This window comes from Nocardioides sp. GCM10030259 (genome assembly GCF_042666375.1).
In the GTDB taxonomy this organism is placed as follows: Bacteria; Actinomycetota; Actinomycetes; order Propionibacteriales; family Nocardioidaceae; genus Nocardioides.
Map to the genome: position 1 here is coordinate 549,916 of NZ_JBHTDF010000025.1, position 54,836 is coordinate 604,751.

Annotated in this window: 58 protein-coding genes and 1 tRNA gene (1 of these 59 running past the window's edge); 44 read left to right on the forward strand and 15 right to left on the reverse strand. The window is 70.1% G+C overall.

The genetic code is table 11. From position 1 onward, the window contains the following. Positions 1-35: 35 nt before the first annotated feature. The 5 genes from ACFQQI_RS22080 to ACFQQI_RS22100 all read left to right on the forward strand — a co-directional run bounded on the left by ACFQQI_RS22080 (position 36) and on the right by ACFQQI_RS22100 (position 1,451). The gene (locus ACFQQI_RS22080; RefSeq protein WP_378568624.1) at positions 36-266 is read left to right on the forward strand and encodes a hypothetical protein; all 231 of its coding nucleotides are present in this window, start codon (positions 36-38) and stop codon (positions 264-266) included. A 119-nt stretch (positions 267-385) separates the two neighbouring features. Continuing rightward, the gene (locus ACFQQI_RS22085) at positions 386-709 is read left to right on the forward strand and encodes a WhiB family transcriptional regulator (RefSeq protein WP_378568626.1); all 324 of its coding nucleotides are present in this window, start codon (positions 386-388) and stop codon (positions 707-709) included. Positions 710-775: 66 nt separating this feature from the next. Next, on the forward strand, positions 776-940 hold the full coding sequence (locus ACFQQI_RS22090; protein WP_378568628.1) for a hypothetical protein: 165 nt from the start codon (positions 776-778) through the stop codon (positions 938-940). A 35-nt stretch (positions 941-975) separates the two neighbouring features. Then, the gene (locus tag ACFQQI_RS22095; RefSeq protein ID WP_378568630.1) at positions 976-1,182 is read left to right on the forward strand and encodes a hypothetical protein; all 207 of its coding nucleotides are present in this window, start codon (positions 976-978) and stop codon (positions 1,180-1,182) included. 104 nt (positions 1,183-1,286) lie between these two features. After that, the gene (locus tag ACFQQI_RS22100) at positions 1,287-1,451 is read left to right on the forward strand and encodes a hypothetical protein (RefSeq protein WP_378568632.1); all 165 of its coding nucleotides are present in this window, start codon (positions 1,287-1,289) and stop codon (positions 1,449-1,451) included. A gap of 49 nt (positions 1,452-1,500) precedes the next feature. Here the strand turns inward: ACFQQI_RS22100 and ACFQQI_RS22105 are convergent, their stop codons facing one another. Both ACFQQI_RS22105 and ACFQQI_RS22110 read right to left on the reverse strand, forming a co-directional pair. Then, positions 1,501-2,247: a hypothetical protein gene (locus ACFQQI_RS22105; RefSeq protein ID WP_378568634.1), complete on the reverse strand. Its 747-nt coding sequence runs from the start codon at positions 2,245-2,247 to the stop codon at positions 1,501-1,503. Between the two features lie 129 nt (positions 2,248-2,376). After that, positions 2,377-2,535: a DUF5679 domain-containing protein gene (locus ACFQQI_RS22110; protein WP_378568636.1), complete on the reverse strand. Its 159-nt coding sequence runs from the start codon at positions 2,533-2,535 to the stop codon at positions 2,377-2,379. Positions 2,536-2,725: 190 nt separating this feature from the next. Here ACFQQI_RS22110 and ACFQQI_RS22115 point away from each other — a divergent pair, with 190 nt between their 5' ends. The 3 genes from ACFQQI_RS22115 (at position 2,726) to ACFQQI_RS22125 (ending at position 5,438) form a co-directional block, all read left to right on the forward strand. Beyond that, positions 2,726-3,520, forward strand: a complete 795-nt coding sequence (locus ACFQQI_RS22115; protein ID WP_378568638.1) for an enoyl-CoA hydratase/isomerase family protein — start codon at positions 2,726-2,728, stop codon at positions 3,518-3,520. Between the two features lie 328 nt (positions 3,521-3,848). Then, the gene (locus ACFQQI_RS22120) at positions 3,849-4,889 is read left to right on the forward strand and encodes a PHP domain-containing protein (protein ID WP_378568640.1); all 1,041 of its coding nucleotides are present in this window, start codon (positions 3,849-3,851) and stop codon (positions 4,887-4,889) included. Positions 4,890-4,898: 9 nt separating this feature from the next. Next, entirely contained in the window at positions 4,899-5,438 is a 540-nt protein-coding gene (locus ACFQQI_RS22125) for a M48 family metallopeptidase (RefSeq protein ID WP_378568642.1), read from the forward strand. 41 nt (positions 5,439-5,479) lie between these two features. On the opposite strand, the gene ACFQQI_RS22130 is transcribed toward ACFQQI_RS22125, so the two are convergent. Both ACFQQI_RS22130 and ACFQQI_RS22135 read right to left on the reverse strand, forming a co-directional pair. Then, complete coding sequence (locus ACFQQI_RS22130; RefSeq protein WP_378568644.1) at positions 5,480-6,016, reverse strand: NUDIX hydrolase; 537 nt, start codon at positions 6,014-6,016, stop codon at positions 5,480-5,482. Further along, the gene (locus ACFQQI_RS22135) at positions 6,013-7,362 is read right to left on the reverse strand and encodes a zinc-dependent metalloprotease (RefSeq protein ID WP_378568646.1); all 1,350 of its coding nucleotides are present in this window, start codon (positions 7,360-7,362) and stop codon (positions 6,013-6,015) included. Before ACFQQI_RS22135 ends, ACFQQI_RS22130 begins: the two co-directional genes overlap by 4 nt. A gap of 32 nt (positions 7,363-7,394) precedes the next feature. Between ACFQQI_RS22135 and ACFQQI_RS22140 the strand changes: the two genes are divergently transcribed. The 13 genes from ACFQQI_RS22140 to ACFQQI_RS22200 all read left to right on the forward strand — a co-directional run bounded on the left by ACFQQI_RS22140 (position 7,395) and on the right by ACFQQI_RS22200 (position 19,296). Beyond that, positions 7,395-7,817, forward strand: a complete 423-nt coding sequence (locus ACFQQI_RS22140; protein WP_378568648.1) for a molybdenum cofactor biosynthesis protein MoaE — start codon at positions 7,395-7,397, stop codon at positions 7,815-7,817. Positions 7,818-7,863: 46 nt separating this feature from the next. Continuing rightward, entirely contained in the window at positions 7,864-8,106 is a 243-nt protein-coding gene (locus tag ACFQQI_RS22145) for a hypothetical protein (RefSeq protein WP_378568650.1), read from the forward strand. 43 nt (positions 8,107-8,149) lie between these two features. Further along, positions 8,150-9,202 (forward strand): PDZ domain-containing protein, encoded by a 1,053-nt coding sequence (locus ACFQQI_RS22150; RefSeq protein ID WP_378568652.1) that lies wholly within the window; start codon positions 8,150-8,152, stop codon positions 9,200-9,202. Next, positions 9,199-9,777 (forward strand): PPA1309 family protein, encoded by a 579-nt coding sequence (locus ACFQQI_RS22155; protein WP_378568654.1) that lies wholly within the window; start codon positions 9,199-9,201, stop codon positions 9,775-9,777. Before ACFQQI_RS22150 ends, ACFQQI_RS22155 begins: the two co-directional genes overlap by 4 nt. 21 nt (positions 9,778-9,798) lie before the next feature. Beyond that, positions 9,799-12,831, forward strand: coding sequence for a UPF0182 family protein (locus tag ACFQQI_RS22160; protein WP_378568656.1), 3,033 nt, complete (start codon positions 9,799-9,801; stop codon positions 12,829-12,831). 49 nt (positions 12,832-12,880) lie between these two features. Further along, positions 12,881-12,954 (forward strand) — tRNA-Met (locus tag ACFQQI_RS22165). A gap of 785 nt (positions 12,955-13,739) precedes the next feature. Further along, a complete protein-coding gene (locus tag ACFQQI_RS22170) occupies positions 13,740-14,270 on the forward strand; it encodes a flavin reductase family protein (RefSeq protein WP_378569052.1) in 531 nt (176 codons plus the stop codon). A 95-nt stretch (positions 14,271-14,365) separates the two neighbouring features. Beyond that, positions 14,366-15,454, forward strand: a complete 1,089-nt coding sequence (locus tag ACFQQI_RS22175) for an LLM class flavin-dependent oxidoreductase (protein ID WP_378568658.1) — start codon at positions 14,366-14,368, stop codon at positions 15,452-15,454. 28 nt (positions 15,455-15,482) lie between these two features. Then, a complete protein-coding gene (locus ACFQQI_RS22180) occupies positions 15,483-16,343 on the forward strand; it encodes an SMP-30/gluconolactonase/LRE family protein (protein ID WP_378569053.1) in 861 nt (286 codons plus the stop codon). A gap of 93 nt (positions 16,344-16,436) precedes the next feature. Beyond that, the gene (locus tag ACFQQI_RS22185) at positions 16,437-17,096 is read left to right on the forward strand and encodes a TetR/AcrR family transcriptional regulator (RefSeq protein ID WP_378568660.1); all 660 of its coding nucleotides are present in this window, start codon (positions 16,437-16,439) and stop codon (positions 17,094-17,096) included. A gap of 97 nt (positions 17,097-17,193) precedes the next feature. After that, entirely contained in the window at positions 17,194-17,982 is a 789-nt protein-coding gene (locus ACFQQI_RS22190; protein ID WP_378568662.1) for an SDR family oxidoreductase, read from the forward strand. Next, positions 17,975-18,889 carry a hydroxymethylglutaryl-CoA lyase gene (locus ACFQQI_RS22195; RefSeq protein ID WP_378568664.1) on the forward strand — a complete coding sequence of 305 codons (915 nt, stop codon included), beginning with the start codon at positions 17,975-17,977 and terminating at the stop codon, positions 18,887-18,889. The genes ACFQQI_RS22190 and ACFQQI_RS22195 overlap by 8 nt, the downstream gene beginning before the upstream one ends. An 8-nt stretch (positions 18,890-18,897) precedes the next feature. Beyond that, entirely contained in the window at positions 18,898-19,296 is a 399-nt protein-coding gene (locus tag ACFQQI_RS22200) for a hypothetical protein (protein ID WP_378568666.1), read from the forward strand. Positions 19,297-19,319: 23 nt separating this feature from the next. Here the strand turns inward: ACFQQI_RS22200 and ACFQQI_RS22205 are convergent, their stop codons facing one another. Both ACFQQI_RS22205 and ACFQQI_RS22210 read right to left on the reverse strand, forming a co-directional pair. Beyond that, positions 19,320-20,243, reverse strand: a complete 924-nt coding sequence (locus ACFQQI_RS22205) for an SDR family NAD(P)-dependent oxidoreductase (protein ID WP_378568668.1) — start codon at positions 20,241-20,243, stop codon at positions 19,320-19,322. A 6-nt stretch (positions 20,244-20,249) separates the two neighbouring features. Continuing rightward, positions 20,250-21,068: an enoyl-CoA hydratase/isomerase family protein gene (locus ACFQQI_RS22210; protein ID WP_378568670.1), complete on the reverse strand. Its 819-nt coding sequence runs from the start codon at positions 21,066-21,068 to the stop codon at positions 20,250-20,252. Positions 21,069-21,210: 142 nt separating this feature from the next. On the opposite strand from ACFQQI_RS22210, the gene ACFQQI_RS22215 reads away from it, so the two are divergent. The 10 genes from ACFQQI_RS22215 to ACFQQI_RS22260 all read left to right on the forward strand — a co-directional run bounded on the left by ACFQQI_RS22215 (position 21,211) and on the right by ACFQQI_RS22260 (position 31,706). Continuing rightward, positions 21,211-22,749: a class I adenylate-forming enzyme family protein gene (locus tag ACFQQI_RS22215; protein ID WP_378568672.1), complete on the forward strand. Its 1,539-nt coding sequence runs from the start codon at positions 21,211-21,213 to the stop codon at positions 22,747-22,749. Next, positions 22,746-23,477 (forward strand): SDR family NAD(P)-dependent oxidoreductase, encoded by a 732-nt coding sequence (locus ACFQQI_RS22220; protein ID WP_378568674.1) that lies wholly within the window; start codon positions 22,746-22,748, stop codon positions 23,475-23,477. The genes ACFQQI_RS22215 and ACFQQI_RS22220 overlap by 4 nt, the downstream gene beginning before the upstream one ends. Continuing rightward, on the forward strand, positions 23,474-24,289 hold the full coding sequence (locus ACFQQI_RS22225) for a coniferyl-alcohol dehydrogenase (RefSeq protein ID WP_378568676.1): 816 nt from the start codon (positions 23,474-23,476) through the stop codon (positions 24,287-24,289). The genes ACFQQI_RS22220 and ACFQQI_RS22225 overlap by 4 nt, the downstream gene beginning before the upstream one ends. Before the next feature lie 126 nt (positions 24,290-24,415). Next, positions 24,416-25,603 carry a CaiB/BaiF CoA transferase family protein gene (locus tag ACFQQI_RS22230; protein WP_378568678.1) on the forward strand — a complete coding sequence of 396 codons (1,188 nt, stop codon included), beginning with the start codon at positions 24,416-24,418 and terminating at the stop codon, positions 25,601-25,603. Then, positions 25,600-26,379 (forward strand): ABC transporter ATP-binding protein, encoded by a 780-nt coding sequence (locus ACFQQI_RS22235; RefSeq protein WP_378568680.1) that lies wholly within the window; start codon positions 25,600-25,602, stop codon positions 26,377-26,379. Before ACFQQI_RS22230 ends, ACFQQI_RS22235 begins: the two co-directional genes overlap by 4 nt. Then, positions 26,376-27,095 (forward strand): ABC transporter ATP-binding protein, encoded by a 720-nt coding sequence (locus tag ACFQQI_RS22240; protein ID WP_378568682.1) that lies wholly within the window; start codon positions 26,376-26,378, stop codon positions 27,093-27,095. Before ACFQQI_RS22235 ends, ACFQQI_RS22240 begins: the two co-directional genes overlap by 4 nt. A gap of 71 nt (positions 27,096-27,166) precedes the next feature. Then, a complete protein-coding gene (locus ACFQQI_RS22245; protein ID WP_378568684.1) occupies positions 27,167-28,198 on the forward strand; it encodes a branched-chain amino acid ABC transporter permease in 1,032 nt (343 codons plus the stop codon). Further along, entirely contained in the window at positions 28,198-29,337 is a 1,140-nt protein-coding gene (locus tag ACFQQI_RS22250) for a branched-chain amino acid ABC transporter permease (protein ID WP_378568686.1), read from the forward strand. Before ACFQQI_RS22245 ends, ACFQQI_RS22250 begins: the two co-directional genes overlap by 1 nt. Positions 29,338-29,422: 85 nt before the next feature. Continuing rightward, the gene (locus tag ACFQQI_RS22255; RefSeq protein ID WP_378568688.1) at positions 29,423-30,859 is read left to right on the forward strand and encodes an ABC transporter substrate-binding protein; all 1,437 of its coding nucleotides are present in this window, start codon (positions 29,423-29,425) and stop codon (positions 30,857-30,859) included. Positions 30,860-30,962: 103 nt separating this feature from the next. Then, complete coding sequence (locus ACFQQI_RS22260) at positions 30,963-31,706, forward strand: GntR family transcriptional regulator (RefSeq protein ID WP_378568690.1); 744 nt, start codon at positions 30,963-30,965, stop codon at positions 31,704-31,706. A 3-nt stretch (positions 31,707-31,709) separates the two neighbouring features. On the opposite strand, the gene ACFQQI_RS22265 is transcribed toward ACFQQI_RS22260, so the two are convergent. The 8 genes from ACFQQI_RS22265 to ACFQQI_RS22300 are packed head-to-tail and all read right to left on the reverse strand — an operon-like array spanning position 31,710 to position 40,314. After that, on the reverse strand, positions 31,710-33,263 hold the full coding sequence (locus ACFQQI_RS22265) for a class I adenylate-forming enzyme family protein (RefSeq protein WP_378568692.1): 1,554 nt from the start codon (positions 33,261-33,263) through the stop codon (positions 31,710-31,712). A gap of 6 nt (positions 33,264-33,269) precedes the next feature. Further along, positions 33,270-34,100, reverse strand: a complete 831-nt coding sequence (locus ACFQQI_RS22270; RefSeq protein ID WP_378568694.1) for a mycofactocin-coupled SDR family oxidoreductase — start codon at positions 34,098-34,100, stop codon at positions 33,270-33,272. After that, positions 34,097-35,665, reverse strand: coding sequence for a class I adenylate-forming enzyme family protein (locus ACFQQI_RS22275; protein ID WP_378568696.1), 1,569 nt, complete (start codon positions 35,663-35,665; stop codon positions 34,097-34,099). The genes ACFQQI_RS22270 and ACFQQI_RS22275 overlap by 4 nt, the downstream gene beginning before the upstream one ends. 36 nt (positions 35,666-35,701) lie before the next feature. Further along, positions 35,702-36,130 (reverse strand): heme-binding protein, encoded by a 429-nt coding sequence (locus ACFQQI_RS22280; RefSeq protein ID WP_378568698.1) that lies wholly within the window; start codon positions 36,128-36,130, stop codon positions 35,702-35,704. After that, positions 36,127-37,953 carry a flavin-containing monooxygenase gene (locus tag ACFQQI_RS22285; protein ID WP_378568700.1) on the reverse strand — a complete coding sequence of 609 codons (1,827 nt, stop codon included), beginning with the start codon at positions 37,951-37,953 and terminating at the stop codon, positions 36,127-36,129. Before ACFQQI_RS22285 ends, ACFQQI_RS22280 begins: the two co-directional genes overlap by 4 nt. 25 nt (positions 37,954-37,978) lie before the next feature. Continuing rightward, positions 37,979-38,221 (reverse strand): biotin/lipoyl-containing protein, encoded by a 243-nt coding sequence (locus ACFQQI_RS22290; RefSeq protein WP_378568702.1) that lies wholly within the window; start codon positions 38,219-38,221, stop codon positions 37,979-37,981. A gap of 31 nt (positions 38,222-38,252) precedes the next feature. Then, the gene (locus tag ACFQQI_RS22295) at positions 38,253-39,272 is read right to left on the reverse strand and encodes an alpha-ketoacid dehydrogenase subunit beta (protein WP_378568704.1); all 1,020 of its coding nucleotides are present in this window, start codon (positions 39,270-39,272) and stop codon (positions 38,253-38,255) included. Then, entirely contained in the window at positions 39,259-40,314 is a 1,056-nt protein-coding gene (locus tag ACFQQI_RS22300) for a thiamine pyrophosphate-dependent dehydrogenase E1 component subunit alpha (RefSeq protein WP_378568706.1), read from the reverse strand. The genes ACFQQI_RS22295 and ACFQQI_RS22300 overlap by 14 nt, the downstream gene beginning before the upstream one ends. A 163-nt stretch (positions 40,315-40,477) precedes the next feature. On the opposite strand from ACFQQI_RS22300, the gene ACFQQI_RS22305 reads away from it, so the two are divergent. From ACFQQI_RS22305 to ACFQQI_RS22315, 3 genes are read left to right on the forward strand one after another with little or no spacing between them, the layout of a single operon-like run. After that, entirely contained in the window at positions 40,478-42,019 is a 1,542-nt protein-coding gene (locus tag ACFQQI_RS22305) for a class I adenylate-forming enzyme family protein (protein ID WP_378568708.1), read from the forward strand. Further along, the gene (locus ACFQQI_RS22310) at positions 42,016-42,753 is read left to right on the forward strand and encodes an SDR family NAD(P)-dependent oxidoreductase (protein WP_378568710.1); all 738 of its coding nucleotides are present in this window, start codon (positions 42,016-42,018) and stop codon (positions 42,751-42,753) included. The genes ACFQQI_RS22305 and ACFQQI_RS22310 overlap by 4 nt, the downstream gene beginning before the upstream one ends. Then, positions 42,663-43,625: an LLM class flavin-dependent oxidoreductase gene (locus ACFQQI_RS22315; RefSeq protein ID WP_378568712.1), complete on the forward strand. Its 963-nt coding sequence runs from the start codon at positions 42,663-42,665 to the stop codon at positions 43,623-43,625. Before ACFQQI_RS22310 ends, ACFQQI_RS22315 begins: the two co-directional genes overlap by 91 nt. On the opposite strand, the gene ACFQQI_RS22320 is transcribed toward ACFQQI_RS22315, so the two are convergent. After that, positions 43,616-44,554, reverse strand: coding sequence for an aldo/keto reductase (locus ACFQQI_RS22320; RefSeq protein WP_378568714.1), 939 nt, complete (start codon positions 44,552-44,554; stop codon positions 43,616-43,618). The genes ACFQQI_RS22315 and ACFQQI_RS22320 overlap by 10 nt on opposite strands. A gap of 52 nt (positions 44,555-44,606) precedes the next feature. Between ACFQQI_RS22320 and ACFQQI_RS22325 the strand changes: the two genes are divergently transcribed. The 10 genes from ACFQQI_RS22325 to ACFQQI_RS22370 all read left to right on the forward strand — a co-directional run. Next, positions 44,607-45,512, forward strand: a complete 906-nt coding sequence (locus ACFQQI_RS22325; protein ID WP_378568716.1) for an SDR family NAD(P)-dependent oxidoreductase — start codon at positions 44,607-44,609, stop codon at positions 45,510-45,512. A gap of 124 nt (positions 45,513-45,636) precedes the next feature. Continuing rightward, positions 45,637-46,806: an acyl-CoA dehydrogenase family protein gene (locus ACFQQI_RS22330; RefSeq protein ID WP_378568718.1), complete on the forward strand. Its 1,170-nt coding sequence runs from the start codon at positions 45,637-45,639 to the stop codon at positions 46,804-46,806. Position 46,807: 1 nt separating this feature from the next. Further along, entirely contained in the window at positions 46,808-47,461 is a 654-nt protein-coding gene (locus ACFQQI_RS22335) for a TetR/AcrR family transcriptional regulator (protein WP_378568720.1), read from the forward strand. A 3-nt stretch (positions 47,462-47,464) separates the two neighbouring features. Then, positions 47,465-48,790, forward strand: a complete 1,326-nt coding sequence (locus tag ACFQQI_RS22340; protein ID WP_378568722.1) for a phenylacetate--CoA ligase family protein — start codon at positions 47,465-47,467, stop codon at positions 48,788-48,790. Positions 48,791-48,831: 41 nt separating this feature from the next. Beyond that, positions 48,832-50,043 (forward strand): thiolase family protein, encoded by a 1,212-nt coding sequence (locus ACFQQI_RS22345; protein WP_378568724.1) that lies wholly within the window; start codon positions 48,832-48,834, stop codon positions 50,041-50,043. After that, positions 50,043-51,554, forward strand: coding sequence for a 3-hydroxyacyl-CoA dehydrogenase NAD-binding domain-containing protein (locus ACFQQI_RS22350; RefSeq protein WP_378568726.1), 1,512 nt, complete (start codon positions 50,043-50,045; stop codon positions 51,552-51,554). The genes ACFQQI_RS22345 and ACFQQI_RS22350 overlap by 1 nt, the downstream gene beginning before the upstream one ends. Further along, the gene (locus ACFQQI_RS22355) at positions 51,551-52,375 is read left to right on the forward strand and encodes an SDR family NAD(P)-dependent oxidoreductase (protein WP_378568728.1); all 825 of its coding nucleotides are present in this window, start codon (positions 51,551-51,553) and stop codon (positions 52,373-52,375) included. Before ACFQQI_RS22350 ends, ACFQQI_RS22355 begins: the two co-directional genes overlap by 4 nt. Then, the gene (locus tag ACFQQI_RS22360) at positions 52,372-53,256 is read left to right on the forward strand and encodes a CoA-transferase (RefSeq protein WP_378568730.1); all 885 of its coding nucleotides are present in this window, start codon (positions 52,372-52,374) and stop codon (positions 53,254-53,256) included. The genes ACFQQI_RS22355 and ACFQQI_RS22360 overlap by 4 nt, the downstream gene beginning before the upstream one ends. Then, positions 53,253-54,017, forward strand: coding sequence for a hypothetical protein (locus ACFQQI_RS22365; protein ID WP_378568732.1), 765 nt, complete (start codon positions 53,253-53,255; stop codon positions 54,015-54,017). Before ACFQQI_RS22360 ends, ACFQQI_RS22365 begins: the two co-directional genes overlap by 4 nt. Before the next feature lies 1 nt (position 54,018). Next, on the forward strand, positions 54,019-54,836 hold the 5' portion of the coding sequence (locus tag ACFQQI_RS22370) for an acyl-CoA dehydrogenase family protein (protein WP_378568734.1). It continues 1,372 nt past the right edge of the window; the window shows 818 of its 2,190 coding nt (coding positions 1-818); the start codon lies at positions 54,019-54,021; the stop codon falls past the right edge of the window.

Genomic DNA, 54,836 nt, shown 5'->3' on the forward strand with positions numbered 1-54,836 from the left:
GACCGGCGCACGATTCACCGAAGGAGGTGGCCCTTGTGAACAGCAATCAGATCTGGATGACGGCTCAGACCCCGTCTCGCTTCTGCGCGCCCATTTCCGGCCACGCCTTCGGCGGCTTCACGCCGGCGATCGATGCCCGCACCACGGCTGCTGTCGTGCGCGAGCGCGCGGTGATCGCGGCCACCAAGGGCGGCGTCAAGGGAGACATGGGCCTTGCCCAGTCCTACTTCCCGGGGACCAGTGCCTGGAGACCACCGACCTGTTGACACCCAACAGACATCGGCAGCCTCCAGGCCGCGGAACCCGAACCCGGGATCCGCGGCCTTTCTGTTTTTTCGAACCGAACGCAACACCCACAGCGATCAGGTACCGAAGGAGGTGAAACATGACCATCAGTGAACTCGTCCGCACCGATGGGACTGCCGAGGTCAGCCTGGGGCTGCTCCACGACGAGGCCGAGCGCGTCGACGACGAGCTGCTTCCCTGCCGGGTGAACAACCCCGAGCTCTGGTTCGCGGAGTCGCCCAGCGACGTCGAGGCCGCCAAGGCCCTGTGCCTGGACTGCCCGGTCCGGACGCTGTGCCTCGACGGGGCGCTCGAGCGGCGTGAGCCCTGGGGCGTCTGGGGCGGCCAGCTCTTCCTCCAGGGCGTCGTGATCCCGCGCAAGCGGCCTCGCGGCCGGCCCCGCAAGAACGAGGTCGCCGCGTAAGCAGCTCCATCCATCCATCCATCCGTCATCGCTCCACTTCCGACAACGACGTCAGAGGACACCGAGATGAACTTCAGCAACCAGGACCTGGCCCGGGCGCACGTAGCCGCTCGGCTGGGTGAGGCACAGCAGTGCCGACAGGGCCGGCGTCTGGCCCGCGTGCTCAGCTCCGGTCGCAAGGCTGACCGGCTCGCTCAGCAGGCCCGCCTCGCCATCGCCCGGTCGCTCTGAGCGCCACCGCAGCACAGAAAGTCGAAACGACTCCGATGAACACTCACCAGCAGACCAACCCGAACGGACTCACGATCATGAATCTTCTCCACGAAAACCTGGCCCGCGCTCAAATGTCCGAGCGCCTGGGAGAGGCGCAGCAGCTCCAGCTGGGATACCGGCTGGCCCGTGCCCGTCGACTCAGCCGCAAGGCCGAGCGGGCGGCACAGCAGGCGCGTCTGGCCCTCGCCCGCACGCTGTAGGACATGTCCGCACCACACCTGATCGCGGGTGACTGAGACCGGGAGCCGGTCCTGACGTAGGTCGTCGGGGCCGGCTCTCGGCGTGCCCGGCGTAGGTTGGACCCATGTCCACGACGTGCGACTTCTGCGGTCGCGTCGAGACCGACGACGCGAAGACGCTGACCTGGACCACGGCCGTCGAGAACGGTCGCCGGCGCACCTACTGCGACGAGTGCTCCCGCACGCACCTGCGGGCGATGGAGAGCAAGCTCGACAGCGAGTGGTGGTGAGCAGGACGCGCCAGCGGAACGAAGCCGCGACCGGCGTGTCGAGACCCAGTCAGCCTGCGAGAGCGTCCCACGCGCACCCGCAGTAGGGGTGCCGCTGCCACGTGCGCGGACGCGGGGAGAGCTCGAGGCCGAGGTCGACGGTGGCCGACCAGGTCGTGGGGCGGCTGCCGGCGACGTACGCCTGCACGTCGCGGACCGCCCAGGCGACGGCCAGGGCCGCCAGCGCGGCGTCGCCGGGCGTGGCGGGCACGCCGCCGAGCTGCTCCACGACGACGGCCCGGCGCGGGTCGCCCTCGCCGAGGTGGGCGTCGACGCAGCGCTGGCAGGCGGTCGCCCCGGGCACCACGAACGGCCCGACCCGGTGGCCGGTCGCCCCGGCGCCGACCACGAGGTGGGCGCGGCCCTCGCGCAGGTGGTCGTCGAGGAGGTCGCGCGGCGGCTCGCCCGCGGCCAGCACGAGGACGACGTCGGACTCGTCGGGGTCGTCGACGAGCCTGGTCCCCGGGGCGGTGAGCAGCCGGGCCGCCTCGGCGCAGGGCGCGGCGGCTCCGGCGAGCGCCACCCGGCCGCCCGCGGGCGGGTCGGGCCGGAGCATGCCGGCGGTGGTCAGGTCGCGCAGCAGGCGATGGCCGCTGGTCGACGCCGGCCGCGGCCACCGGTCGGCGGCGAGGTCGGCGAGCACGCGGTGCACGTCGGGGTCGTCGGGTGCGATCACCCGCCACGGCGGGTCGACGCCGATCTGGAGGTGCCGGTCGTCGCGGCGTACGACGTGGAGACCGTCGCGCAGGAGGCTCATGCCGGGACGTCTACCCGCGATTCAGGGCTCCGGGCGGTCGTCCACAGGCGAAAATGCGACGGCGGCGCCGCCCCGGGGTGGACCCGGGGTGACGCCGCCGTGGAACTCGTGGGGCTGTGCGCGTGCGCGTCAGGCCTTGCCGAGGATCCGGTTGAGGTTCGTGCCGCAGACGGGGCAGACGGCCTTGGCCATCTTGGTGCCCTTGTCGTTGACCTTGACCTCGCCGCTCGCCTCGCGCTTCTCCTTGCACTTCACGCAGTAGAACTCGCCGCTCCAGGTCTCCGCCATGACGGCCTCCTTGCCTAGTTCATCTCTTCGGTCGTCGCGACGGGGCGAGGGGGAAGACCCGTCGGAGCCCTGCGGGGTGCCGCTGGGCCGTGTCCGACCCTACGACACGCGGGGCTGAGCGTGCTGCAGGCACACCGTGGAGGCGATTTCGGTCACGGCGCGCCGCCAGCGGCGTGAGTACGTTGTCCGCATGCCCGGACTGAGCCACCTGCGCCTCGAGCGCCCCCGCGACGGCGTCGCGCTGCTGACCCTCGACAACCCCGACCAGCGCAACGCGATGTCGGACGAGATGACCTCGTCCTGGGTCGCCGCCGTCGACGAGATCGCGGCCGACCGGTCGGTGCGCGCGGTCGTGGTGACCGGGGAGGGCACGGCCTTCTGCTCGGGGGGCAACACGTCGTGGATCGCCAGCGAGCCGGACGCCTCGGTCGACCACCTGCGCACCCGGATGATCGCCTTCTACCGGGCCTGGCTGTCGATCCGGCGCCTGGAGGTCCCCACGATCGCCGCCGTCAATGGCGCCGCCATCGGGGCAGGCCTGTGCCTGGCGCTGGCCTGCGACATCCGGTACGCCGCGGAGGGCGCCCGCCTCGGCGCGCCGTTCGTGAAGCTGGGCATGCACCCCGGCATGGCGGCGACGTACCTCCTCCCGAACGTGGTGGGCGAGGCGCACGCGCGGGACCTGCTGCTGACCGGGCGGGTCGTGGACGCCGCCGAGGCGCAGCGGCTCGCGCTGGTCTCGCGGGTGATCGAGCCGGCGGCGTTCCTCGACGAGGTGCTCGACACCGCCGAGGGGATCGCCGCGACCGCGCCGATCGCGAGCAGGCTGACGAAGCTCGCGCTGCGCGACGGGGGCCACGCCGACGTCGAGGCATGCCTGCAGTGGGAGGCGATGGCCCAGCCGATCACGCTCGCGACGGCGGACCTCCAGGAGGGCATCCGCGCGGCCCAGGAGAAGCGCGCGCCGGTCTTCACCGGCCGGTAGGGCGAGATGTAGAAGAGGCCCCCGCCCCGCCAGCCCGACACTCGCCTTCCCCTTGCGAGTGTCGTTCGGCGGCCCGGGGGCCTCGTCTGGGAAGACGCTAGGAGGCGAGCCGCGCGAGGGTCAACGCGCGCGACCCCTACCCTGTGGAAAACCCTGTGGACAATGCTGTGGACGAGGCGGATCCGCGGTGGAGGACGGGGGTCGGACGCGGGATTCGACTGTGGACGGCGCGCGGCGTACCGCTCGCTCCGCCGCGCTGACCAGCCACAATGGCTGTCCACCGGTTGTGGACGAAAGAAACCCTGGACCGAGATCGGGAGGTGTCGGCGTGTCGTACGACGGTGGTCCGGTCGCCGCGCTGCGACGGATCGCGTTCCTGCTCGAGCGTGGGCGCGAGGACACCTACAAGGTCAAGGCGTTCCGCGGCGCCGCGGCGGCGATCCTGCCGCTGCCGCCCGAGGAGGTGGTGGCCGCCGTCGAGCAGGGCACGCTCACCAAGCTCCCCGGCGTCGGGGCGAGCTCGGCGAAGGTGATCGAGCAGGTCGTGCGCGGCGAGATGCCCGAGCGGCTCGCCGCCCTCGAGGAGCAGCACGGCGGCGCGCTGACCGGCGGCGGCCTCGACCTGCGCGCCGCGCTGCGCGGCGACCTGCACTCCCACTCCGACTGGTCCGACGGCGGTTCGCCGATCGAGGAGATGGCGTTCACCGCCATCGAGCTCGGGCACGACTACCTGGTGCTGACCGACCACTCGCCGCGGCTGACCGTGGCGCGGGGGTTGAGCCCGGAGCGGCTGTCCCGCCAGCTCGACGTCGTCGATGCGGTCAACACGCACCTGTCGTCGATGGGAGACGGTGGCTTCACACTGCTCAAGGGCATCGAGGTCGACATCCTCGACGACGGCGCGCTCGACCAGGAGGAGCGCCTGCTCGCCCGGCTCGACCTCCGGGTCGCGAGCGTCCACTCGAAGCTGCGGATGGACGCGGCGGACATGACGAAGCGGATGGTCGCCGCCGTGCAGAACCCGTTCACGAACGTGCTCGGCCACTGCACCGGCCGCATGGTCATGGGCAACCGCGGCACGCGGCCGCCGTCCCAGTTCGACGCGAAGGCGGTGTTCGAGGCCTGCGCGGCGAGCAACACGGCGGTCGAGATCAACAGCCGGCCCGAGCGACGCGACCCGCCGACGAAGCTGCTCGAGCTCGCCCGCGACATCGGCTGCCTCTTCTCGATCGACAGCGATGCGCACGCGCCGGGGCAGCTCGACTTCCAGGTCTACGGGTGCGAGCGGGCCGAGGAGGCCGGCATCGACGCCGACCGGATCGTCAACACCTGGCCGAAGGAACGCCTCCTGGCCTGGGCGAACGGCTAGGTTCACGTCATGGACCGGCCCGAGGTGGAGGTACGCCGCTCGAAGCGGCGGCGCCGCACCGTGTCGGCGTACCGCGACGGCGACCGCGTCGTGGTGCTCATCCCCGCCTCGCTGTCGCGCAAGGAGGAGGCGGAGTGGGTCGAGACCATGCTCGCGCGGCTCGAGAAGTCCGAGCGCCGGCGCAAGCCCAGCGACGAGGACCTGATGAGGCGGGCGAAGTCGCTCAGCGACCGCTACCTCGGCGGCCTGGCGCTGCCGGAGTCGGTGCGGTGGGTCGACAACCAGGCGTCCCGCTGGGGCTCGTGCACCCCGGGCGACCGCACGATCCGGCTGTCGGCCCGGCTGCAGGGGATGCCGTCGTGGGTCATCGACTACGTGCTCATCCACGAGCTCGCGCACCTCTTCGAGTCCAGCCACAACGACCGCTTCTGGTCGTGGGTGGACCGCTACCCGCAGTCGGAGCGGGCGAAGGGATACCTGATCGGCTGGTCGACGGCCGCCCGCCTGGACCTGCCGCCCGGCGAGGAGCCGGACGCGGAGGTCGATTAGCGGAGACGCGGCAGCGGATCCGCGCGCGCCCGGCGGTCGCCCTACGGCCGGGCGAGGGCCAGGGCCGCGAACGTGCCCAGCTCCGGGTCGGGCAGGTCGTCCAGCGGCCACCAGCGCACGTCCAGCGACTCCGTGCTGACGGCCGGGAGCACGCCGTCGCGCGCCGTCGCCCGGAACATCACGTCGAGGTGCCACGTGGGCACGTCGCCGCAGAACGGCACGTGGTGGGCGTCGAGCAGCACGGGCTCGGGGTCGAGGTCCAGGTCCGCGGCGGGCAGCCCGGACTCCTCGACCGCCTCACGGAGCGCGGCCCCGGCCAGCGTGGCGTCCCCGGCCTCGGTGTGGCCGCCGAGCTGGAACCAGCGGCCCGACTTGGCGTGGTGGGTCAGCAGCAGGCGGGTCCGCGCCTCGTCGAGCACCAGCACGCTGGCGGTGACGTGCTCGGGCGAGCAGGACCGCTGCATGCCGTCCCGCCGGGCCTCGAGGTGAGCGACGTACCGCTGCCGCAGTGCCTCCTGCGCGTCGCTGGGCGCGGCCCAGCCGCGCAGCACCCGCAGCGCGTCGGCGTGGAGGCTCACTCCTCGGAGGCGGGACCGGACTGGTCGTCGCCGAGCAGCTTCTTGAGCTCGGCGTCGAAGTCCTCGTCGCTCAGCTGCGGCGGCGCCGTGGCGTCCTCGCGGAAGCCCAGCGGGTCGTCGAGGTCGGCCGCGGTGGGGAGCAGGTCGGGGTGCATCCAGACGCCGTCTCGGGCCTCGGTGCCCTGGCGGGTGCGCAGCGAGCCCCACAGCGTCGAGGCGTCGCGCAGCCGGCGCGGCCGCAGCTCGAGGCCGACGAGCGTCGCGAACGTCTGCTCCGCGGGTCCGCCCGCGGCGCGGCGCCGACGGAAGATCTCCTGGAGCCTGCCCGCGGTCGGCATCCGCTCGGCGGTCGCCTGGCCGACGACCTCGTCCACCCAGCCCTCGACGAGCGCGAGGGTGACCTCGAGCCGCTGCAGGGCGGCGTCCTGGGCGGGGGAGCGGGGCAGGTCGAACATCCCGCCCTCGAGCAGTTGCTGCATCGACTCGAGGTTGGTCGGGTCGATCCCGCGCATCTGCTCCTCGATGCGGGACTGGATGGCCTCGGCGTTGATCTCGATGCCTCGGGCGTAGTCGGCCACCGCGCCGATGAGGTGGTCGCGCAGCCACGGCACGTGTGCGAACAGGCGCTGGTGGGCGGCCTCGCGCAGCGCGACGTACAGGAGGACGTCCTCGGCGGCGACGTCGAGATCGGCGGCGAAGGTGTCGAGGTTGGCGCTGACGACCGCGGCCTTGCCCGGCGCGGCGAGCGGCAGTCCGATGTCGGAGACGCTGAGCACCTCCGAGGCGAGCGCGCCGAGCCCGGAGCCGATCTGGCCGGCGAGCATGCCGCCGACGGCCTTGCCGAGGATGCCGAGGAGCGGACCGGACATGTCGCGGGTCTCGGCGGGCATCACGTTGCCGAGCGCCTGCACCGACGACTCGGCGATCGGCTCGACGAGCACCTTCCACACGTCGGTCGTGCCGACGACCCACTCGGCGCGGCTCCACGCGGCCGGCGTCGTCACGCCGGAGGGGAACGCCGTGGCCTCGTCGAGCCAGTGGTCGGCGAGCTGGAAGGCGTCGGCGACGGCGTCGCGCTGACGCTGGGTCGGGCTCGGGTCGGGTGACTGGGCCACGGTCTTGCGTGCCAGGTCGATCGCGAAGTCCCAGTTCACCGGGCCCTCGTGGGGCTGCATCAGGAACTGGATCTGGCTGAAGAGCTGGTTGAGGTCGGGCATCCCGCCGGGCATGCCGGCACCGCCCGGCATCCCGCCGGCGAAGAACTGCTCGAAGGGCGTGCCCTTGAAGGGGTTCTGGCCACCGTCGTCCGGCCGGTCCTCGGGGGTGTCGCCCGGCTTGTCGTTCATGCCCCCAACCGTACGCGGCTACTGTCTGCTCCGTGACCGCCGTACGCCTCGCCGAGCTGCGCGAGACCCCCCTCGACGTCGCCGAGGTCGTCGCCGCGCTCGACGACGACGCCTCCGGCGGGCTGACCCTCTTCGTCGGCCGGGTCCGGGACCACGACCACGGCAAGGGAGTCCTCGGCCTCGACTACAGCGCCCACCCCACCGCCGTCGACCGGCTCCGCGACGTCTGCGAGCGCGTCGCGACTGAGTACGACGTGCACGGCGTCGCCGCGGTGCACCGGGTCGGCAGCCTCGACATCGGCGACATCGCGGTCGTCGTCGCGACGACCGCCAGCCACCGTGGCGACGCCTTCGCGGCCTCCCGCGCGCTGATCGACACCCTCAAGGCCGAGGTGCCGATCTGGAAGCACCAGCGCTTCGGCGACGGCACCGAGGAGTGGGTCGGCACGCCCTAGGCGAGCCTCCCCGGCGGCCGCTGCGCGCCGGCCTACCCTCGGACGCGTGGAGATCCTGCTCTGGCTCGTGCCGTCGGCGGTGGCGACCGTCGTCGCCATGCTGTGGGTCGGCTGGGTCGGCCGCGAGGGCCGCGGCGAGGTCGACCGCGACGTCGCTGTGCGCCGGATCGCGGCAGCGCTCGAGCCCGACCGGAAGCGTCGCCGTCCGGCGCCGGGGTACGCCGCGCCGCAGCCGGAGCGCGACCGGAGCACCGGCGTCGCCGTACGGCCCTCGCGTCGAGCGTCCTGACCGCGCCGCGCGCGCGTTGGCGCTGTCTGACACTCTTGGCGCCATGACACAGCGCACCCTCGCCGGCCTGATGGCCGTGCCGTTGGTGATCGCGCTGTGGGTCGCGGCCGCCTTCGAGTCGCTGCCCTACGTCACCTACGAGCCCGGCCTCACCGTCGACGTCCTCGGCGACAACGGGGACGGCGACCCGATCATCCAGGTCAGCGGCCACGAGACCTGGGCCGACGACGGCGAGCTGCGGATGACCACCGTCTTCGTGTCCCAGCGCGACGCCCACAACAGCATCTTCGAGCTGATGCAGGACTGGATCAGCGCCTCCAGCGCGGTCTACCCGTTCGACGCGATCTACCCGGAGGGTGGCACCGTCGAGCAGGACCGGGAGGAGGGGCAGCAGGAGATGACCTCCTCCAAGGACGCCGCGACCGCCGCCGCGCTGACCGAGCTCGGGTACGACGTCACCGAGGCCGTGGTCGCCGGCGTCGACGAGGGCAGCCCGGCCGAGGGCCGGCTGCAGCAGGGCGACGTGATCCTCCGGGTCGACGGCGAGCAGGTCGCCGACTCCGACGACGTCGTCGACGCGGTCGGCCGCGTCGAGGCGGGGCAGCCCGTGGCGTTCGTCGTACGCCGTGACGGGGAGCGCCGCACGGTCCGGGTGACGCCGCGGGAGACCGACGGTCGGCCGCAGGTCGGCATCCAGGTCGGCACCCAGACCACGGACTTCCCGGTCGACGTGAAGATCGCGATCGACCCGGCCATCGGCGGCCCGAGCGCCGGGCTGATGTTCAGCCTCGGCATCTACGACCTCCTCACCGAGGGCTCGATGACCGACGGCCGGACCATCGCGGGCACGGGCACGGTCGACGCGGCGGGCAGCGTCGGCCCGATCGGCGGCATCCAGCAGAAGATCGCCGGCGCCGAGCAGGCCGGCGCGGAGCTGTTCCTGGTGCCGCCCGACAACTGCGACGAGGCCGTCCACTCCGCCCACGGCGACATGCGCCTGGTGGAGGCCGAGTCGACGCACAGCGCGCTGCAGTCGATCGAGAAGTGGGTCGAGGACTCCGACGCCGACCTTCCCTCCTGTGGAGACGCCGCATGACCGACGACTACGACTCCGCGCTGCCCGGCTTCGAGAACGTCGACCCGGCGCTCGCCGCCGCCGTGCTGGAGATCGAGAGCCACATCGCGGCCGAGGGCTGGGACCAGCCCGCGCGCCTCTACGCCCTGGTCGACACCGGCTCGCTGGTCGCCCACGAGCCGGCGCTCGCCTCGGCGATGGGCCTGGACGCCGCGTCGGCCGAGGGGTCGCTCACCCCGATCGAGCAGGAGCAGCTGGCCGCGGACCAGCCGTTCGAGGAGACCCTGCGGTCGATCTCGTGGCCGCCCAGCGTGACGGGCTGCGCCGCCGTCGTGGAGCGGCTGGTGCTGCCCCCGGACGCCGACGAGCAGATCCCCGACGACCGGACGCTCGCGGAGCAGTTCGCGCGGGAGCACCCCGACCGCCAGGAGGTCCGGATCGTGGCCGGCGTGACGCGGGCCGGTGCGACGTACTGCGCCATGCGCCTGCGCGCCCACGACGACGACCAGTCCGTGGTGGGCGGCGCCGACCTGGTGCCGGGGCTTCTCGAACTGCTGGGTGTCACGCTTGAGGACGAGCCGGAGAATGAGGCGTGAGGAAAGAAGGAAAGGCACGGCATGAGTGAGCTGTTCGACGAGGAGTCACGGGGGAGCACCCGGGCACCGCGCGGTTCGGGGCGCTCGCGGGCGCTGATCATCACCGCGGTCGTGCTGGTGCTGGCATTCCTCGGGCTGTCGACCTTCGCCTCGATCTACACCGACCGGCTCTGGTACGACGCCGGCGGCTACGCCGAGGTCTTCTCGACGATGTTCTGGACCCGCGCGGGGCTCTTCCTCGTCTTCGGCGCGGTCATGGGCCTCGTCGTCGGGGTCAACATCTACCTCGCCTACCGCTTCCGCCCGTTCTTCCGGCCCAGCTCGCCCGAGCAGACGGGGCTGGACCGCTACCGCGACGCGGTGACGCCGATCCGCACCTGGCTGCTCGTCGGCATCTCGATCGTGCTGGGCGCCTTCGCCGGCAGCTCGGCGATCGGGGAGTGGCGCAACTACCTGCTCTGGCGCAACGGCGGCTCCTTCGGCGAGCGCGACAAGTGGTTCGACAAGGACATCGGGTTCTACGTCTTCGACCTGCCGTGGCTGCACTACCTCGTCGACTACGCGATGGCGGTGCTCGTGGTCGCCCTTATCGCCGCCGTCGTCGTCCACTACCTGTACGGCGGCATCCGGCTGCAGACTTCGCGCGACCGGCTCTCCGGCGCGGCGCAGGTGCAGATCTCGGTGCTGCTCGGGCTCTTCGTGCTCGTCAAGGCCGCGGACTACTGGCTCGACCGCTACGACCTCGTCACCCGCTCCGGCACGCTCTTCACCGGCATGAACTACACCGGCGACAACGCGATCCTGCCCTCGAAGAACATCCTGCTCGGCATCGCTGTCATCTGCGCCGTGCTCTTCTTCGTCAACGTGTGGCGGCGCACCTGGCTGCTGCCCTCGGTCGGCCTGGCGCTGCTCGCGGTGTCGGCGATCCTGCTCGGCCTGATCTGGCCCGGCATCGTCCAGCAGTTCCAGGTGAAGCCGTCGGAGGCCGACAAGGAGTCGCCGTACATCCAGGCCAACATCGAGGCCACGCGCGCGGCGTACGACATCGGCGACGTCGAGGTCGACGAGGACTTCGCGCCGGCGGCGACGCCGGACGCCTCCGTCGACGACCTCGACGCGCGGACCTCCTCCACGCCGCTGGTCGACCCCCAGCTGGTGCGGCAGGCGTTCGAGCAGAACCAGCAGGTCCGCGCCTACTACTCCGTCGCCGACGTGCTCGACGTCGACCGCTACGAGATCGCCGGCAACGACCGCGCCCTGGTGCTCGGCGTCCGTGAGCTCGACCAGTCCGGCATCCCCGCGAGCGACCGCAACTGGTCCAACCTGCACACGGTCTACACCCACGGCAACGGGGTCATCGCGGCGTACGCCAACCAGCGCCCCGAGGACAACTCCGCACAGATCGACGCCAGCAACCAGCTGGGCGGCGACCAGAGTGGCCTGGTCTGGGCGCAGGGCAGCGGCTCCGGCGAGGACGGTCTGACCAACGCGGTGGGCGAGTTCGAGGACCGCATCTACTACGGCGAGCAGAGCCCGGAGTACTCCATCGTGGGCAAGTCGAGCGAGGGCGCGACCGACGTCGAGCTCAACCTGCCGGCGCCCGGCTCGGAGGCCGGCACGACCACGACGTTCGACGGCCCGGGCGACGCCAGCGTGGGCGGCTTCTTCAACCAGCTCATGTTCGGCGTCAAGTTCGGCGAGCCCAACTTCCTGCTCTCCGGGCGCGTCAACGACAACAGCCAGCTGCTCTACAACCGGACGCCGCGCGAGCGCGTGAAGAAGGTCGCCCCGTGGCTGACCGTCGACAGCGACCCCTACCCGGCGATCGTGGACGGCAAGATCGTGTGGATCCTCGACGGCTACACGACCACGGACCGCTACCCGGGCTCGGAGCGGGAGTCGTTCGAGGAGATGACCGACGACTCGCTGCAGGCCGACACCGGGCTGCAGACGCTGCCGACCGATGAGATCAACTACATGCGCAACGCGGTCAAGGCGACCGTCGACGCCTACACCGGCGACGTCACGCTCTACGCCTGGGACGAGGAGGACCCGCTGCTCCAGGCCTGGCAGAAGGCCTTCCCGGGCACGGTCCAGCCGAAGTCGGAGATCTCCGAGGAGCTCATGGAGCACCTGCGCTACCCCGAGGACCTCTTCCAGGTGCAGCGCTACCAGCTCGCCCGCTACCACGTCACCGACCCGAGCGACTTCTACCAGGGCAACAACCGGTGGGAGGTGCCGGAGGACCCGTACGCCGCCGGCCAGTTCCAGCCGCCGTACCGCCTCTTCGTCGGCGACGCCGCGGCCAACGGCCGGTTCTCGGTCACCTCGGTCTTCGTGCCGTACCAGAAGAGCAACCTCGCGTCGTTCGTCTCCGTCGACTCCGACGCGACGAGCGAGGACTACGGCACCATGCGGGTGCTCCAGCTGCGCTCCGAGCAGACCCCCGGCCCCGGCCAGGTCGCGAACCAGTTCGCCGCCGACCCGGACATCGCCGACCTCATCGCCCAGTTCAACCGCAGTGGCGGCACCGTCAGCTACGGCAACCTGCTCACGCTGCCGATCGACAAGGGCCTGATGTACGTGCAACCCGTGTACGCCAGCCGGGCCGGGTCGGAGTCCAGCTTCCCGATCCTGCGCTACGTGCTGGTCAAGTACGGCAACGAGATCGGCCACGGCGCCACGCTGCTCAAGGCCCTCGAGGACGTGCTGGGGGAGACCGCCAGCACGGACACCGGAGGCGATACCGGTGGCGACACGGGCGGCGACACCGGAGGTGGCGGGAGCACCGGCGGCGGCCAGGGCACGGTCAGCCAGCAGATCGACGAGCTGCTGCGCAACGCCGACGCGGCGTACGACGCCGCCCAGACGGCCCTCACCGCGGGCGACCTCGCGACGTACCAGCGCCAGGTCGACCGGGCCCAAGCGTTCATCGAGCAGGCGCTCGAGCTCGCCGACAACCGCGGCGCAGCGACCCCTTCGGAGACCCCCGAGGAGACACCGTCGGAGTCCCCGTCGGAGACGGAGGGCGAGACGGCCAGCCCGGCCGGCTGACCCCTGATTTGGCGCGCTCGACCCCGGTCTGTAAGGTTGGGTTCACCGACGCGGGGTGGAGCAGCTCGGTAGCTCGCTGGGCTCATAACCCAGAGGTCGCAGGTTCAAATCCTGCCCCCGCTACAAATGAACAGGCCCTGACCTGCGGAAACGCAGATCAGGGCCTGATTCAATTTGCGCGAAGATTTGAACCGATTGCCACAAACTGGTCGGGAACCGGGAGAAACCGGGTCCGTTGGTCATCGAGCGCGCTGTGTTTGCGCAGGTCAGCGGGGTGCGCGGCGCACTGGCTGAGTCGGTTTGAGGCGCGTGGATATGGGTTCAAATCCGGGTTCCGGGGGGATGACGGGCAACTGCCGGCCTTACCTGACGGCGCGGGTCGACTCCAGACGATGATCGGCCATGCCTTCGTGGCGACAACCGGACATTGAAGTCGAGTCTGCTCCGCGCGGCGGGCGACACAAGACCGGCATGCACTCCATACCTAACAGGCGAACCGGCCCGTGGCCACCGCCGATCGGTCCGGCGGTCGACCTTCCCGCCCGGCCCGACCGCGGATGACAGGCTGCACCTCACATCGCATTGGCGGCCGCCCTCCGCGCACGCGGCCCTAGCCGCCCCGGTCGCATTGTGCGCCCATCTCACCGAACCGGTCATCCTGCGGCTCCCGGGGTGGAGCGCCAGGCCCTGCCGGACTCGGCCGGCCACAAGGCTACCCGCCAGGTCCGCGCCAGGCTGTGGGGCGCCTGCGCCGCCCCAGCCGGGCCGCCAAGCGCGAGCCCTGCCCGTAACCCAGCTGCGCGGATCCTCGCCCAAGCTCGACCCCCGACCCACGAGGTCCCAGACGCTGTCTACATGAGTGTTGACGCAGTACGACAATCGTCCTAAACTCTCCGTCAACACCAGTGATGACGGAGGTGGCTGTGACAGTGACAACGGTCAAGGCTCGGAATGACGACGCTTCCATCGCGCCAGAACTGTTCCGGCAGGTCCTCGGCCACGTGCCGACTGGTGTCGCGGTAGTCGCTGCCCAGACCGACGCGGGCCCCGCGGGTCTGGTGGTCGGTACCTTCATGTCGGTATCACTGGATCCGCCCCTGGTCGGCTTCCTGGTCGCGGAGACGTCGACCACGTGGCCCCGGCTGGAGCCGGCCGGGCGGTTCGCGGTCAGCGTGCTCGGGGAGGACCAGATCGAGATCTCGCGGGCCTTCTCGGTCTCCGGCGGCGACAAGTTCGCCGGAGTCGACTGGCATCGCTCCGAGCTCGGTCAGCCGATCCTCGACGACTCGCTGGCCTGGTTCGACTGCACCCTCGAGGGCGTCGAGGGTGCGGGCGACCACAAGTTCGTCCTGGGCAGGGTCAGCGACATGTGGGTGCGCTCGCAGGGGCGCCCGCTGATCTTCTGCCACGGGACCTATCAGCGTCTCGGCAGCAGCTGAGCGCCCATTAGTTCCACTCCACAGGGCCACTTGTCCGGGGCTGCTCCGATGCCATCCGGGCAACGGCTGAATCGCGACAGAAGGGGTCCATCCACATGCGCGTTGGATACACCACGCTCTTCCAGGGCAATGGCAATCCCGAGGAGGATCGGCAGGTCTACGCCGACAACCTGAAGCTGTGTGACCTGGTCGAGCCGCTCGGCTTCGATTCGCTCTGGTGCACGGAGCACCACTTCACCGAGTACACGATGTGTCCGGATCCCCTGCAGTTCTTGAGCTACATGGCTGCTCGCACCCAGCACATCGACCTGGGCTCGGGCGTGGTGATCATGCCGTGGCACGATCCCGTGCGCGTGGCGGGGCAGGTCGCCATGCTCGACCTGATCAGCGGCGGCCGGTTCATCTTCGGCATCGGTCGAGGTCTGGGCCGGATCGAGTTCGAAGGGTTCGGCGTGCCGATGGACGAGGCGCGGGGCCGTTTCCTGGAGTCCGCCAAGATCGTGCTGAAGGCACTGGAGACCGGCGTCCTGGAGCATGACGGCGAATACTTCACCGTCCCGAAGCGGGACCTGCGACCGCGCAACACGACCTCCTTCCAAGGCAAGGTCTACACCGCAGCGGTATCACCCGACTCGATCAAGCTCCAGGCCGAGATCGGTGCGGGCATCCTGATCAATCCGCAGAAGGACTGGAGCGACACCGCCGACGACATGCGGACATACCGCAAGCAGTACCGGGAGATGCGGGGCGAGGAGGCCCCCGCGCCGATCGTCACCGGATGGATGATCTGTGACAAGGACGGCAAGAAGGCCAAAGACATGGCCCAGCAGTACATCAGCCAGTACTACGAGATGACCCTGCAGCACTACGAGCTCGGTGGCCGGCACTTCGGCGACACCTCAGGGTACGAGTACTACCGCGACCTGTCGTCGTACATCGACAACAAGGGCACCTCCAAGATCATCGAGAACTTCATCGAGCTGCAGATCTACGGCACCCCCGACGAGTGCTTCGACCGGATCATGGCGATCCGCGACCACGTCGGCAACGACGGCTTCAATGTCGTGCCATTCTTCGGGAGCCTGCCCTACGAGTTCGCCGAGCAGCAGATGCGGCTGTTCGCCTCGGAGGTCATGCCCCGGCTGAAGGACGTCCCGGACTTCGACTTCTCGAAGATCGACTAGGGGGCCCAGCGTGACGAGCACGTCCCGGGTGATCACCGACGGACTGCGGTTCCCGGAGGGACCCTCCTACCTCGCCGACGGCGCAGTGATGGTGGCCGAGATGAAGGGTGAGGCGATCACCCGGGTCGACGCCGACGGCACGCTGACGGTGCTGGGCGACTGCGGCGGCGGACCGAACGGCAGTGCCGCCGGAACGAACGGTGACTACTACGTCGCCAACAACGGCGGCCTCTCCGCCGAGGGGATGGGTTACTGGCATGCGCCACGGCAGTTCGACGGGGTCGTGCAGCGGGTCTCGGCGGACGGCACGGTGGCCACGGTGGGCGGTGCCCTGCCCGGGCCTGCTCCGCATCGTCCCAACGATCTGTGCTTCGGTCCGGACGGCACGCTTTACGTCACTGACTCGGCCAACTGGGAGGACCTGCGCAACCTCAACCCCGGCCACATCGTCGCGCTGGCGCCGGACGGAAGCCAGCGTCAGTCAGTCGAGGTTCCCGCCATGCCCAACGGCATCGCGGTCTCTCCGGACGGCCGGCTGTTCATCACCCAGTCGATGACCAGGAAGGTCCTCGCCTTCGACTTGGCCGACGGGGAGATCGTCGGCGAGCCGGAGGTGTTCGCAAAGCTGCCGAACGGCGTCCCGGACGGGTTCTGCTTCGCCGAGGACGGTACGGCGTACGTCTGCGGCAGCGTCGCCCATGCTGTGTTCGTCTACGGACCGGACGGCGAGCTCAGGGAGACCATCTCGACAGGGGACGGCACCCAGCCGACGAACTGTTGCATCGGCGACGACGGCAGCCTGTACCTCACGCTCGCGCTGACCGGCCAGCTCGTCGCCCACGACCTCGGTGTGAAGCCGGCGGCGGTCTACCGCGGCGTGATCGGTTGAATCGCCCGGGCCGTCCCCTAGGATCGGGGCCTCGGGTTCATCGCATGAACGGCACCGAGGTAGACAGCGGCCCCGGCTGGGAAGGTATGGCAGATGGTCTCGCCCAAGGCCCGGGCTGCTCCCCGCAGCGACATCGCGCGCCGACGGATGGAGCGCCGCGAAGCCGGCAGGCGGCGGTCGGACGAGCGGTGGAGCGAGATCATCGCGGGGGCCGCGCAGGTCTTCCGTCGACTCGGCTACGCCCAGGCGACGCTGGAGGACGTCGCCCAGGAGGTCGGCATCAACCGCGCCACGCTCTACTACTACGTCGGCACGAAGGAAGAGCTGCTGGTCTCGATGCTCGATCGGCCCATCGAGCAGCTCCGGACACGACTGGAGGAGATCGCGGAGGGCGCCGAACCTCCCTCCCAACAGCTGGCCCGAGCATTGCGGGAGTACACCACCGGACTGGCCGAGGAGCCGGAGCTGACCGTGTTCGTGGCCGAGAACGTCCACCGGGCGATGAAGGGCCCGGAGGCCGACCGGATTCGCGACAACGCCGACCGCTACGGACGGGTGCTGGCGGGGATCATCGCGAAGGGAGCGAGAACCGGGGAGTTCCGCTCCGACATCGAGCCGTCCGTCGCGGTCTTGGGGATCCTGGGCATGTTCAACTGGATGCACCGGTGGTTCGACCCGTCGGGGCCGCGATCGCTGACCGAGATCGGCGAGGACTTCGTCGCCCTGGCGCTGGGTGGCCTGCAACCCAGTTGACGGTCCGGTGCCGAGGACGCGTCCGATGAGTCGTCGGACGAGCGCGCCTGCGGGTCGTCGCGTTCCCTCTCCTCGGCCCTCGGCGGAGGAGGTCAAGGTGCTCCCGGACGGCACGTTCGCCGGCCGGACCGCGCTCGTGACTGGCGCCGGCACCGGGATCGGCCGCGCGTCGGCGCTTCGCCTGGTCGAGCTGGGCGCCTCGGTCATCGGCGTCGGTCGGCGGGTCGAGCTGCTGCGTGAGACCCGGGCGATGGCCGCCAATCCCGAGCGGCTTCGGATCGTTCCGCAGGACATCCGCGATCGCGCGGCAACCTCGGAGCTGGTCCGGGGACTGGGCACGCTCGACCTAGTGGTAAACAACGCCGGCGGTCAGTTCATCGCGCCGGCAGCGGACTTGTCGCCCCGCGGCTTCGGCGCGGTACTGGACCTGAACCTCACCGCGACAGCCGCCGTCACCGAAGCCGCGCACGCCGGCCTGGCCGCAGTCGGCGGCCGGGTCGTCACGCTGTCGATCTCCGCGGCCGAGCGTGGCATCGCAGGCATGGTGCACTCGGCGGCCGCACGTGCGGCGATGGCGGCGCTGGTCGCCGACCTCGGCGAACGCTGGGCCGCCGACGGTGTCAGGCTCTTCTGCCTCGCACCGGGCACGGTGCTCACCGCCGGAGTCGGCGACGAGCTGGCAGGCTCGACCCTCCAGGCCGCTGTCGATGCCAGCATCCTCGGGCGTGACACGTCTGCGGCGGAGGTCGCCGAGTGGGTGGCTGCCCTGGGCAGCGGGCTCTTCGACGCGGTCTCGGGAACGGTGATCGAGATCGACGCGGGCGCTGCACTGGTGGATGCGTCATCGGTGCTCGTCGGAACGGAAGGAGTTGATCGGCATGGCTGAGCTGCCGGCGGTGGAGATCGTCGAGGTGTCGCCGCGGGACGGGCTGCAGAACGAGAAGAAGCTGCTGCCCACCGAGGACAAGGTGGAGCTGATCCGGCGTGCGGCGGAGCTCGGCGTACGGCGCGTGGAGATCACCTCGTTCGTCCGCCCGGACCGGGTCCCCCAGCTGGCCGACGCTGCCGAGGTGGCCGCGGCCGTCCGCGAGGCGGACATCGTGACCAGTGCGCTGGCGCTGAACCTGCGTGGCTACGAACGATCGGTTGAAGCCGGCATCGGCGACGTGAACACCGTGGTGCTCGCGACCGAGTCCTTCAGCCAGCGCAATCAGGGCATGAGCGTCGCGCAGGCGATCGCCGGCGTGGCGAAGATGCGTGAGCAGGCCAAGCGTGACGGTGTGGCGCTCACGGTGACCCTGTCGGCGGCGTTCGGCTGCCCGTTCGAGGGCGAGGTGTCGGAGCAGGCGCTGCGCGAGATCCTGGCCAAGCTGGTGGACCTGGAGCCCGACGAGATCGCCCTTGCCGACACCATCGGGGTGGCGGTGCCCGCGGAGATGGAGCGGCGCTTCGGCATCCTGCGTGAGCTCGCGCCGAGCCTGCCGATGCGCGTCCACCTGCACGACACCCGCAACACGGCGGTGGCCAACGCCGTCGCGGCGGTGCGGTCCGGCGTCACGGTGCTCGATGCCAGCCTCGGGGGCATCGGCGGCTGCCCGTTCGCGCCGGCGGCGACCGGCAATGTGGCAACCGAGGACCTCATCTACCTGTTCGACCGGATGGGATACCGCACCGGCCTGGAGCTCGACCAGGCAATCGACCATGCCCGGTGGCTGACGGATGCGCTGGGAGTCGCGATCACCGGTCGGGTCGCCAGCGCCGGCGGGTTCGCCGCCGGGGGCCCGGACGAGTGAGCGGCGACATGGGCGTCGCGCTGCCGGGGTCAGATCCCCTGACCGCGACCCTGGTCGTCGGGTCGGCTCGAGGCGGTCTGGCCGCCGTGACGTCAGGACATCTGGCGGACGACCTCGGCACGCTGTTCCTCGACGTGCGCGAGGTGGTCACGGCCCTCGCGGCCGCTGGCCGGGGCGGAGGGGTGCTGGTCCTCGTGAGGACCGACGAAGCGCCTCCCGCGAACGTCGTGGCCAACGCCGTTCGCGCCCTGGTGCGTGGCCTGGCCCGCGAATCGGGCACCGATGGAGTGCGTGTCAATGCGGTGGTGTCCGCCACCGGGCAGGCCGATCCGCGGCCGATGCTCGAGTTCCTGGCCGGGCCGGCGGCCACCGTCCTGACCGGAGCCGTCCTCGACGTCCGGGCGTGACGCCGCCGTCGTTCCTCCGGACGTCAGCGCGGCTGCATCGGGAATGCCTCGAGGTCGGGGAAGCACTGGCGGATCAGGTCGATCTCCGACATCGCGCTGTCGGGAAGGTCGACGGCGACGTCCTGGGTGCACACGCCGGCAAGCTGATGGGCAGCTTCTTCGTCGTCCAGATGAGGGGAGAAGTAGCCCTCGGTGGCACCGATGACCAACCGGGACATGCGGCCGCCGCCCGCCGAGATGACTTCTCCCGTCACCTCGCAGCTCGGGTGCGTCAGGGCGAGCACCACCGCTGAGACCAGCTCCGGCGGAACCTTCCGGTCCAACTCGCCGTACACGCTCCCAGCCATCCGCGACGAAGCCACCGGGGCGATCGCATTGACGCGGATGCCATGTGCCGCGCCCTCCTGCGCCAGGACTCGCGTGAGACCGACGATGCCCATCTTCCCGGAGGCGTACACCGCCGAGCGGCGCTGGCCGAAGATGCCCACGGCCGAGGTGGTGTTGACGACACGTCCGCCGCCCCGCTCAACGAGGTGCTTCCACGCCGGCAGCAGCACGTGGTACGCGCCGAGCAGGTGCACCGAGAGCGACGCGATCACGTCGGGGTAGGAGACGTCGGTGAAGAAGTTGGTCCGGGCGATGCCGGCGTTGTTGACGACGATGTCGAGATCGCCGAACTCCTCGATCGCGCGGGCCACCATGGCCGCCCCGCCCCCGGGGGTGGCGACCGACTCTGCACAGGCGACCGCGACTCCGCCGGCCGCCCGAATCTCGGCGACGACCCGTTCCGCGGGGGCGTCGCTGCGCTCCCGACCGTGCTCATCGACCGCGATGTCGTTCACCACGACGCGGGCGCCGCGCTCGGCCAGGTGCTGGGCGTAGACCTTGCCCAAACCGTTGCCCGCGCCCGTGACGAGTGCCACCGTTCCGGTGAAGTCGAGGCTCATGGCCAGCTAGTTCCTTTCGTCGGCGTCGTTCTGGCGGGTCGGCGTCAGTTGCTCGGCTCGCCGTGCGGCGAGTGCCGACTGGAACTCGGGACCGGCCATCGCCTGCTCCTCCAGGGCCAGGCCGTAGCGCAGTGCCACGGCGGCCGCGGTCCGCAGGTGAGCGTTGAGCACGGACTTCGTCGAGCGGAGGGCGAACTGGGGGAGCTCCGCCCAGCGGGTGGCCAGCGCGAGAGCCGCTTGCAGCGAGGTTCCGTCGTCCACCACCTCGTGGACCAGACCGAGCCGACAAGCTTCCTCCGCGGTCAACAGCTCGGCGTTCATCAACAGGAACTTGGCTCGATTCAGCCCGATGATCGCCGGCCACAGTGCGGCACTCCCGTTGCCCGCGGTCACTCCTCCTGCCACGTGCCGATCTCCGATGTGGGCGGACCGCTCGATGAACGCGACATCGGCGAGCGAGGCCAGGATGGCTCCGAGGCCGAGTGCGTCGCCGTTGACGGCGCACACCAGCGGCTTGTCCAGGTCCAGCAGGCTCTCCACGATCATCCGGGCCTCTTCGATGGGCGTTACTCCGGTCAGCGTGGTGAAGGTACGCGTCGGGCTGGAGTCGCCGCCCATGCAGAAGCTGCTGCCCGCGCCAGTGAGAACGGCTGCGCGGGTGCCCTCGTGGGCCTGGATGTCACGGAAGATCCGGGTCAGCTCGCTGTGCATGGTGTCGTCGATGCTGTTGCCGTGCTCAGGGCGGTTCAGCCGGATGGTCGCGATTCGTCGATCGACCGTCACCTCGGTGGCCTGATAGCCCGGATACGCCGTCGCGTGGTTCATGGAGGCCCTCCCGGCCGACAAGGTCCAATGCTAGGTTGTATACAAACCAGTATGGACGGTGATGGCACATTTGTCTGCCAGGCGTCCATTCAGGGGGCTCCGGTGGTACGGACTTCGAGGGGAGAGTGAGTGATCGATGGGCATGACCCCTGTCCGTGTGGGTGACTGGCTCACGGCCGCCGCCGGGTTCCAGGGCGACCGCGAGGCCCTCATCGAGGGGGAACGGCGGCCGACCTACTCAGAGCTCAACGCGCGCGTCAACCAGCTCGCGGACGCGCTGGCTACAGCGGGGGTCGTCAAGGGCGACCGCGTCGCGCTGTTCGCCACCGACTCGATCGAGTACGTCGAGGTGATCTTCGCCTGCATCAAGCTCGGCGCGACGTACGTGCCGCTGAACTACCGGCTCTCGGAACCCGAGCTGTTGCTGCTGCTGCGCACCAGCGGCGCTCGCCATCTCTTCGTTGGCGGCCGCTACGGACCGATGATCGAGGCGGTCCGCTCCGGGGTCCCCGATCTCAGGACGGTGGTCTCCTTCGACGGACCGGGCCCTGCGATCGACGTTGTCTACGAGGACCTGATCGCCCGGGGCCGCGACCTCGAGCCGGATGTGGACGTGGACGACGACGACCTGCTGGGGATCGCCTTCACCAGCGGCACGACCGGGACGCCGAAGGGGGTGCTGCACCACCAGCGCGTGGTCAAGCACTTCACCTGGCAGACCTTCGTGGAGGCACGCATCCCGCCCGGCGTCGTCAACTACTCGCCCTCGCCGCTCTACCACAACGCCGGGCTGCTGTACGTGTTCGCCGGCATCGCCCGGGGCTTCACCTCGCTCATCTCACCCGAGTTCGAGGCAGGCCGGGTCCTCGGGCTGCTGCAGGGTGGCGAGCTGAGCAGGTGCTTCCTGGTCCCCACCATGATCAGCAGCCTGCTCGAGCTGCCCGGAGCAGCCGACTTCGACTACGACAACCTGCAGTGCATCTCGTACGGCGGCGCGCCCATGTCGCCCGCCCTGCTGCGCCGGGCCATGGATGTCTTCGACTGTGACTTCATCAACATGTTCGGCGCCGGCACCGAGGCGGGTCTCCAGACGTTGCTGGGGCCCGAGGAGCACCGCCGCGCGCTGAACGGGGAGGAGCACCTGCTGAACTCGATCGGGAGGCCCGCTGCCGGCGTGACATTGCGGTTGGTGGACGAGGAGTTCAACGACGTCCCGGACGGCGAGGTGGGGGAGATCGTCACCCGCTCGGACGTGATCATGGCCGGCTATCTCGATCAAGCGGCCGAGAGCGCTGGCAAGGTCGTCAATGGCTGGTACCGCGGCGGCGACATGGCCTGGCGCGACAGCGAGGGCTACCTCTACCTCGGCGGTCGCCGCAGCGACATGATCATTCGCGGCGGCGAGAACGTCTATCCCAACGAGATCGAGTCCGTGCTGGCCGACCTTCCCGGCGTCGTGGAGGTCGCCGTGATCGGGGTGCCCGACGCGCACTGGGGCGAGATCGTGCGTGCCGTCGTGGTCATGGCGGAAGGCTCGCCGTTCGACGACGCTGCCGCGGTGGAGCTGTGCCGTTCGCGGCTGGCGGCGTACAAGGTGCCCGCGGAGTTCCGCGAGATGACCTCGTTGCCGAAGAACCCGTCCGGCAAGATTCTCAAGCGCGAGCTTAGGCGCCTCCCGTGACCGACCGCGTGGTGCTGGTGACCGGCGCAGCTGGCGGGATCGGCGCGGCCGCCGCGCGAGACCTGGCCGCGGAGGGGTTGTCGGTCTTTGCCGCCGACATCGACGCCCCGGCGCTGGACGTGGTTGCCGATGACGTCTCCCGGCGGGGCGGACGGATGGAGGCCGTCGGCCTCGACGTCCGCGACACCGAGAGCGTGGCCCGCTGCTTCGACCAGGTCGCCCGGCGCGCCGGCCGCCTCGACGCGTTGGTCTGCGGGGCTGGGATCTTCCCGCGCGTGCCGTTCGACGCGACCACCGCCGACGTCCTCGATCGCGTCATGGACGTCAACTTCCGCGGATCCGTGCTGTGCGTCCTGGCAGCCGTGCCCCTGATGCGCGACGGCGGGAGCATCGTGTTGTTGACGTCGGGCGCGGGCGACCTGGAGGCGGCCGCCCACCCGTTCCAGCGGGGCTTCTCGCTGTATGGCGCCTCGAAGGCCGCCCTCGACCGGTGGGCTCTCGGCGTCGCCGAGGAGCTGCGCGACCGCCACATCACCGTCGTCACCCTGTGCCCGGGGGCCATGGTGCGGACCGGCGGCATCGAGCGCCTCGGTCTCGCCGAGCCCGTGCTCCGAGGCGCCGTGTCCCCTGAGGCCATCACCCCGGCGATTCTCGAGCTCGTGATGGAGTTCGGCCGGGGAGGGACCGCGCGCAGGCTCCGCGCGAGCGAGCACGGAGTGGCCTGGTGACCGCGCTCCGCGCCCGGTACGCCTCGTATGTCGGTCAGCGCGTGCTGGTCACCGGTGGCGCGTCCGGGATCGGGCGGGCCACGGCACGCGCGTTGGTCGAGCAGGGAGCGCGCGTCACCGGCGCAGATGTGGTGCCGGCGGACGACGACGGAGTCGAGGGCGTGCTCGTGGACCTGTCTGATCGCTCGGCGCTGGCCGCGTTCGTCGAGGCGGACGACGGACCGTACGACGCCGTGTTCAACTGCGCCGGCCTGTCGACGGGCGCAGCGGAGCCGGTCCAGGTGATGAAGGTGAACTTCCTCGGCCTGCGGTACCTGAGCGAGCGACTCGTGCGCGAACGGATGCGACCCGGCGGCGCCGTCGTGTCGGTCGCGTCCATCGCGGCTATGGGCTGGGAGCGTCACGTCGAGACCCTGACCGCGCTCCTCGCCTGCGGCGAGTTCGAATCGGCCGAACATTGGTGCCGAGCACACCCCGATCTGCTGACCCAGGGGGGCTACCGGCTCGCCAAGCGTGCGGTCGTCTACTGGACGATGCGGTTCGCCGCCGAGGCGGCGGGCCACGGCGTACGCGTCAACAGCGCTTCGCCGGGGGTCACCGACACTCCGATGCTGGCCGTCGCCTCCGCTTCGCTGGGCGCCGGTCGGGTCTTCGACCATGAGACTCCGATGGATCGTATGGCGGCCCCCGAGGAGCAGGCCGACGTCCTGCTCTTCCTGAACAGCTCCGCCGCGAGCTACGTCACCGGCACCAACGTGTGGGTGGACGGCGGCTACGCGGGGGCATTCGCGTCGGGCGTGGGCTCCGCGTAGGCGTCGACCCCCGCTCGACCGGAATTCGTCAACGAATTTGTTGATCCCCCTTGTCAGCGGGGCCGGATTGTGTGCAATCTTCATCCAGCAGCGAAATTGTGTGCAATCTGCCAGAAGGGTGACAACATGGGCGGGCCGCTGGAGGGCATCCGGGTACTCGAGCTGGGCAGCTTCATCGCGGGTCCCTTTGCCGGCCAACTCCTCTCCGACTACGGCGCCGAGGTCGTCAAGATCGAGCAGCCAGGGGTCGGCGACCCGATGCGGGTCTGGGGAGTCACCGAGGACGGGGAGTCGCTGTGGTGGCCCGCCATCGCCCGGAACAAGAAGTCCGTCACGGTGGACCTGCGCTTCGAGCGCGGACAGCAGATCGTCCGGCGCATCGCCGAGCAGTGCGACGTCGTCCTGGAGAACTTCCGGCCCGGCACGCTGCGCCGCTGGGGCCTGGACTACGAGTCGGTCAGTGCCGTCGCGCCCGGCGTGATCTACGTGCACGTCTCGGGTTTCGGGCAGACCGGGCCGCGTGCCGGAGAGGCGGGATTCGGGAGCGTCGCCGAAGCCGTCGGGGGCATTCGGTTCACCACCGGCTCACCGGACCGGCCGCCGGCGCGCGCCGGGATCAGCCTGGGCGACGCGCTGGCCAGCCTGTTCGGGGTGATCGGCGCGGTCTCCGCGCTCCACGAGCGGACCCGCAGCGGTCGTGGACAGGAGGTCGACGTCGCGATCTACGAGGCCGTGTTCGCGCTCATGGAGTCGCTCCTCGCTGACTACGCGGTCGGGGGCGTGCAGCGAGAGCGCAGCGGGTCGTCGTTGCCCGGTGTCGCTCCGTCGAACGTGTATCCGACCGCTGACGGCGAAGACCTGGTGGTCGCCGGCAACGCCGACAGCGTCTTCCAGCGGCTGGCCGTCATGATGGGACAGCCCGAGCTCGCGAGTGACTCTCGCTACGCCACCCATCTTGCTCGCGGGGAGAACGCCGCGGAGCTCGACGAGCTGATCGCCGCGTGGACCGGCGGCCGCAAGAGCTCGGAGCTGCTGGCGCAGCTCTCCGAGGCCGGAGTGCCTGCGGGGCTGATCAACACGGCAGCGACGATCCTGCGAGACGAGCACTTCGCCGCTCGCGACATGATCGTCTGGCGCCAGGTGCGTGATCGCAACCTCCCGATGAACGGGGTGGTGCCCAAGTTCTCCCGGACGCCCGGAGAGATCGGCGAGACGGGTCCGCGGCTCGGTGCCCACACCGCCGAGGTGCTGACCGAACTGGCGGACGTCGCCGACGAGGAACTCGCCCGGCTGCACGAAGCAGGTGTGGTGTGAACGGCCCGGTCTCGACTCCGCTGCTCGAGGTCGAGGACCTGACGGTGCAGTTCGGCGGCGTCGCCGCTCTGAGCGGCGTCAGCTTCTCGGTCCACAGCCAGCAGATCTGCGCCCTGATCGGGCCGAACGGTGCCGGCAAGACCACGGCGTTCAACGCCATCAGCAGACTCATCCGACCGCGGGGCGGCGCGATCCGGTTCGAGGGGAAGAGCCTGCTCGATCGCCGGGCTGCCGATCTGGCCGGTCTCGGAATCGCCCGCACCTTCCAGAACCTGGCGCTGTGGCCGGGGATGACGGTGCTCGAGAACGTCATGGTCGGGCTCCACGCCCGCGGCCGGGTCGGGTTCGGCCGTTCCCTGCTCGGCGTGCCCTCGGTGCTCGAGGACCGCAAGCTGCGTGCTCGGGCGTTCGCGGCCCTGGACTACATGCAGATCGCCGACGTGGCCAACCACGCGTGCGAAGGTCTGCCGTTCGGAACCCTGAAGAGGGTCGAGCTCGCGCGGGCGCTGGTGTCGAGGCCGAAGCTGCTGCTGCTCGACGAACCGGCGAGCGGCCTCACCCACGGAGATGTCCGGGAGCTGGGATCCACGCTGCGGCAGCTTCGCGCCGAGCTGGGTCTGACCCTGCTCCTGGTCGAGCACCACATGGCTCTCGTCATGGACCTGTCGGACTACGTCGTCGCACTGGACTTCGGCCGCAACCTCGTCTCCGGACGGCCCGAGGAAGTCCGCGAAGACCCGAAGCTCGCCGAGGCGTACCTGGGACGGCCCGCATGAGCACCGGAACGCCTCTGCTGCAGCTCGCCGGCCTCCACGCCTTCTACGACAGCGTCGAGTGCCTGCACGGCGTCGACCTGACGGTCGGGGCGGGCGAGGTGGTGGTCGTCCTCGGCCCCAACGGCGCCGGCAAGACGACGCTCCTGCGGTCCATCTGCAGGATGGTGCGCACCACGGGCGAGATCGTCCTCGACGGGCGGGACGTGCGCCGGGTGCGGACCGACCAGCTGGTCGGCCACGGCGTGGCGATGGTGCCGCAGGGGCGCGGCACCTTCGTCGAGCTCGACGTCGAGGACAACCTGCGCGCCGGGGCCCTGACGAGGCCGCGCGGCACCGTAGAGAAGGACATCGCGCACTGGTTCGAGGTCTTTCCCCGGCTCGCCCGATGGCGGCACACCCTGGCCGGAAGCCTGTCGGGTGGCGAGCAGCAGATGCTCGCCATCGCCCGCGCGATGATGAGCCATCCCCGGCTCCTGCTGCTCGACGAACCGTCCCTCGGGCTGGCCCCGGTCGTCACGGCACGGCTGTTCGAGGTCCTCGCCGAGACGAACGTCCAGCACGGTACGGCGCTGGTCATCGTCGAGCAGAACGCCGAGCTGGCGCTGGACATCGCGCACCGGGGGCACGTCCTGGAGGCCGGGTCGTTCGTCGCAGGCGGCTCGGCCGAGGAGCTGCGCGACAACGACGCGATCCGGATGGCCTATCTCGGCTATTAGCGAAGTAGTGAGTGTTCGCCGGACCGGCCGGACCGGTCCACCGACCCAGTGAGGGAAGTGCAATGGCGGTGATGACGATGCCGAACCGGGGCGTCGACGAGGGAGTCGACGTCCTGAGAATGGCGCGCCGCAGGTCCGCGGTGAGGTCGACGGGGGTGGTCGTGGTCCTGCTGGCCGCCTTCTCGGTCTGGGCGGTGACGACGCACGGCGCGTCCCTGTACCTGCAACGACTCATCGACGGCGTCACCAACGGAACCCAGTACGGCCTCGCGGCCCTGGCCCTGGTGCTCGTCTTCAAGGCGACGAAGGTCATCAACTTCTCCCAGGGCGCGATGGCCCTGATGGGCACGTACCTCGCCTACACCTTCGTGGAGAGCTGGGGAATGCCGCTGGCACTCGGGATCGTGCTGGCGATGATCGTCAGCGCCGCGGGCGCAGGTGCTCTCCAGCGGACCCTCATTCGTCCGTTCGACCCGAACAACCACCTGGCGATCACGATCGTGACGTTGGCGCTGTTCCTCATCCTCAACGCTCTCGTCGCACTCATCTGGGGATTCCAGCCCAAAGGCTTCCCGACCCTGTTCCCCAAGGGGGCAGACGCCTACATCGCCATCGGCGGAGCGAGGCTCTACTACTCCGCGCTCGGCACGTTCCTCCTGGCCGTCGCCGTCGTGGTCCTCCTGCAGCTGCTGATGAGCAAGACGCGGCTGGGGCTGCGGTTCCGCAGCATGGCCAGCAGCGTGGACTCGGCAAAGCTCGTGGGAGTCAACATCAACAGGACGATCCAGGGTGCCTGGGCTGCGGCCGCCGCGGTGGGAACCCTGGCCGGTTGTCTCATCGCGCCGGGCACGGTCCTCGACCCGCTGATGATGGACAAAGTCCTCATCTACTCCTTCGCGGCCGCCACCCTCGGCGGGCTCGACAGCATCACCGGTGCGCTGGTGGGCGGCATCGTGGTCGGACTCACGATCACCTTCCTCACTGGGTACGTCCCTGCCTTCGGTGGCCAGTTCGGACTCGGCTGCGCCTTCCTCGTGATCATCGCCGTCCTGCAGTTCCGGCCAGCCGGCCTGTTCGGCGCTCGCAGCATGGAGCGCGTCTGATGGCACTGACACTGGTCAAGGGCAGCCGCCGCTACGTCGTGGTGCTGGTTGCCATCACCGCAGCCGCCGCAACGGTGCTGATCGCCCTGCCCTACATGATCGGCACGATCGCCGGCATCGGGACCCTGTCGCAGCTGGTGGCCTACGCCGTGGCGATCCTCGGCCTGAGCCTCGTGATCGGCTACACCGGCCAGATCTCGCTGGGCCACAGCGCCTTCGTCGGACTGGGCGGATACCTGTCGATGATCCTGGTCGTCAAACAGGGGTGGCCCTACCTGGCGACGATCCCGGTCTCATTCGCCCTCTGCGCGCTCGCCGGGGCCTTGATCGGGATCCCTGCGCTGCGCATCCGGGGCCTGTACCTCGCGGCCGTCACGTTGTCGATCGCGGCGCTCTTCCCCGTGCTGGTGGGCAAGTTCCCCGACCTGACCGGCGGCACGACGGGCCTCTTCGCACCGGAGATGGAGGTCCCGAACTGGCTTCCGGTCAACCCGTACACCGAGAACGGGCCGGTCACCATCAGGTACTACGTGATCCTCGGAGTTGCGGTCCTCATGTTCCTGATCGGCTGGAGCATCGTGAGCGGGCGGGTCGGCCGGGCGATGCGAGCGGTCCGGGACGCGCCGCTCGGAGCTTCGGCAGCCGGGGTCCAGGTCGCCCGCGTCAAGATCTTCGCCTTCGCCATGAGTGCTGCGTTCGGCGGTGTTGCCGGATCCTTGCTGGTGATCCAGACACCGTCCGTGTCCGACACCCGGTTCGACCTGTTCCTCGCGATCTTCCTGCTGGTGGCGATGATCGCCGGCGGCAGCACCAGCGTGCTGGGAGCGATCCCCGGCGCCATCATCTTCATCACCCTGCGGGTCTACATCGCCGACTGGGCCGACGGGCAGAGCTGGCTCAACGGGCCCAAGGCCACCCAGGTGCCCGGAATCGTCTCCGGCGTCCTGCTGCTGATCTTCATCTTCCTGCTGCCGGGCGGTGTCGCCGACGGCATCAAACGCGTGCTCCGCAAGGTCGTCGTCGTCGTCCCGAAGCAACCGGCCGGCTGGGAGCAGTACCAACTCGTCGATCGTTCATCGGGCTCGGGAACACCCAGGACGTCACCGCAGCGGTCAGTGACGTCCGCATCACCCAGGTAGAAGTGATTCCTCTCAGAAAGGGCTGACGATGTCGGCACGACGGAAGACAATTTCAGCGTTGGCGGTCATCACGTCCATCGCTGCAGTGACCACAGCATGCACGAACACCGACCCGAATGCCGGCAGCGGTGCGGGCACCAACGACTCGCGCTGCCAGGCCGACGCACAGCCCGCCACCGGGACGGACGAGACCGCCGGCGACACCATCCCTGCCACCCAGAAGGGCATCGCCGAGTGGGGCCAGGACGAGAGCGACCCGTGCATCTACAACGGTCCGGGCAACTTCTCATTGGACCTGACGGACTGTCCTTCGAGCTGGGACAACAACACCGGCATCACCGATGACAGCATCTCGCTGTTCAGCTCCGTCCCCAAGTCCGGAGCCCTCGCGGCCGTCGGTGGCATCGGAGACGGTCTCAAGAGCTACCTCAACTACGTCAACGACAACGGCGGCATCTACGGTCGCGAGGTCACGCTGGACGTCAACGACGACCAGTACCAGCCCGACCTGACGCGCAAGAACGTGGACGCGGCGATCCAGGCCGACAAGTACGCCGCCAGCTTCAGCATCATCGGCACGGCCAACAACCTCGCCGTCCGGGACACCATGGACGCGGCCTGCATGGGCGAGTACATGGTCGGCGCCACGGACGAGTTTTTCGACCCGGAGAACTACCCGTGGTTGACCGGCTTCGGGCTCAACTACTACAACGAGGCCGCGCTGCTCGCGGACGCTCTGAAGCAACAGTTCCCCGACGGCGCGGACGTCGCCGCGATCGTGATCGACAACGCGCTCGGTGACGCCTACCTCGACGGGTTCGAGCGGGCGATCGAGGGAAGCAACATCGAGCTCGTCGATACCCAGCGCAACGCCGACGACGCCCCGAACGTGAACGACCAGGTGACCTCGGCCGCCGCCTCGGACGCGGACGCGACGCTCGTGATCGAGGCCGGCGTGTTGTGCTCCCAGGCGTTTGCCGCGATCGAGAAGAGCAGCTGGGACCCGACGATCGTCACCGGCAACCAGTGCGCGCAGATCTCGACCACGTTCGCTCCGATGCTGGAGCAGGGAGCGACCGGCAACGGTGTGCAGACCGTGCGCTACTACTACGCGCCGAGCGACCCCGACGTCGAGGAGCAGGACAAGGAGTTCGCGAAGTTCATGACCGACACGCTGACATCGCAGGGCCTGGACCCGCAGGACGGCCAGGTCGCCAACGGTTGGTTCTGGGGCTGGTACACCGTCGCCGTCCTCAAGGACGCCAGCGTGATGAAGGGCGGGCTGAACCGGGCGAACATCAACATCGCGGCCCACTCGTACAACAGCCGGTGGCCGATGCACATCGGCGAGGTCAGCGCTGCGGTGAGCGGCGTGGACGACGCCTTCCCGTTCGAGTCCGGTCGGGTCTACGAGTACACCGGCGCGGGCAATGGGTCGACGGGTCGCTTCGAACCCGTGGGCGACCTCGTCACCAACGAGGGCGAGCTCGGCAACTTCAGCAAGATCTCGTCCGGCGAGTAGTCGTCAGCACGTAGCCGACACGACGTGGGTCTGGGCCTGCCTGATGACGGGCCCAGACCCACGGGCATCCGATACGGTGATCGCGTTGTGTGAAGGGGGATCCATGGCTGGTCGGCCGGCAGGACTCAACGGCAGCCACGGGTCGAAGGCGGGCCGGCGTACGCCTGTCGTTCCAGGTCCGGTCAGCTCCGAGGTCGCCTACGAGGCGCTCCGGACCGCCATCATCGAGGGCCAGCTCGGGCCGGGTGAGCGGATCGTCGAGCAGCGCGTCGCCGCCGAGCTGAACGTGTCACGCACCCCGGTCCGCGAGGCGGTGCGGATGCTTGCCGCCGACGGACTGGTGGTCGCCAGCCGGCACCGAGGTGCGACGGTACGCACCCTCGACCGCTCGGAGGTGCGAGATCTCTACGGGTTGCGCGCTCGTCTGGAGGCGTACGCTGCCGAGCTCGCCTCGTCGCGCGCGACCGCCGACGACGTGGAGGAGCTCGACGCGGGCATCGCCGAGTTCGACGTTGCGCTCCACCGCGGCGACCTCAGCGACCTGGACCGGACGAGGTTGGTGAACCAGGCCAACAAGCGCGTCCACAACGCCGTCGTCCAGGCGAGCGGACACGGCCGGCTCGGCCAGATGCTCGCCAACACCGTGGACGTGCCGATGGTGTTCAGCGCGTTCCGCTTCTTCAACCGGGCCGAGCTCGAGCGGTCCAACAACTTCCACCGCTACATCCGTGACCAGATCGCGGCCGGAGAGCCCAGACGCGCCGCCTCCCTGATGTACGAGCACATCATGCAGGGCAGGGACCAGGTCCTGCGCCAGCTCGATCAGGAGAGCACCCCCGAGGTGTAGGAGTCACGGGTGCAGCGAGCTGACCAGTCGGTGCTTGACGATCTTGCCGGTCGCCGTCCTGGGGAGCTCGGTCGCGACGTGGAAGGCGACCGGAACCTTGTAGCCGGCCAGCCGGGAGCGGCACGACTCCCGCGCAGCATGCTCGTCGAAGGTCGAACCGGGCTTGAGCGTGACCCAGGCGTGCACCTCCTCGCCCCAGTGCTCGTCGGGTACGCCGGCGACGGCGGCGTCCTCGATCTCCGGCAGGGAGTGCAAGACCGATTCGATCTCTGCCGGATAGACGTTCTCCCCGCCACGGATGATCATGTCGTCCTTGCGGCCGACGAGGTAGAGGTAGCCCTCCTCGTCGGCCCTGGCCATGTCGCCACCGCGGTACCACCCGTCGTGGAGGACGCGCGCGGTCGCCTCCGGCTGGTCGAGGTAGCCGTTCATCACCGCCTGCCCGCGGGTCACGATCTCGCCGACATCTCCCGGTGCGACGTCCCGGGGTTCGCCCTCGCCAGGCTCGCACAGTCGCAGGTCCATGCCGACGATCGGCTTGCCGATCGAGGCGAGCAGGTGTGTGCTGCCGTTGACAGCCCGCCGGTGGTCTTCCACGGTGAGCGCAGTCTGGGTGCCGGCCTCGGTGCCGGCCCCGAACGGCTGCAGGAAGTCGCAGCCGAAGACGTCCATCGCCTCGCGTAGCAACGGCAGCGGCATCGGCGCGCCGCCGTACGCGATGGAGCGCAGTTGGGAGAAGTCGGTGTCGCGGACCCGTGGATCCCTGAGCAGCGTGTTGATCATCGTCGGTACGAGGAACGCGTCGGTGACCTGCCCCGATCCCAGCCAGGACAGCACTTCGCCGGCCTCGAAGTCCGGCAGCAGCAGGGATGTCGCACCGCGGGCCACCTGCGTGAGCACGAAGTACATCCCGGAGATGTGGAACATCGGCGCCGCTGAGTAGTGCGTGCTGTCCTCGCGCAACCCCCGCATGAGCAGCGTCGATCGCATGTTCTGCTTGACCACGGCCTGGGAGTGCAGGACGCCCTTCGGCTTCCCCGTCGTGCCGCTGGTGTAGGCGATGCAGGCCAGGTCGGAGTCGTGGACGACGACGTCGAGCTCCTCGTCCCGTCCACGGGACAGCAGCTCCTCGTAGCCCGGGTCGTCCAGGACGACGCGGCCGATCAGTGACCCGGCGTCGGCGCGGTCGGTGACTGGCTGGTTGCGGCTCGCGTGGAAGAGCAGCCGAGGCTGCGAGGCGTCCATCAGCACCTGCAACTCAGCGGCGTTCAGCCTGAAGTTCATCGGCATGAAGACGGCGCCGAGCTTCATGCAGGCGAGCAGTGCCTCCAAATACTGCTGGGAGTCCGAGGAGAAGAGCGCCACCCGGTCACCCGGCTGGACCCCACAGTCGTTGATCGCGGTCGTCAGCCGGTTGACCCGCGCGTTCAGCTCGGTGAAAGTGACCGGTTGGTGCGGTCCCAGCACGGCGATCCTGTCCGGGTAGTTGCGTCCGGCCAGTCGCAGCCAGTCGCCCGTGCGCAGCGGGCGAGTCCTCGGGAGGGTGGTGGGGATCATGTCAGCTCACTTCACCAGGAACCCGGCGTCGATCGGCAGGGTCGCTCCGGTGACGTAGCGCGCCTCGTCCGAGGCCAGCCACAGGACCGCGTTGCTGACGTCGACCGCTTCGACCCAGGGGACCGGCATCGCGTTGATCGTCTGGTACGCCGCCGCCGCCTGCTCGCGGGTCGGGTCGTCGACGCCCGGCATGAACAGGTGGTAGGCGGCCTTCAGCATGGGGGTGTCGACCGAGGTCGGGTGAATGGTGTTGACCCGGATGCTGTGCCGCGCGACCTCGTTGGCCAGCGTGCGCATGATGCCGACGACCCCGTGCTTGCTGGCGGTGTAGTGCGCGGTGTTGAAGACCCCCTTCAGCCCGCCTGCGGAGGAGGTCAGGATCACGGAGCCGCCGCGGCCGCCTTCCATGATGGCCGGGATCGACGCGCGGACGGTGTGCCAGACGCCGGTGAGGTTGACGTCCAGGGTGTCGTGCCACTCCGCTTCGGTGATCTTCCACGTGAGGCCGTAGACCGCGATCCCGGCGTTCGCGCACACGATGTCCAGTCGCCCGAACCGGTCCATGGCCTGGGCGACGGCGTCCTCCATGTCGGCCAGCGAACGGACGTCGGCCTTGCAGGCGACCACGCGCTGGCCGGTCTCCTCGACCATCTCGACTGTCCGGGCCAGGTCGTCGTCGCTTGCGAGCGGGTAGTGCGGAGCGGTCGTCTCGAGGTCCTCGCAGGCATCCACCAGGACGATGTCCGCGCCCTCGGCGGCGAGCCGCACGGCGTGCGAACGTCCCTGTCCGCGTGCCCCGCCGGTGATGAGCGCCACCTTGCCCTCGACCCGTTTCATGCCGTCGGTCGTCCTTCCTGGAGCAGCTCGGTCTTGAGCAACTTGCCGGTCGCGTTCCTCGGCAGCCGGGCCTCGATCCGGAACTCGGCGGGAACCTTGTACGCCGCGAGCCTGACGCGGCAGAACGACCGAGCGAGTTCGGCATCGAAGCCGGCCTGCGCGGCGTCCTGGGTGAGGACGACGTGCGCCCGGACGATCTGGCCCCAGCGCTGGTCCGGGACCCCGACGACGGCCACCTCCCGGACGCCGGGACAGCGGCTGAGGACCTCCTCGATCTCCTTCGGGTAGATGTTCTCCCCGCCGCGCAGGATCATGTCGTCGCGCCGTCCCTGCAGGTACAGGAAGCTCTCCTCGTCGGCACGAGCCAGGTCCCCCGAGCGGACCCAGCCGTCGCGCTGCGCCCGCGCCGTCTCCTCGGGGTGATCGAGATATCCGGACATGCACGCGTCCGCCCTGGTGGCGATCTCGCCCACCGCGCCGGCGGGGACGTCCCGGAACTTCTCGTCCACCAGACGCAGGTCGACGCCGAACCCCGGCCTGCCGATCGAGCCGAGCAGGTGCTCTTCGCCGTCCAGCGCCCGGCGATGGTCCTCGGGAGTGAGGACCGTCTGGAGGCCCGCCTCGGTGCCGGCGCCGAACATCTGGATGAAGTCGCAGTCGAAGGTCTCCATGGCACGCCGCAGCAACGGCACCGACATGGGCGCGCCGCCGTACACGATCGACTGCAGCGCGGAGAAGTCGGCGTCAGCGACCGCGGGCAGGTCCAGCAGGGCACCGATCATCGTGGGCACGAGGAACGCGCCATGGACCCGACCACTGCCGAGATGCTCCAGGACGGTCGCGGCCTCGAACTGTGGCAGGAGCAGAGAGGTCGATCCACGCATGACTCCCGCCAGCGCGTACAGCCGCCCGGAGATGTGGAAGAGCGACGACGCCGAGTAGTGCACGGCCCCCTCGGGCAGGCGCCGCTCCACGATGCTCTGCATCGTGCCGTACTTGGTGAATGCCTGGCTGTGCATGACCGCCTTCGGCGTCCCGGTCGTGCCGCTGGTGAAGGCCAGGCAGGCGAGGTCGTTGTCGTCGACCTCCGTGTCGATCTCCTCGTCGACCCCGCGCGCCGCCCACGCCTCGTAGTCGCTTCCCAGGCTGTCTGTGCTGTCCAAGCAGACGGTCTCCTTGATCGACGTGGCGCGTACGCCGGAGACCAGGTCCGCGTAGCGACGCCCGTAGAAGAGGGAAGCGGGCTCGCAGACGTCCAGCAGTCTCTGGAGCTCGGCACCGGTCAGGCGCGGATTCAGCGGCACGTAGACGGCGCCGAGCTTCATGCAGGCGAAGACGACCTCGAGGTAGCGGTGGGTGTCGTTGGCGAAGATCGCGACCCGGTCGCCCCGGGAGATCCCGGCGTCTCGCAGCGACGTCGCGGCGCGGTTGACCCTGCTGTTGAACTCGGCGAAGGTGAGCTCGCGCCCGTCGGCGATCAGCGCGATTCGGTCGGGACAACGCCGTGCGCTCAGCCGCGGCCAGTCGCCGCAGCGGACAGTGGGGGACAGGGGCAGCGGCATCATGGTGAGCGACGCTTCCTCCCGTACGGCTGCCGGCATCTAGAGGGCGAACCCGGCGGCGGTCAGGGCCGCCTCGGCCACGGCCTGGTCCTCGCTGTAGTGGCCCCCGGACAGGCCGAGCCCGCCGACGAGCACGCCGTCGACCCGCAGCGGATATCCACCGCCGACGGCGGTCAGGCGCGGCCGATGTGCGATCTGGGCGACACCGGCGTCGGCGTCGAGGAACTCGCGCCATGCGTGGGTCGGAATGCCGTAAGCGACCGACGTCCACGCCTTGTCGATCGCGATGTCGACGGAGAGCAGGGGCGCCTCGTCCATCCGGGTGAACGCCTTCAGCTCGCCGCCGGCGTCGACGACGGCGATCACCATGGACTTGCCCTGCGCGGTCGAGGCCTGGACGGCCTGGTCGATCAGTCGAGCCGCCGCGGCGGACGAGATGGTCAGCTTGCTGACGGTCACATCGGTCATGGAGTCCTCCCGGAGAGGTTGCGGATGGGTGGTCGGATGAGATCCATGCCAGGCAGGCCGCCGTCGGCGCGCCATCGGGCAAGCAGGTCGAAGTAGGCGAGCGGACCGTCGCCGAAGTCGACATCGGCCGGAGACTTGCCGTCTGGGTCACCCTCATGGTTGAAGCGGCCCGGTGTGCAGGAGCGCCAGAACGCGAGCATGTTGCGGGATCGGTCCAGGAGGGTGTCGACCCACGCGTTCTCGGCCTCGGCCGTCAGCGAGAAGCCCGTGGCACCACGTTCCGCCACGGCACCGACGATGTGGCCGATGTGTGCGGCGCACTCGGACAGGTTGTGGGTGAAGTTGGTGGTCACCGTGCCCTGGGAGTTGGGTCCGGGGATGATGAGCAGGTTCGGGAATCCGTGGGTGGTGATCCCGTGCAGGGTGCGCATCCCGTCTCGCCACTTCTCGGCGAGGGTCAGGCCACCGACGCCGTGCAGGTCGAAGCCGATCCGCTCGACGTACGGCGTCTCGGTCTCGAATCCCGTGGCCCAGATCAGGCAGTCCAGCGGATAGTGCTCGCCGTTGACCACCACCCCGTCGGCGACGACGCACTCGAGGCCGACACCGGCGGTGTCGACCACGTGCACGTTCGGACGGTTGAACGTCGGCAGGTAGTCGTCGTGGAAGCCCGGTCGCTTGCACAGGTAGCGGTAGTAGGGCTTGAGCAGGGCTGCCTTCCGCGGATCGGCCACGGTCGAGTCGATCCGGGCATGGATGCGCTCCATCTGCTCCAGGTCGGCCAGCTCGGCGGCATGGGCCCGGTTGGTGGCTCGGGGGAACCGTCCCGGATCGGGGCGCAGGAGGGCGGTGAAGAGGCGGCTGAGGTCGTCGTCGACGAGGTCACGATCGACCTTCGCGCCGGCGGTGACCTCGGTGAAGTTCCGCATCCGCTCGGCCTGCCACCCGGGCTCGAGGCCGGCCACCCACTCGGGGTCGGTGGGACCGTTGTGTCGCGCATCCACGGTGGACGGCGTCCGCTGGAACACGTGGAGGGTCCTGGCCCAACGACCCACGTGGGGCACGGCCTGGAGTGCGGTCGCGCCGGTGCCGACGACGCCGACTGCCTTGTCGGCGAGGCCGTGGAGCTCGCCGTCGTCGGCACCACCGGTGTAGTCGAAGTCCCAGCGGCTGGTGTGGAAGGAGCGGCCGGCGAAGCTCTCGATGCCCGGGATGGCAGGCAGCTTCACCTTGTCCAGGGAGCCGATGGCCAGCACGAGGTACGTCGTCCGCATCCGGTCACCCCGATCGGTCACCACCTCCCACTGGTCTTCGCTCTCGAGCCAGGTGGCGCCGGTGACGCCGGTGTGGAACAGCGCCGAGTCGTAGAGGTCGAACCTCCGGCCGATGGCCTGGGCGTGGGCGAAGATCTCCGGAGCCGAGGCGTACCGCTCGGTCGGCATCGTGCCGACCTCTTCGAGCAAGGGCAGGTAGATGTACGACTCGACGTCGCACTGTGCGCCCGGATAGCGGTTCCAGTACCAGACGCCGCCGAAGTCCCCGGCGCGGTCGACCACGCGGATCTTCCGCAGCGGCGTCTGCTGCTGCAGCGCTCTCGCGGTCAGCAGGCCGCCGAAGCCCGCGCCGACGACGATCGCGTCCACCACGTCGTGGAGCGGCTCGCGCGGCTCGACGGGCCCGTAGGGATCCTGGCGGTAGCCCGCGAGCTCTCCGGTGAGGTCGAGCGTGGTCGCCCGCGCAACGCCCACTCGCCTGGCCCGCTCCTCGGCGTACCGGCTGCGGACGTCGTCCAGGTCGACGCGGTCGGGATCGAACTCGCCCATGCTCTTCCTTGTCCCGCTCCAGCCCTCAGTTGTCGGTCTCGATGACGCACAGGGGGGCGCGCACCTCGACGACGTCCCCAGTGTGGACGGTGATGTCGCGGACGACGCCGGAGACCGGTGCGGGGAGGATCTGCGTCGCCTTCTCCGCCTCGATCTCGACGAGGTCCGCCCCCTCCTCGACCCGTCCGCCCTCCTCGACATACCAGTCGATGATCTCGGCGTCGCTCATTCCCATCGACAGCTGCGGCAACCGCACTTCGGTACGCATCGGGATCGGTCCTCTCCTGGTGGCTTGGGAATCAGACGGCGAGCACCTGCCGCACGGCGGCGAGTACCTTGTCCTCGTTCGGATAGATCAGCTTCTCGAGCGCCGGGCTGAACGGGACGTGGGTGTCATCGGTGGTCACCCGCGCGATCGGGGCACGCAGGGACGAGAAGCACGTCTCCACCAGATGTGCCGCGATCTCGCTGGCGGCGCTGCAGGTCCGGTTGGCCGGGTCGACGACGACGCATCGCCCGGTGCGGCTGACCGACTCCTCGATCGTCGGCCAGTCCATCGGCACGAGAGTGCGTGGGTCCACCACCTCGCAGCTGATCCCCTCGCTCGCCAGCGTGTTCGCGACCTGCAGGCCGAGATAGACGCCCTGCCCGATGCCGACGATCGTCACGTCCGTACCGGACCGCGGCGTGGCCGCGACGCCCAACGGCACGAGATGATCGGCACCGTGGTCCGGCTTGGTCGCGCGGCCCTTGCGGCCCCACAGGTTGGCGTCCTCGAAGCACAGCACTGCGTTGTCGTCGCGGATCGCGGACTTCAACAGGCCCTTGAGATCAGCGGCGTTGGAGGGGACGACGATCTTCAGCCCCGGCACGTTCATGAACATCGGATAGGGCCGGTCGGCGTGGTGACCGGCGGTCCCGCCGTGGTAGTACAGCGCCGCGCGCACGACGACCGGCACCCGCGCCTGCCCGCCGAACATGTAGCGCACCTTCGCGAGCTGTGAGACGAACTGGTCCATCGCCCCGAAGACGAAGCTCGCGACCGTCAGGTCGACGACGGGTCGGAGCCCGGCCAGCGCGGCTCCGGCAGCGAGCCCGATCGAGCCGGCCTCGGAGAGCGGCAGGTCGCGCACCCGGTCAGGCCCGAACCTCGCCAGCACGCCGTCGGACGCGCCGAAGACGTTGGCGCGAAGGTCCTGCCCCATCAGGATGACCCGCTCGTCGCGTTCCATCTCCTCGGTCTGCGCCTGGTTGATCGCCTGCAGATAGCCGAGCTGAGCCTCTCGGCCCACGCGCCCGCGGGTCTCAGTCGTGGTCATGCGAAGAATCCTCACGATGGGGTGAATCCGCGTAGACGTCGGCGTACGCCGCCTCAGGTGGCGGATAGGGGCTGTCCTTGGCGAACTGCACCGCCTGGGCGACCTCGGCCTCCACGCTGGCGCGCACCGCGGCCACCGTCTCGTCGTCGGCCAGGCCCCAGATGGCGAGCCGGTCGACGAACAGGGGGATGGGGTCGACCGACGGCCACCGGTCCACGTCCGACTGGTCCCGGTACGGCGCGGGCACGCTCAACCCGTAGGCGTGCTCACCGAACCGGTAGGTCTTCGCCTCGATCAGCGAGGGCCCCTCGTTCGCGCGGGCCCGCGCCACGGCATCACGGGTGGCGCGGTAGACGGCCAGCACGTCCTGGCCGTCGACCACCACGCCCGGCATCGCGTACCCGGCCGCGCGCAGGGCGATGTCGGTCACCGCCGTCGTGTCGGACATCGTCGCGCTGACCGCCAGGCCGTTGTTCTCGCAGAAGTAGATCACCGGCAGCCGCCAGGCACCGGCCATGTTCGCGGACTCGTGGAACACGCCTTCGTTGGCCGCGCCGTCCCCGAAGAAGCAGAGCGCGACCTGACCGGACTTCCTGACCTGCGCCGCCAGCGCAGCGCCGGTGGCCACGGGGATCGCGGACCCGACGATGCCGGACTCGCCCAGGCTGCCGATCGAGAAGTCGGCGAGGTGCATGCTGCCGCCCTTGCCCCCACAGACGCCCGTCGCCTTGCCGAGCAGCTCGGCCATCAGCGCGTCGAGGCGAGCACCTTTCGCGATGGGGTGGCCGTGCGAGCGATGGTTGCCGGTCATGTAGTCATCGCCGGTCGTCGCCATGCAGGCCCCGACGACAGCGGCTTCCTGACCGATCGAGAGATGCACCATCGCCGGCAGGTCGCCGGCGTGGAAGAGCGCGATGGTGGCCTCTTCGAAGAGCCGTACGGCGTACATCCGCCGCAGCATCTCCAGGGCGAGCTCACGCCCGGATTCTCCTGCGAACTCCGACGGCAGCTCGGTGGCCACCCCGGCGCTGGTCGTCCTCATGCGGGATCCGATCATTCCGTGGGATCGGGCCGTGCGTCAGCACAGCCGTTGACGATGAAGGGTGTCGCGTCTTAGCGTCTGCGTCAACACGAACGATGACAAATGTCGGCTGGTGGACCTCCCGGAACGGCTGGTGGCACCTGATTCATCGAGAGGCTTCGCGTTGTCACGACACCAAGGCACCCGGATCGCTGACTGGATCAGGATCGCGGCCGACGCCCGCCCCGAACGCACGTGTTTCGCCACCGAGCAGGAGGTCTTCACCTTCGCCCAGGTCAACAGTCGGGTGAACGCGGTCGCAAACGCGATGCGGCAGGCCGGCATCGGACGGGGCGACCGGGTCGCCCTGTTCGCCACCGACACGATCGGCTACCTCGAGACCGTGCTGGCCAGCATGAAGGTCGGGGCCGTCTACGTGCCGCTCAACTTCCGGCTCGCACAGCCCGAGCTGCAGACGCTGCTCGACGCCGCCGAACCGAAGGCGCTGTTCTTCTCCGACCGCTACACCGACATGGTCCGTGCCGCGGACACGTCGGGCATCACGATGTACGTCAGCTACGACTCGAACTCGGGTGACAAGAGCTATGACGAGCTGCTCGCCGGTCACCCGGACGAGGAGATCGACGTCGCCGTGGACGACAGCGACCTGGTGTGCGTGGCGTTCACGAGTGGAACAACCGGCTTGCCCAAGGGCGTCATGCACTCGCAACGGATGGTCAAGCACCTGACCGCGCAGTGTCTCGTCGAACGCCGGATGACCGACCTGACCTTCCACTACACCGCAGCACCTCTCTTCCACGTCGGCGGCCTGATCTACACGTTGGCCGGCGTCGCCCACATGCACAGCTCGCTGGTGCTCCCCGGGTTCGACGCCCCCACCGTCGCGGACTGGATCCTGCACGGTGGCCTGGACGGCATCTTCGTGGTTCCGACGATGCTCGACACGCTGCTCGACGAGCCCGCCCTCCAGCCCGAGGCCGGTGCCAAGGTCGGGACGCTGAAGTCGATCGCGTACGGCGCGGCCCCGATGTCGCCTGCGCTGCTGCGCCGGGCGCTGGACGCCTTCGACTGCGACTTCCTCAACGTCTTCGGCGCCGGCACCGAGGCCGGTCTGCAGACCTCCCTCACACCCGAGGACCACCGCCTGGCGCAGAACGGGTACGAGCACCTGCTCGGCTCCATCGGCAAGCCCGTCACGGGCGTGCTGATGCGCCTGTGCGACGACGAACTCAACGACGTACCCGACGGCGAGGTCGGCGAGATCGTCACTCGGTCGGACGCCTGCATGACGGGCTACCTCGACCAGCCCGAGGAGACCGCCAAGGTCTTCGTGGACGGTTGGTTCCGCAGCGGGGACATGGCCTACCGGGACAAGGACGGCTACTACTACCTGAGCGGTCGCAAGCGCGACATGATCATCCGGGGCGGGGAGAACATCTATCCGGTCGAGATCGAGGACGCCCTCGGGGGACATCCCGCGATCCGCGAGATCGCCGTCGTCGGGGTGCCGGACGAGCACTGGGGAGAGGTCGTCCGCGCCCACATCGTGCTCGAGCAGGGTGCCGAGTTCGACGAGGAACAGGTCCGCGAGTTCGCGCGCGAACGGCTCGCGGCCTACAAGATGCCCGCGACCTTCTCCATCGACCGGAGCCTGCCGCGCAACGCCAGCGGCAAGGTGCTCAAGCGGGAGCTGCGAGTGCGATGACGATCGCACTGGTCACCGGAGCCGGCCAGGGCATCGGTGCGTCGGTGGCCAGGCGTCTGGCTGCCGACGGTGTCGCGGTGGTGGTCAACGACCGCCAGGACGACCTCGCCGACCGGACCGTCCATGCCATCGCCGCCGACGGGGGAGCCGCGATCGCCGCCACCGGTGACGTGTCGTCGGAGGAGACCGCGAGCTCATGCGTGAACGCCGCGCTGCGCTGGCGAGGCGGACTGGACTACGCGTTCAACAACGCAGCGGTCCCGGGCGTCATCGCCTCGGTCTGCGACTATCCGCCGGCGACCTTCTGGCGGGTGCTGCAGGTCAATCTCGGGGGAGTGCTGACCTGCATGCAGGCCGAGATCGCGGCCATGCGCCAGCGTGGCGGCGGCGCCATCGTCAACGCCGCGTCCGCTGCCGTCTCCGGAGGAGTCGCCGGGTCCTCGGCGTACGCCGCGAGCAAGCACGCCATCGTCGGACTGACGAAGTCCGCCGCCCTGGACCACGCCATCGACGGGATCCGGGTGAACGCGGTCGCGCCGGGCCTCGTGGACTCGGGTTTCGTCGGCGAGGTCGACCAGAACCGGTTCGCGCAGGCGCATCCGATCGGTAGGGCCGCGCGTCCCGACGAGGTCGCGGCAGCAGTGTGCTGGCTGCTCTCCAACGCCTCGTCGTTCGTCACGGGGTCGGTGCTTGCCGTGGACGGTGGGCTGAGCGCACGGGTCGCGGGCCTGTGAACCCGTCGATCCATGCGCTGCTGATACCCGACCGCGACTTCTCGACCCTGCTGTCCGAGGTCCGGTGGCTGGAGCAGATCGGCGTGCCGACGGTGTGGGTCGACGATCACTTCGCGCATCCGGTCGACCCCCGGCGATCCTGGCTGGACGCCTGGAGCGCGCTCGCGGGCTGGGCGGCGACCACCGAACGGATCGGGCTCGGCACGCTCGTCTCCAATCCGGTGCTGCGCTCGCCCGCCGTGCTGGCTCGACAGGCGTTGTCGGTGGAGCACATCAGCGGTGGTCGGCTCGAGCTCGGCCTCGGCGCCGGGTACGCCGCATCCGACCATGACGCTGCGGGCGTCCCGTCGTGGTCGGCCACCGAGCGCGCGGCACGGTTCGCGAGCTGTGTCGTCACCGTCGACGCTGTGCTGCGAGGTGACTCGGCGAGGTCTGCCGATGCGAGTGAGCTTCCCGTGCTGGCCCCGCGGCCGACTCGGACGCCACGTCCGCCCCTGACCATCGCCGCGCACAGCGCCGGCTCGCTCGCGCTGGCGGCACGGTACGGCGACCGCTGGATCTCCTACGGCGGGTTCGGCCTGTCGGCGGAGGAGCATCGTCGGGTCACCGCCGCGCGCCTGGCAGGGCTCGAGGAGGCCTGTGGCCGGATCGGGCGGGATCCCGCCACGATCCGCCGCGCGTTGCTGATCGGCAGCGCGGCGACGACGCCGACGCCGATGTGGCAGTCGCTGGACTCGGCCCGGCGCCTCATCGACAGCTACAGCGCGATGGGCATCGACGAATTCGTGCTCTACTACCCTCCGCAGGCCGTCTGGCCCGCCGGTGCGGTCCAGCCGGAGGTCTTCGAGCGGCTGATCGAGGCCTACCGGTGATCCTCGGTCGCGAGGTGGTGGTCGATCTCCTCGAATACGTCGTCGGGGACGGGGCCGGCCAGAAGGGCGACGTTGTCGGCCACCTCCTGCGGAGAGCGCATGCCGACGACGACGGTGCTGACGGCAGGGTGTCGCAGCGGGAAGCACAGGGCCGCCTGCGGCAACGTGACCCCGTGTCGCTCGCAGATGACGGCGAGAGCGCGCGCCCGCTCGATGTCCGCCGCTCCTGCCGCGCGATAGCCGTACGGCGCGGCGGGATCCGGGGAGTGCTGGGCCAGCAGGCCGGAGTCGAAGGGTGCGGCGGCATGGACGCGCACCCCGAGGTCGGCGCAGCGACCCAGCAGAGGCAGGGCGTCGCGTCGGGTCAGGGTCCAGGCCGCCGCGATCATCACGTGCTCGATCTCGGGGTGCTCCGCGAGACGGAGCATCGCGTCGGGACTCGTGGAGGCCGCGCCGATGCTCGCGATCTGACCTTCCTCCCTGGCCGCGACGAGGGCGGGGATCGCCTGCCCGGCGACCACGTCCGCAGCCAGCTCCGGATCGTGGAGGAAGGCGATGTCGACGTGCTCCCGCCGGAGCCGACGCAGGCTGGCGGCGAGCGAGGCCCGGACCCCGGCGCCGGTGAAGTCGAAGCCTCCGCCGCCCCGTGGAGCGTCCGGCGTGAGCGGCCTGGCGTAAGGGTTCGGGGTCGTCATCCGGGTTCGTCCCACCTTGGTGGCGACCGTGGCCGCGTGGGAAGCGTGCGTCGATGCGAGGGCAGCCCCGAGCAGGGACTCGGCAGTCCCGTCGCCGTAGCTCGGTGCGCTGTCGAATCGGCGAAGACCTGCCGCCAGCGCCGCCGTGAGCGTCTCGCTCCCGCTCGTCGGGTCGCCGTCGGCGGCGTAGCTGCCGATCGGGCCGGTGCCGAACGTGATGTCATCGACTCGCAATCGAGCCTCCCTTCTCCAGTGCGTCTACATTAGCGTTGACGAGGATTGGGACATGGTCGATCTCAACGGTGACCGCGTGATCATCACCGGGGCAGGGCGTGGGCTCGGGCGGGCCTACGCGCTCGCCGCGGCGGGAGCCGGTGGCAAGGTCGTCGTCAACGACCGGGATGTCGCCGAGGCTCGGGCCGTGGCCGCTGAGATCGTGCGAGCCGGCGGGGTCGCCGTCGCCTCCCGGCACGCGGTCGACCAGCCCGGAGAAGCGCGGGGGCTCGTCGACCTGGCCGTCGCGGAGCTCGGCGGGCTGGACGGTCTCGTCCTCAATGCGGGTCTCTACCACGAGGCTCTCCCATGGCAGGAGGACGTCGACCTCGCCGATCGCGACGTGCGCGTGAACGTCCTCGGCGCCATCAATTGCCTCACGGCCGCGTCGGCGGTCATGGTCGAGGCCGGTCGGGGGTCGATCGTCGTCGCCTCCTCCGCCGGGCTCCTCGGATCGCGCCGGATCATGACGTACGCCGCGACGAAGGGAGCCGTCGCGTCCCTCGCCTTCGCCAGTGCGCTCGATCTTGCCGAGCACGGCGTACGGGTGAACGCGATCGCACCCGTGGCCATCACCCGGATGACCCGCGGTGCCGTCGGCCGCCGGGTCGTGCCGGTCGGCGCCGGCCAGGCGCTGCTGGCCGGCGTCGAGCAGCGAGCCCCGGAGCGTGTAGCTCCGCTGGTGACCTACCTGCTCAGTGACGCGGCACGGGGCGTCACCGGCCAGCTCATCCGGTTCGACGGGAACCGGCTCGCCGTGTTCAGCCAACAGGCGGTTGCCGACCTCCCGGGTCTCAGTGCGGATTCGTGGACGACCGACTCCATCGCCGCGGCCTTCGGTGGGCCGCTCGCCGGCGCTCTGTCTCCCTTCGGCGTCGAGCGCATGCCGGCGGATGCGGCGGCGTCACACCCTCGCTAGAAGCTGGGTCATTCCGTCAGCGCGAGCGTTGACAGCACTCCGTGGCGCCGGTACTGTCGCCAGCCGAGGCGGGCAACCTACTCGGTAGAATGTGCCCGCGGACCAGTGGTCGAAGAGGAGAGAGATGTCCGTCATCTGGAGCCCGCAGCGCGACCCGGAGACCGAGAAGTGGCTCGCGATCGCCGACGACGTCAGCCGTAACCACTTCGAACCGCTGGCCGAGGAGCTGGACCGCGACCAGCGGTACCCCTGGGAGAGCGTCGAGCGGCTTGTCGAGACCGGCCTCGCGGCACTCTTCGTACCGTCCGAGCACGGCGGCCACGGGGCGTCGTTCGAGACGACCTGCGCCGTCATCGAACGGGTGTCGCGGGGCTGCGCCTCGACCGGTGCGATCCTCGCAGCGTACGCACTCGGCGGCACCCCGTTGGTGCTGGAAGGCACCGCCGAGCAGCAGCGCACCTACCTCGGCGGGCTCGCCGAGGGTCGGGCGGTGAGCTTCGCGCTCACCGAGGTCGGAGCCGGCTCCGACGCGGCAAGCATCCGGACCGTGGCCGAGCGCGAGGGCGACGGATGGCGGATCCGCGGCGAGAAGATCTACATCGGCAACGGCGGCGCGTCGCGGTACTACGTCGTGTTCGCGATCACCGATCCAGCATCCGGCGCGCGCGGGATCACCGCGTTCATGGTCGACAAGGAGGCCGACGGGGTGGTCATCGACCGGTACGAGGACAAGATGGGCATCCGCGGAACGCTGACGAGCAACCTGAAGCTCGACACGGTCGTCGACGACGAATCGATCCTCGGCGAGCTCAACCGAGGCATGCGCCTGGCCATGAAGACCCTCAGCGCGGGCCGCATCTCGGTGGCGGCGCAGTCGGTCGGCGTCGCCCTCGCGGGCTACGACGTCGGCGCCGCCGAGGCCACGCGGCGACAGACCTTCGGGCAGCCCATCATCGACAACCAGGGGATCTCATTCCCGCTGGCCGACGTGGCGACCGAGATCACCGCCGCTCGCATGATGACCAGCGAGGCGGCCCGCGCCTACGACCGCGGCGACGACGTGTCGACGATCGGCGCGATGGCGAAGCTCTATGCCAGCGAGGTGAGCCACCGGGCGGTCGACGTGGCCGTCCAGGTCTTCGGCGGCGACGGATACTGCAAGCCCTGCCCCGCCGAGCGTCTGTACCGTGACCAGCGGATCCTCCAGATCTACGAGGGCACCTCCGAGATCCAGCGCCTGGTGCTGGGCCGCCAGATCAAGGCGGAGCAGGCGGCCCTTCCAGAGCGAACCTGACATGTCCGCGAACGACACCTCGACCCCGCGGCGGACGATCGGTCGCCCGGGGCCCGCCGAGGACGGTCGGTTGGCGATCCTCGAGGCCGCCGGGCGGGCCTTCGCGAGCCGCGGATACCTGGCGACCAGCATCGACGCGATCGCCGACGAGCTCGGCGCGACCAAGGGTCGCGTCTACCACTACTACCGCGGCAAGGCCGAGATCTTCCTCGACGTGGTGGTCAGCGGCATGATCGAGCTGATCGAGGAGATCGCACCCCTGGCGAGTGGATCCGGTACGCCGCCGGAGCGGATGTACGCGATGGCGCATCGCCATGCCGAGCTGATGATGATCCATCACGGCCCGCAGCGGGTGAGTGTCCAGGCCGTCGAGATGCGGACCGTGCCGGAGATCAGGGTGCACAGCGATCTGCTCGACGAGGTCCTGGAGTTGCGTCGCCGCTACGAGCGGCTCTTCGTCGCCACGGTCGAGCAGGGGATCGAGACCGGCGACTTCGACGTGCTGGACGCCGGGCTCGCCGTGAAGTCGGCGCTCGGCTCGTTGAACTGGATCCCGATCTGGTACTCGCCCGATCGCTCCGAGACCGACGACGTACCCCGCGTCGCCGCGGCATTCGCCACGTTCATCGTCAACGGCCTCAGGAAGAGGAGCTAGACCATGCCCAGCCCGCACTCGGTGGACTGCTGGAGTGAGGTCGAGACGTGGTCACGCGACCGACTCGAGGCCTTCCAGCTCGACGCTCTGCGGCGGCAGCTCGCGTATGTCGGTGCGCAGAGCGCGTTCTACCGGCGGACCTGGCGCGACATCGGCTTCGAGCCCGGAGACCTGCAGGAGATGCAGGACCTCCAGAAGCTGCCGACGCTGCGCAAGGCCGACTTCGTGGAGAGTCTGCAGCAGGCTCCGCCGTGGAGCGACCTGCTCGCGGCGTCGATGGACGACGTGAACCGGGTGCACTTCTCCTCCGGGACGACGTCGTCGCCGACCCCGGTCTGCTGGACCGCTGCGGACCTCGAGCGCTGGGCCGACCTGTACGCCCGCGCGGCGTACAGCCAGGGTGTGCGCCGTCACGACATCTACCAGAGCCTCTTCGGATTCGCGTGGTTCGTCGGCGGTCTCGGTGTCACGAACGCCTACGCGAAGATCGGCTGCACGGTCATCCCGGGCGGCTCCAGCGAGACGGAGCGGCAGATCGACGTGATGGCGACCTACGGCACCACTGCGGTCAGCGGTACGCCGTCGTTCATGCTCCATCTCGCGGAGACGGCCGAGAAGCTCGGCAGGCCGCTCACGGGCAACGACGTCCGCCGGATCCAGGTCGGCGGCGAGCCGGGTGGCGCGCTGCCGCAGACCCGCGCAGCCATCGAGGAGCGCTGGGGGGCGAAGGTCTTCGACGGGTACGGCTCACTGGAGTTCCAGCCGATCGCGTGGGAGTGCGAGCACCAGGTGGGAGGCCACCTCGCGGAGGACTTCGCGATCGCCGAGGTGGTCGATGCCGAGACCGGCGAGTCGGTGCCCGACGGATCTCCCGGGGTCCTCGTGCTCACCCATCTGGACAAGCAGGCGATGCCGTTCGTCCGCTGGTGGACCGGGGACGTGGTGGTCAGGAGCGTCGAGCCGTGCAGCTGCGGTCGCACGCTCGCCCGACTGCCCGGAGGTGTGATCGGCCGCGCCGACGACATGCTCGTCGTGCGGGGCGTGAACCTCTTCCCCAGTTCGGTCGAGAACATCGTGCGCGCGACCCCGGGCACGACAGGGGAGCACCTGATCGTCCTCGACGAGGACGTCACCGACCCCGGCACGGGCTACCTCACTGGCATCAAGGTCCGGGTCGAGGTCGAAGCAGGTCGCGAGACCGCCACGGCCGACGGGCTGGCGCGGCAGATCCGGGCGGAGCTCACGGTCCGCGCGATCGTCGAGCCCGTGCCCGTCGGGTCGCTCGAGCGCAGCACGCACAAGTCGAAGCGGGTGCTGCGGTCGACCTGACCGACGCCGAAAGCCCGCCAACCCCACGATCGGAGAACCAGATGTCCACAACTGCGGCCCGTTCAGCCTCCTCAGTCGGCGGCACGGAGGTCTACATCGTCAGCGCGGTCCGCACGCCGCACGGCCGCTACGGTGGCTCGCTCCACGACGTCCGGGTGGTCGAGCTCGGTGGCATCGCGGGTGCGGCTGCGCTCGAGCGCGCAGGAGTCGGTGCTGACGTGATCGGCGAGACCGTGGTCAGCAACTGTCGTCAGGCGGGGAACGGGCCCAACCCCGGACGCCAGATCTCCCTCGCCGCCGGTGTCGGCCAAGCCGTCCCGGCGCAGACCGTCAACATGGCCTGCGCGTCCGGTCTCAAGGCGATCCAGCTCGCCGCCCAGTCGATCGTCCTCGGCGACGCCGACGTCACGCTCGCCATCGCGGCCGAGAGCATGTCGACGATGCCGTACATCGCGCCGTACACGCTCCGGTGGGAAGGCGTTCGACGTGGCGACGTGACCCTCTCGGACGGCTGGCGCGACGGGGGCACCGATCCTTCCTGCGGCATGAGCATGGGGGAGACGGCCGAGAAGATCTCGCGCGAGTACGGCGTCGACCGCGAGGCCCAGGACGCGTGGGCGCTGCGGAGCCACACCCGGCTCGGCGAGGCGTGGAAGAACGGCGTCTTCGACGCCCAGGTCGTGCCCGTGGAGTCGGAGAACGGCACGCTCGCGATGGACGAGACGCACCGCGCGGACACCACGCTCGACCGATTGGCCAGGCTGCGACCGTCGTTCGAGGACGGTGGCACCGTGACCGCCGGCAACTCCAGCCAGATGGCCGACGGCGCCGCGGCGGTGGTGCTGGCCGGCGCGGCGGCCGTGGAGGAGCACGGCCTGACGCCGCTGGGCAGGCTGGTCTCGTTCGCCGCGGTCGGAGTGGACCCGACCGTGATGGGCGTCGGTCCGACGAAGGCGATCCCCCTCGCCCTCGAACGAGCCGGCTTGTCGGCCGACGACGCCGACCTTTTCGAGATCAACGAGGCCTTCGGTGCGCAGATCGTCCAGAACGTCCGCGTCCTGGGGCTCCCCGAGGAGAAGGTCAACGTCAACGGCGGCGGCATCGCGCTCGGGCACCCCACCGGGCAGAGCGGCAACCGGGTCGTCGTCAGCCTGGTGCACGAGCTGGCGCGCACCGGCGGCCGCTACGGCGTGGCGAGCCTGTGCGTCGGTGGCGGACAGGGCATCGCGGCCGTCATCGAGCGGGTGCAGTGATGGACCTGGGATCCTGGACGGTCTCCGTGGTCGGGCTCGGCCCGATGGGCCGCGGCATCGCGCGTGTCTTCGACCGCGCCGGCGCCTCGGTGCTGGTGGTCGACGTCTCGCCGGAGGCCACCGCGCAGGGTCTGGACCGGATCCGCGCCGAGGCCGACAAGGACGGCGAGACCGTCGAGGTGCAGGCTGCGACGCTGGAGGACGCCGCTGCCCGCGCCGACCTGCTCGTCGAGGCGATCGTGGAGAACATGGCGGCCAAGGAGGAGCTGCTCGCGGTCGCCCGCGATCACGGCGGTCCGGACCTCGTCGTCGCCTCCAACACCTCGTCCCTCTCAATCGGACAGATGGGCCGGGCGTTCGGCGACCCCGGTCGCGTCGTCGGCCTGCACTTCTTCAACCCGCCGACCAAGATGCGCCTCGTCGAGGTGATCCGCGGCGCGGCGACGTCCGACGACGTGCACGCCCTGGCGGTACAGGTCGTCGAGCAGCTCGGCAAGACGCCGGTGACCTGCGGTGACTCGCCCAACTTCGTGGTCAACCGGGTCTGCCGTCCGCTCTACTACGAGGCCCAGCTGCTGGTCGCCGAGGGACTCGAGCCGGCCGTGGTCGACGCCGCGGCGCGCGGCGCACTCGGCCACCGGATGGGTCCGCTCCAGCTGCTGGACTTCACCGGCCTGCACACCCACCTCGCGTCGTCCGAGACGGCGTACCGAGAGTTCGGCGACCCGCGCTACCGGCCCATCCCGCGAGTCCGGCAGCTGGTCCGCAACGGCATGACCGGCCGTGCCGTGGGTCGCGGCTTCTACGAGCACGAGGTCGAGTCCGCCCGCGACGCCATCAACCGGGTCACCCGCGTGGCCGTCGACCGACCCGGTGGCTCGGTGCGTGTGGAGGGCCCGGACGCCTCGGCCGTCATCCTCCACGGCGGGAGCGACTCCTCCCCGGGTGGCTCGGAGGCGGTGCTCTACGCCTGCCACCGGCCCCCGCGGCCCGAAGACGTCGACAACGTGCGCGCCCTGACAGCGACGGGACGGGTGGTGGTCGACAGCTCCGACGTCGGATGGTCCACCCACCTCCCCGAGGGTGCGGCGTGGATCAGGCTGCACACCTGGCAAGACCGGCCGTTCGCCGAGGTCGTCGACGACCAGGAGGCCGGGCTGCGGGCCCCTGCATGGGTCGATGACGTGCTCGACGCGCAGGGGGCGGACTCGGTCCGCGTACTCGCCCTCCCCGGCTTGGTCGCCGACCGCCTCGCGACGTGCCTGGCCAACGAGGCGTACGCCGTCGTCGAGGAGGGGACTGCGGAGCCCGCCGACGTGGACACGGCGCTGAGGCTGGCGATGAACCATCCCCAGGGGCCTTTGGAGTACGTCGACCGGGTCGGCGTCGCCACGGTGCACGACGGCCTCCGCTCGATGCTGGACGCGTTCGGCGACCCGCGCTACCGGCCGTCGCAGCTGATGCGCCGCCACGCGTCGGCCGCCCAGCGGGCCGCGCTGGCGACTCGATGAGCGCTCGCGACCGCGGGCGCCGAGCGGCGCCCCAGGTGCTGGCTCCCAAGTGCCTCAGCGGCATGTCGGCCATCGTCTCCGGCGCCGGCAGCGGCATCGGACGCGCCTGCGCGCTGCGACTGGTCGAGCTCGGTGCCCGGGTGACCGGTGTCGGGCGCCACGAGGAGACACTGAGCGGGACCCGTTCCCTGGCCGCCGCCCCGAAGCGGTTCGACGTCGCCGTGGTCGACGTCCGCGACGCCGAGGCGATGTCCGCAGTCGTCACGGAGGCCGGCGACCGGTACGGCATCGACGTCCTCGTCAACAACGCCGGCGGGCAGTTCTTCGCCCCGGCGACCGAGATCAGCGACCGCGGCTGGGCAGCCGTCGTCGATCTCAACCTGACGGCGGTCTTCACGGCGACCCGCGCGGCGTACCCGTACCTGGCGGCGCGCGGGGGAGTGGTCGTGAGCATGTCTCTGTCCGGGGTCGAGCGCGGTGGGATGGGGATGGCGCACTCGATAGCCGCACGCTCCGGAGTGCTCGGGCTGACCCGGACCCTCGCGCTGGAGTGGGCCGAGGACGGCATCCGCCTGAACTGCATCGGGCCGGGCACCGTCGTCACGGCAGCGCTCACCGAGGAGACGAACGACCACGTGCTCGGCAACCTCGTCGAGAAGGCGACCCCGATGCGCGCGGCCACCTCGGTGGAGGACGTCGCCGAGCTGGTCGCCTTCCTGGCCAGCCCTGCCGCCAGCATGATGACCGGTCAGCTGCTCCAGATCGACGGAGGTGCCCACCTCGGACGCGGGCTCCACATGCTGCCCGAGGTGTACGAGTGAGCGCCCAGATGGCTGAGATCGGGCTGGCGCGGCCCGTGCTCGGCCTGGTCGACGCGGTGTCGACCTACGTCCCCGACGGCACGACGGTCTACCTGGGCAACTTCGGGGCCCAGCTCTTCTGCGTCGGTCACGAGCTGATCCGCCAGAACCGCCGCAACCTCGACCTGATCGTCGCCTCGGGGGGCCTGCTGCTCGACCAGCTCCTCGGTGCCGGCCTCGTGGCGTCGGCGACGTTCGGACACTGCTGGGGACCGGTCGGTCCGCACCCGGCATGGAACTTCCGGCGCCTCGCCGAGAGCGGCGACGAGTCCGTCCGGATGCACGAGATGAGCCTGGGACTGCTGACGGCAGCTCTGCACGCCGGGGCGTGGCACGTCCCGTTCCTCCCCGTCGCGGGACTCGCCGGCACCGGCTTCGCCGACGAGGACTGGACGGACGGCATGCTCACGACCGTCTCGACACCATTCGGAGACAGCACCGTCGTCCGCGCCCTCGCCGCCGATGTGGCGTTCGTGCACGTCGACGTCGCCGACCGCCACGGCAACGCCATCATCCGTGGTCCCGTCGGTGAGGCGGTCGCCGCCGCACAGGGTGCGCACACGGTCGTCGTGGTTGCGGAGGAGGTGCTGCCGACCGGCGAGCGGCTGCAGGGCACCGCGACGCTGCCGGGCCTGATGGTGGATGCCGTCGTACCTCGGCCCGGGGCGGTCGCGCCCGACGGCGCCGTCGGGCGCTACGACCGGGACGTTACGGCGTACGAGGACTATGCGGCAGACAGCTCGTCCGTGCAGGGCTTCGAGGAGTGGCTTGCAGGGATCCGGTCCGGTCCCGACCCTCACGGCCGGCCCGTCGAGCACCTCGCAGAGGGCGCGCAGCCGTGACGCGGTACGACGAGACGGTTCTCGATTTCCTGGTCCGGGCCGCACGTGAGTTCACCCGGGGAGGCTGGGTGTTCACGGGCTTCCACTGGCCGGTCCTCGCCGGGCAGCTCGCCCACCAGCTTCCGAGCGGAGCCGGCACCCAGCCGTTCGCCCAGGTCTTCGAGGCCGGCGCCACTACTCTCGCGGCAGGCCGTCTGCTGCCGACGAGCACGACGGACTACCCCGCCTACGCGAACGCCCTCGGGTTCGAAGGTGACACCGCCGCGATGCTGCTCAGCCTCGGCCGCAGGTTCGACCGGGTGGTCCTCGACGCCAGCAATGTCGACGTCCGAGGTCGCGTGAACTCGTCGCTGATCGGACCGCGACGCCGACCGAAGGTGCGCCTTCCCGGTGGTGGGGGTGCACCCGACGTCGCGGCGCAGGCCCGAGAGCTGGTGTGGCTGAACGGCGGGCCCGGGCTCGACCGGCTGCAGTCGGAGGTCGAGCACGTGACCGCCGCGCCCGGCCCGCAGACGCTGGTCAGGCTCCACACCCGGTGGGGAGTGGTCCGGCTCGGGGGCGAACCGGAGATCGAGGAGCTGGCCGACGTCGCCGGCGTCGACGACTTCGCCCGGCACGTCGAGGGGATCGGCGTGGCATCGGGCAGCCCCACGTCCCGGCCGCGGGCCGATGAGCGAGAGCGCGCCGCGGCTGTCGCGGTGCTGGACGAGGGTCGCAAGCGGGGCTACCAGGTGGCTCGCCGGGCTGCCGTGAGGAGTTGAGATGGCACCGACCAAGGACCTCGAGGAGATCCGCGGCGTGGTCCGCGGGTTGCTGGACGAGTGGCTCGACGCCGGCCGGTTCACCCCGGCCTGCGACTCCTGGCTGCGGCGGTACAGCATCGAGTTCAGCCGGGCCATGGGAAGCCGCGGGCTCATCGGGCTGTCCTGGCCGCGGGAGTACGGCGGGGGTGCGCACACCGCCCTCGCCCGGCTCGTGGTCACCGAGGAGCTACTGCGATCCGGGGCTCCCGTTGCCGCGCACTGGATCGCCGACCGACAGATCGGGCCTTCGATCCTGCGGCATGGCACCGAGGAGGCCAAGCAGCGCTACCTGCCCGGCATCGCATCGGCAGAGATCACGTTCTGCTTGGGCATGAGCGAGACGGAGGCCGGTTCGGATCTCGCGTCGGTGCGCACCACCGCAACCCGGACTGACGGCGGCTGGTCGATCACGGGGCGGAAGATCTGGACCAGCCAGGGGCACCGCTCGACGCACGCCTACGTGCTGGCCCGTACCGAGACGAGCGACGCCAAGCACGAGGGCCTGTCGGAGTTCGTGGTGAACATGTCCGCTCCCGGCGTGGAGGTCCGGCCGATCCACGATCTCAGCGGTGAGCACCACTTCAACGAGATCACGTTCGACGGCGTGCGGGTGCCGGACGGCGACGTGCTCGGCGTCATCGGTGAGGGCTGGCGCCAGGTCACGGCGCAGCTGTCGCTGGAGCGAGGCGGGATCGAACGGGTGCTGAGCACCTACCCTCTGCTCGCCGCTGCGACCGACGCCGGACACGAGGGTGCCGCGGCCGTCGGGCGGATGCA

What these genes read in the sequence shown, in the direction of transcription:
- ACFQQI_RS22280 (WP_378568698.1), bottom strand. Translation starts at nt 36,130, where the DNA reads ATGACCGATGTGACCGTCAGCAAGCTGACCATCTCGTCCGCCGCGGCG.
- ACFQQI_RS22160 (WP_378568656.1), top strand. Translation starts at nt 9,799, where the DNA reads ATGAGTGAGCTGTTCGACGAGGAGTCACGGGGGAGCACCCGGGCACCG.
- ACFQQI_RS22085 (WP_378568626.1), top strand. Translation starts at nt 386, where the DNA reads ATGACCATCAGTGAACTCGTCCGCACCGATGGGACTGCCGAGGTCAGC.
- ACFQQI_RS22270 (WP_378568694.1), bottom strand. Translation starts at nt 34,100, where the DNA reads ATGAAACGGGTCGAGGGCAAGGTGGCGCTCATCACCGGCGGGGCACGC.
- ACFQQI_RS22115 (WP_378568638.1), top strand. Translation starts at nt 2,726, where the DNA reads ATGCCCGGACTGAGCCACCTGCGCCTCGAGCGCCCCCGCGACGGCGTC.
- ACFQQI_RS22300 (WP_378568706.1), bottom strand. Translation starts at nt 40,314, where the DNA reads ATGAGGACGACCAGCGCCGGGGTGGCCACCGAGCTGCCGTCGGAGTTC.
- ACFQQI_RS22230 (WP_378568678.1), top strand. Translation starts at nt 24,416, where the DNA reads ATGGGCGGGCCGCTGGAGGGCATCCGGGTACTCGAGCTGGGCAGCTTC.
- ACFQQI_RS22155 (WP_378568654.1), top strand. Translation starts at nt 9,199, where the DNA reads ATGACCGACGACTACGACTCCGCGCTGCCCGGCTTCGAGAACGTCGAC.
- ACFQQI_RS22290 (WP_378568702.1), bottom strand. Translation starts at nt 38,221, where the DNA reads ATGCGTACCGAAGTGCGGTTGCCGCAGCTGTCGATGGGAATGAGCGAC.
- ACFQQI_RS22095 (WP_378568630.1), top strand. Translation starts at nt 976, where the DNA reads ATGAACACTCACCAGCAGACCAACCCGAACGGACTCACGATCATGAAT.
- ACFQQI_RS22250 (WP_378568686.1), top strand. Translation starts at nt 28,198, where the DNA reads ATGGCACTGACACTGGTCAAGGGCAGCCGCCGCTACGTCGTGGTGCTG.
- ACFQQI_RS22295 (WP_378568704.1), bottom strand. Translation starts at nt 39,272, where the DNA reads ATGACCACGACTGAGACCCGCGGGCGCGTGGGCCGAGAGGCTCAGCTC.
- ACFQQI_RS22275 (WP_378568696.1), bottom strand. Translation starts at nt 35,665, where the DNA reads ATGATGCCGCTGCCCCTGTCCCCCACTGTCCGCTGCGGCGACTGGCCG.
- ACFQQI_RS22090 (WP_378568628.1), top strand. Translation starts at nt 776, where the DNA reads ATGAACTTCAGCAACCAGGACCTGGCCCGGGCGCACGTAGCCGCTCGG.
- ACFQQI_RS22265 (WP_378568692.1), bottom strand. Translation starts at nt 33,263, where the DNA reads ATGATCCCCACCACCCTCCCGAGGACTCGCCCGCTGCGCACGGGCGAC.
- ACFQQI_RS22205 (WP_378568668.1), bottom strand. Translation starts at nt 20,243, where the DNA reads ATGAGCCTCGACTTCACCGGAACGGTGGCACTCGTCACGGGCGCGGGC.
- ACFQQI_RS22125 (WP_378568642.1), top strand. Translation starts at nt 4,899, where the DNA reads ATGGACCGGCCCGAGGTGGAGGTACGCCGCTCGAAGCGGCGGCGCCGC.
- ACFQQI_RS22100 (WP_378568632.1), top strand. Translation starts at nt 1,287, where the DNA reads ATGTCCACGACGTGCGACTTCTGCGGTCGCGTCGAGACCGACGACGCG.
- ACFQQI_RS22150 (WP_378568652.1), top strand. Translation starts at nt 8,150, where the DNA reads ATGACACAGCGCACCCTCGCCGGCCTGATGGCCGTGCCGTTGGTGATC.
- ACFQQI_RS22245 (WP_378568684.1), top strand. Translation starts at nt 27,167, where the DNA reads ATGACGATGCCGAACCGGGGCGTCGACGAGGGAGTCGACGTCCTGAGA.
- ACFQQI_RS22215 (WP_378568672.1), top strand. Translation starts at nt 21,211, where the DNA reads ATGACCCCTGTCCGTGTGGGTGACTGGCTCACGGCCGCCGCCGGGTTC.
- ACFQQI_RS22210 (WP_378568670.1), bottom strand. Translation starts at nt 21,068, where the DNA reads ATGAACCACGCGACGGCGTATCCGGGCTATCAGGCCACCGAGGTGACG.
- ACFQQI_RS22240 (WP_378568682.1), top strand. Translation starts at nt 26,376, where the DNA reads ATGAGCACCGGAACGCCTCTGCTGCAGCTCGCCGGCCTCCACGCCTTC.
- ACFQQI_RS22175 (WP_378568658.1), top strand. Translation starts at nt 14,366, where the DNA reads ATGCGCGTTGGATACACCACGCTCTTCCAGGGCAATGGCAATCCCGAG.
- ACFQQI_RS22200 (WP_378568666.1), top strand. Translation starts at nt 18,898, where the DNA reads ATGGGCGTCGCGCTGCCGGGGTCAGATCCCCTGACCGCGACCCTGGTC.
- ACFQQI_RS22335 (WP_378568720.1), top strand. Translation starts at nt 46,808, where the DNA reads ATGTCCGCGAACGACACCTCGACCCCGCGGCGGACGATCGGTCGCCCG.
- ACFQQI_RS22330 (WP_378568718.1), top strand. Translation starts at nt 45,637, where the DNA reads ATGTCCGTCATCTGGAGCCCGCAGCGCGACCCGGAGACCGAGAAGTGG.
- ACFQQI_RS22350 (WP_378568726.1), top strand. Translation starts at nt 50,043, where the DNA reads ATGGACCTGGGATCCTGGACGGTCTCCGTGGTCGGGCTCGGCCCGATG.
- ACFQQI_RS22110 (WP_378568636.1), bottom strand. Translation starts at nt 2,535, where the DNA reads ATGGCGGAGACCTGGAGCGGCGAGTTCTACTGCGTGAAGTGCAAGGAG.
- ACFQQI_RS22325 (WP_378568716.1), top strand. Translation starts at nt 44,607, where the DNA reads ATGGTCGATCTCAACGGTGACCGCGTGATCATCACCGGGGCAGGGCGT.
- ACFQQI_RS22310 (WP_378568710.1), top strand. Translation starts at nt 42,016, where the DNA reads ATGACGATCGCACTGGTCACCGGAGCCGGCCAGGGCATCGGTGCGTCG.
- ACFQQI_RS22170 (WP_378569052.1), top strand. Translation starts at nt 13,740, where the DNA reads ATGACGGAGGTGGCTGTGACAGTGACAACGGTCAAGGCTCGGAATGAC.
- ACFQQI_RS22355 (WP_378568728.1), top strand. Translation starts at nt 51,551, where the DNA reads ATGAGCGCTCGCGACCGCGGGCGCCGAGCGGCGCCCCAGGTGCTGGCT.
- ACFQQI_RS22195 (WP_378568664.1), top strand. Translation starts at nt 17,975, where the DNA reads ATGGCTGAGCTGCCGGCGGTGGAGATCGTCGAGGTGTCGCCGCGGGAC.
- ACFQQI_RS22340 (WP_378568722.1), top strand. Translation starts at nt 47,465, where the DNA reads ATGCCCAGCCCGCACTCGGTGGACTGCTGGAGTGAGGTCGAGACGTGG.
- ACFQQI_RS22285 (WP_378568700.1), bottom strand. Translation starts at nt 37,953, where the DNA reads ATGGGCGAGTTCGATCCCGACCGCGTCGACCTGGACGACGTCCGCAGC.
- ACFQQI_RS22345 (WP_378568724.1), top strand. Translation starts at nt 48,832, where the DNA reads ATGTCCACAACTGCGGCCCGTTCAGCCTCCTCAGTCGGCGGCACGGAG.
- ACFQQI_RS22105 (WP_378568634.1), bottom strand. Translation starts at nt 2,247, where the DNA reads ATGAGCCTCCTGCGCGACGGTCTCCACGTCGTACGCCGCGACGACCGG.
- ACFQQI_RS22185 (WP_378568660.1), top strand. Translation starts at nt 16,437, where the DNA reads ATGGTCTCGCCCAAGGCCCGGGCTGCTCCCCGCAGCGACATCGCGCGC.
- ACFQQI_RS22135 (WP_378568646.1), bottom strand. Translation starts at nt 7,362, where the DNA reads ATGAACGACAAGCCGGGCGACACCCCCGAGGACCGGCCGGACGACGGT.
- ACFQQI_RS22260 (WP_378568690.1), top strand. Translation starts at nt 30,963, where the DNA reads ATGGCTGGTCGGCCGGCAGGACTCAACGGCAGCCACGGGTCGAAGGCG.